Below are 57,671 nucleotides of genomic sequence, written 5' to 3'. Positions count from 1 at the left end.
GATAACCTCTGGTGCAATTATTGGATTAGAAACATTGCAAAGCGCGAGCGCAAATGCTGCAACTCTTTGGAGTACCTTATCTCCAAATTCAGCCCAAGCTTTTAGCTCTCAGTCTAATGCTGCTATTGGTTCGGAAACGGCTGATGACTTTTTCTTTCTCAATTCCCTAGCGCCCCAATTTGAGGTAGAAGGCATTAAAGTTAACGGCTTATTGTCCGATCCAGATGCCGAAATTACCAACGTTCGTGTTGAGCTTTACAGATCCTTTCCTGTAGATTCAGATGCGACCAGAACTACTGATATTGTCCGCCTCAACGGTCCTGCTGACGATGCTTTTGCAGCATTTGATAGTGGTGAAGGTTCGCTATCGTACAGCGTCACAGATAAAGGCTCGTTTACAGTAGATAGTACAATTACTCCTGGTTCTCTAACCAATTTGGGTGCAGTAGGATCGGGACTAACAGGCAACTTACGCCAAATTGATATTACGCTGACAGACTCAATTTTACTGGACGCTGCTGCAACGCCTCTCGATCAGGCAAATCATTACTTTTTAGCTACTACAGTAGAAACTTCCCAAGGCGACTACTACTGGCTAGCTGGCGACCAACCCCCCACAACTGTAGGCGATCGCCAAGCTTGGTTGCGAACAGAGCCGTTTGTCCCAGACTGGATTAGAGTATCAGATATCATCAACGATGAACCTGGCACGCTTGCCCCAGCTTTCAACGCTAGTTTTGAAGTTTCCGGCAAACCCGTACCCGAACCATCTACAGCCGTAGGAACATTGGCACTAGGCGGCATTGCTTTGGGCTTAAGCAAGTTACGCAAGCGCCGCGCTATATAATTTGTAGTTACTAATTCGTAGTCTCAACCAAGCGATAACTCTAACTATCCACTAACAAGCGTAGTTAAGTGTACTTATATGCTTCTATAATTACGAGTTACGAATTACGAATTAGTAATTATTTGCTCATGCGTGCTACCACTGTTTTAGTAATTGAAGACGATATCCGCCTGCGAGAAACAGTGCAGCTTTACATCGAACATGAAGGGCTGCGCTGTTTGAGTGCAGGTAGTGGTAGAGATGGAATCAGTCAAATTCAACGCTTTCGCCCGAACTTGGTAGTGTTAGATATTATGATGCCTGACTTAGATGGGTTTCAAATTTGCCAACAAGTGCGGGCAGCTGGCTGTTTTATTCCGATTTTGATGCTGACAGCGCGGGCAGATGAACGCGATCGCCTTTACGGTTTGTCTGTTGGTGCTGACGATTACTTAACCAAACCTTTTAGCGCTAAAGAATTAGTTGCGCGGGTAAAATCCTTATTGCGTCGCGCCTATCAAGTCGGCTACCGAGATGTCAGTCATACTAGCGGCATTATTGTCGACGGCTTTACCCGTCAGGCTTATCGCGGCGGACAGTTGCTAGATTTGCGTGGGAAGGAATTTGACTTATTGGCGCAGTTAGTCGAATCGCCTGGTAGAGCTTATTCCCGTGAAGAATTATTGGATCGAGTTTGGGGCTATGATTTTGATGGTGACTGTCGGATTGTCGATGTTTATATTCGCAAGCTTAGAGAAAAAATTGAATTGCACCCAGCTAACCCAGAATACATTCAAACAGTTTGGGGAGTAGGGTATCGGTTCACGGCGGGGGCAAAATGAGGCTGTGGCATAGCGTTTCCTTCCGCTTGACATTGACTTTGCTCGGCATAACTTTGGGGAGTTTAACTGGCTTATCGTTAGTTGTAGACAGCACCCTACAACAGTTTTTTATCCGCGAAGCGCAAGCAAATTTACAAAATCAAGCAACCATCTTAGTCAATCAAGCTAGCAACCAATTTGATAACACAACTTTAGAGCGATCGGTCAACCTCATTGCTCAACTCGAACAAGTGCAAGTAGTTATCTACAATTCCCAAGGCTCGATTCGCTCTCAAAACCAACAGATTTCTGCTGGTGGCACGGTGGAGATTCCCCCTAACTTAATCGAGCGAACTTTAGCAGGAATTCCCCAGCACGGACAGTTTTGGGTAGCAACTCATCCCCAATATCCTTGGTGGCTTTACAGCACGATGCCCATTCGCTCGGTAAATGCGCGAATTTTGGGTGCAGTCTATGTTGCTATGCCCCTACGCCGCCCGAAGCAGTTTGCCCTGCAAGTTAAGGGCATAGTTATGGGAGTGGCGATCGTTGCTGGTATAATTGCTATTCTTGCCGGATTGCTGCTGTCTGATACGTTGACTAGCCCCTTACGCAAATTGCAACGTCAAGCGCAAATGTTAGAAGCAGGAGATTATACAGCCCGTTCTACATTGCAAGGCAAAGACGAATTAGCATTACTAGGGCGCTTGCTCGATCGCATGGCAGCAAAACTCACAGAAACTCTAGCAGCGTTGCAAGCACAAGAAACAGCAAGGAGAGAATTAGTCGCTAATATTTCCCACGATTTGCGAACACCTCTAGCAACTTTGCGCGTAGGCTTAGAAGCCGTACTAGATGGAGTAGTTACGGGCAACAAAGCCCAACAATACATTAAAAGAGCTTGCTACGAAACCGATCGCCTCACTCATTTAGTCGAGCAACTGTTATTGCTTGCTCAAGTAGATGCCGGACAATTGCAGCTAAATCCCCAATCTGTATCTATAGTAGCGATCGCCCAAGAATGTCTGTTTCGCATGGAACCAGCCGCAGCCAATACAGGCATTAAATTAGAACTATCTACCAGTGGCAGTTCGCCGCAAGTTTGGGTAGATCCAGAGTTAACCGGACAAGTAGTTTTGAATTTGCTAGATAATGCCATTAAGTATGCACCGCAAAGCGAAGTCATTTATGTCTTAATTTTACCTTTGGTAGAAGGAGAAGACCGTAATTACGTACCTTTACAAGTTAGCGATCGCGGTGGGGGGATGGAAATAGAAGAAGCAACGCAAGCCAGCCAGCGTTTCTGGCGAGGAACTAGCAAAAAAAGCCAAGGCGGTATGGGCTTGGGGCTGGCGATCGCCGATCGCATTTGTAAGTTACAAGGCGGCTATTTGGAAATCAACAGCCAGCGCAATCGAGGTACGGCTGTAACTCTATTTCTACCTACCTCTGCAGGAATGTTGCCTAGTAGTTAAAGTCTCAACTAAGTTAAAACTAGGCAGGAAGCCAAGTCATTCTCCCCTATCCCCTTGTCCCTTTTTGTCACCATCTAAAGTTATGTATAAGCCAGCTACTTAACAACTCTATGCAGCCGATAACAAAAGCCCGTTCTCGAATTGCTAAAGTCCTTAGTAAACCTCGCGTTGACTACTTCCACGAACAACCTGGGAGTATGCCTGGAACTCTAAATATTGAGGCAGGTGCGCCACCACCACAGATTGAATTAATTGATTACAAAGACACAGATTATGCCTACGAGCAAATAGCCACACCAGAAGACTTGATTCCACACTTAGACAGCGAATCTGTTTCCTGGGTAGACGTGCAAGGCTTAGGCAGCGAAGACATTTTGCAACGCCTTGGTAAAGTATTTGACTTGCATCCGCTGATTTTGGAAGATATCGTCAACGTCCCGCAACGCCCGAAAGTCGAAGATTATGAAGACCAATTAATTATTATTGCCAGGATGGTATTACCAAAACCTGGGAATACTGGCTTTCACAGCGAACAAGTTAGCTTTGTACTAGGAAAACATTACTTACTTACCGTCCAAGAAGAGGCGCAGTACGATTGCTTTAACCAAGTGCGATCGCGCATTTGCAACAATAAAGGCATTCTCCGCAAGCATCAAGCCGATTATCTAGCTTATACACTGTTAGATGCAATAATTGATGGCTTTTTTCCTGTATTAGAAGATTATGGCGAATTAATAGAAGATTTGGAAGAGGAAGTAGTAGCTAATCCCACGCGCAAAACTTTAGAAAAAATCTACCGCATCCGCCGAGAATTATTAACGCTGAGGCGAGCAATTTGGCCCCAAAGAGATGCAATCAACGCCCTAATCCGCGATGACAGCGAACTTTTGAGCGAACACGTGCGGGTTTATTTGCGCGACTGTTACGATCATGCAGTGCAAGTTATGGATATGGTAGAGACATACCGAGAACTGACATCAGGATTGATGGATGTCTACTTGTCAGCAGTAAGTAACAGAATGAATGAAATTATGAAACTGCTAACAGTAATTTCATCGATATTTATTCCTTTAACTTTTATAGCGGGAATTTACGGCATGAACTTCAATACAGAAGTATCGCCTTTGAATATGCCTGAATTGAATTGGGCTTGGGGCTATCCACTTTGTTTAGCCTTTATGACAACGATCGCAGGGGGATTAGTCTTTTTCTTTTGGCGGCGTGGTTGGTTTGAAAATTTCTCGACTATTCAAGATGATACGGGGGAAAGTAGCAACAGCAATCTCGTGTCCTTAAATAGACAATTGTCAAGAAGGCGATTGTCATAATTTCGCTCGCTTCAAAGCTAAACTAAATATGGGAAAAGAGTAGGCGCAGGTGGTTGCAGATTAGGCAAGGCAGCTAATTTGAGGAAAGTCCGGGCTTCCGAAAGACCAAACTTGCTGGGTAACGCCCAGTGCGAGCGATCGTGAGGATAGTGCCACAGAAAGATACCGCCTTTACAGCGATCGGTGAAACAGTAACCAGTTACCAGTTTTTGGTCACTGGTCACTGGTTACTGGTCACTGTATAAAGGTAAGGGTGCAAAGGTGCGGTAAGAGCGCACCAGCAGCGCCGAGAGACGCTGGCTCGGTAAACCCCGGTTGGAAGCAAGGTCAAAGGAACTATGGTTGGTCTTTTACCCGTTCCACTGCCCTTAAACCGCTTGAGGTGTTTGGTAACAAACATCCCAGATAGATAACCGCCCTGATGAAAAAAGACGTAGCAGTGCTACGTCTCTACGTTAGAACAGAACCCGGCTTATGTCCGACTCTTTTCCTGTTTTTGCTAGATCGTTGCATTGGTAAACCAGATGTAGCAATGCGCTATATGTTGGAGACGTAGCAGTGCTACGTCTCTACGATGGTTGGGGAAATAATTGGGCGATCGCATTTTCTACATTTGGTTGTTTAATCAATGATTCGCCAATTAATACTGCATTTGCTCCGGCTGCGGCTACTAAGGCTAAATCCTCAGCTTGATGCAATCCCGATTCGCTGACAACTAAGATATTTCGTTCTTGTAATTGTTTGCCTCGTTCTGCGAGCAGAGAACAGGTAGTTTGCAAGTCAACGGAAAAATCTTTTAAATTGCGATTGTTGATGCCAACTAAAGCAACTCCATCTAAAGCTAAAACGCGATCTAGTTCGGCTAGAGTATGAACTTCAATTAAAGCCGCCATTTTCAGCGCCTTAGCAATTTTGATGAAATATTGTAAGTCTTGGTCGTTTAAAATTGCCGCAATTAACAATACTGCATCTGCTCCTCGGACGCGGGCGAGGTACATTTGGTAAGGATATAGAACAAAATCTTTGCACAGTAGCGGCAAATCTACACTGGCGCGGACTTGAGTTAAGTTACTAAAACTGCCTTGAAAGAATTTTTCGTCAGTAAGTACCGATAGACAAGATGCACCGCCTTGGGCGTAGGATTGGGCGATCGCTACTGGGTCAAAATCTGCTCTAATTACACCTTTACTGGGAGACGCTTTTTTGACTTCAGCAATTAAAGCGGGTTTAGTTTTACCTTGGCGCAAAGCACCGATAAAATCGTGGGAAGGTGGCGAGGAAAGTGCTTGCTGTTGCAGTTCGGCTAAAGGTATTTTTTCGCGCAGTCTAGTGACTTCATCTTCTTTGTGCCAAACAATTTCTTCGAGGATATTGTTCGGTTCAGCACCAGGTACGACAACCTGATAGCGCATACTTTCGATCGCAACGGCGCGATTAGGGGGACGGCGGCGGATTTGCATTATGTTTATCTAATAAGAAAAATTCAAAAGTTACCAGCGCTCGGCAACCACAAACTGGTCACTGGTCACTGGTCACTGGTCACTGATTCAAGCGATCGCTCTTTTGTAGGCTTCGTCTAGGACTTCTGAGAGGGTTGGATGGGCGTGGACTAGGTGAGCTAAAGTATGGACTGATTGACGGTTGGCAATTGCGGCTGAGGCTTCGTGAATTAAGTCTGAGGCGTGTAAGCCGATGATGTGTACTCCTAATACTTCGCCTGTATCTTTGCGGTATATTAGCTTGGCTATGCCGTCAGCTTCTCCTTCGGCGATCGCTTTGGAGTTACCTTTGAAATAACTTCTGACTGCGCCAATTTCAAATCCTTCTGTATCGCCTAATTCTTTGGCTGCTGTTTCTGTCATTCCTACATAGCTTATTTCAGGATGGGTAAAGGCGGCGGCGGGAATGCTGCGGTAGTCTACTTCTCTTGGCTGTTCGCAGATGTTATCTACTGCTACAATACCTTGCGCTGAAGCTGCGTGAGCTAGCATCATTTTGCCATTTGCATCGCCAATTGCCCACAGATGCGGTACTACTTCCCCAGCCGATAGTACCGCCATAGCATCATTGACTGGGATAAAACCTCGGCGATCGATTTCTACCCCAACTGATTCTAAACCTAAGTTTTGAGTTGCTGGGATGCGTCCTGTGGCAACTAAACAAGCATCTACCTCGATTACATCTACATCTTCTTTCGTCTTGAAGTTAGCAAGTTCGATAACTACAGGCGTACCAGGAATAACTCGTTTTGCGTATATGCCTACATGAGTTTCAATGTCTCGCGGTGCAATCAATATCCGTTCTGCAAGTTTGGCAATATCTCGGTCAAAACCTGGCATCAATTGATCTAGGGCTTCAATCATGGTAATTTCACACCCTAGCGCCGAATAAATATCGGAAAACTCTAAGCCAATATAACCGCTACCGATGATTGCTACCCAATCAGGTAGCCAATCTAGTTTTACACCTTGGTCGCTAGTAAATACAGTTTTGCCATCTACTTCAATTCCTGGTGGTACAAATGGAATTGAACCAGGGGAAAGAATAATATCTTTGGCTGTAATAGTTTGTTCGCCGCTATCGGTTGTAATAGTAACTTTTTGCGTTCCTGCTACTTTTGCCCAACCGCGAATAATATCTACTTTTAGGCGTTTGAGGCTGTTAGTTAAGTCGCCTTGGAGTTTTTCGACAATATTGCTAGCGTGGGATGCGATCGCACTTCTATCAAAATCTACACTCCCAACTTGAATTCCCAAAGACTTGAGATGATGGGCGTTACGTAGTTCTCGCACTCTCCCAGAGGCGGCTAGCAGGGCTTTAGAGGGGATACAACCTCTATTGACACAAGTACCACCCATATCAGCCGCTTCAATAATTGCCGCCCGTAAGCCACGACTAACAGCGTGCAGGGCAGCGCCATGTCCGCCTACTCCAGCGCCAATAATAACTAAATCGTAATCAAATTCCTGACTCACGGCAGAGCCTCTCCTGGTGCGCGTTACTTTTTTATTCTCGACTTGTAAGTGCGATCGATCAAGTATTTTTGTTAGTTCTTCGATCTTGGAGACAAGCAGACAAGGGGGACAAGGAGGACAGAGTATGTAAGTTAATTATCTTCCCTTGCTCCCCCTGCCTTACATCTACTCTGCTCCTTCAATCGGTGCAAAACCTTGACGTTGGATATTTTCTGTAATCGTGCGCGGTTCTAGAAACTGGAGTAAGTAATCGGGACCTCCGGCTTTGGAACCTACACCAGACATCTTGAAGCCGCCAAATGGTTGCCTAGCAACGATCGCTCCTGTTATTGTCCGATTGATGTAAAGATTGCCTACCTCAAATTCTTGCTCTGCTTGCTGAATATGGGAAGGAGTACGCGAATACAGTCCGCCAGTAAGTGCGAAATTAGTTCCATTCGCAACTGCGATCGCTTCGTTAAAGTCTTTTACCTTAATTACAGCCACAACTGGACCAAAAATTTCTTCTTGAGCGATCGCTGCTGTGGGTGCAACATTGCTAAAGATTGTTGGACTAACAAAATACCCCGTATCTGTTACAGGTATTTCCAGTGCAGCTTGGGCTTCTTTTTTCCCCTGCTCGATGTATTCTTTAATCCGATCTCTAGCATTAGCATCAATTACCGGACCGACTTGGGTGCTAGGAGACTCAGCAAGCCCGATATTAAGGCTATGTGTTGCTTCAACCAAACGCTGCACGAAGGCATCATAAATAGGCTCTAACACTATCACCCGCGAACAAGCCGAACACTTTTGCCCGCTGTAACCGAAAGCAGATTGTACTACGCCAACTACGGCTGCATCTAGATCGGCACTTTCATCAATAATTAGCCCATTTTTACCACCCATTTCGGCAATTACACGCTTGAGGTGTTTTTGCCCTGGCTGCACAATAGCTGCATCTGCATAAATGCGACAGCCTACTTCTTGAGAACCTGTAAACGCAATTAAGTGAGTATCGGGATGATTGACTAAATAAGCGCCAACTGTAGAACCTCTTCCTGGTACGTATTGAAACACGCCTTTGGGAATGCCAGCTTCTACCAATATTTCAGCAAATTTAGCGGCAATTACAGAAGATGTCTCCGCAGGTTTGAGTAAAGTACAATTACCCGTAGCCAATGCTGCTACAGTCATCCCAGCAGCGATCGCTAAAGGGAAATTCCAAGGCGAGATAACTACTGCAATTCCTCTAGGTTGGTAGATATAGCGGTTAGTTTCCCCAGCGATATCGTAGTTATACCCTTTATCTAGGCGTTCCATCTCCTGGGCGTAGTAGTTGCAAAAGTCTATTGCTTCCGATACTTCTGCATCTGCTTCTTTGACTGGCTTACCTACTTCTAAAACTATCCAAGCTGATAATTCTGCCCTTTTTTGTTCCATCAAAACAGCAGCTTTGCGTAGTATATCAGCGCGTTCTTTAACTGGGGTACGCCGCCAAGCTGGAAAAGCTACTTTTGCCGCTTCCATAGCTGCTTTGGCTTGTTCTGGCGAAATTAGCCCAACTTTACCGACTATTTCGCTGTATTTAGAAGGATTGACAGAATCAATTATTTGTTCTGTCTGTTGATATTCGCCATTAATTAAGGGTAAATAAGTTTTGCCTAGTTGTTGGCGAACGTTAGCAAAAGCTGTTTGGGCAGTATTTCTTAGTTCCATATCTGCATAATCGGTATCAGCCACATTAGCAAAAGCTGCATGGTTAGCTGCAAAAGGTACATCGCCCTTACTAATTGGTGGTGCAAGTAGTTCTTCAACTGGACGATCTTCTAAACTTTGGCGCAAAAACGAGCTATTTGCTGTATTTTCCAGTAAGCGGCGAATTAAATAAGCCATTCCTGGAAGTAGTTCGCCATAAGGGCAATAAACTCTTACTCGATGCCCTCTTGCTACCAGTGCTGATGCTAATTTATCTCCCATACCGTACAATACTTGCATTTCAAAGCGACGGCGAGGGATATTGAGAGTTTCGGCGATCGCTATGGCTACAGCTTGCGATCGCACGTTATGGCTGCCTATTGCTGCATATACGTATTCGTGATTTTCTAACAACAGTTGCGTAATCGTTTCAAAGTTGGCATCTGTTGCAGCTTTATCGTTATATACAGGTTGTTGCCAATCTTTTTGTGCAGCTTTGATTGTCTCTTGATCCCAATAAGCGCCTTTAACTAGCCGAATTGTCAAAGGATAACCGCGTTCTTTTGCCCAAGCGATTAGATCTTTAGTATCTCTTTCGCTATCGCGCAGATATGCTTGAATTGTTATGCCTACATCTGTGCGGGTGCGAAACTCTTGTTCCATCAATATTTTTTTCAAAATAGATAGAGTTAAGTCTTTATAGGCATATTGTTCCATATCAAAATGGACTGCTGCCCCTAATTCTTGGGCGCGGCGTAGTAATATGCGGATGCGATCGCTAACCTTTGCTTCGCTACCACAAGCGTCTAGCGGATCGAATTGCGAATAAAAGGCTGTAAGCTTGACAGATACTTGCACTTGGGACAATGTTTCGCCCTCAGCACTATCAATCGCTGCTACTGGTGTCCACTTTTTCGAGGCTGCTACCAATTGCGCCATCAAATCGAGATAGCGATCTAGATATGATTGGGCTTCAGCTTCAGTAATTACAGCTTCCCCAAGCAAATCGATGGTAAAAGCCATCTTATTCTTACGCAGACGCTCGATTGTTTTGAGGACTTCTTTGATATTTTCCCCAGATATATACTTATGCGCTAAAGTTTCTACAGCAGTAGATACAGTTGTAGCAGCTACTTGTCCGGGCATGGAATCGGGCGTGGCAAAATTGAGCATTCCCTTTAAGGCTGCTGGTAATTCTACCGACTCATCGCCTAAATACTCTTGCAGATGTGCGGCAACTTCTGGTTTACTGTGCAACGCAGGTAAGCAGTCAATGAAGCGAAACAACTGCACGCGCAAGCCTGGGTTACTCATTGCCCAAGCTAGTAATTTATCATCCCAGCGCATTTGATCGCGTAAGGAAGCAAAAAACGAGCGATTTTCCCGCGTAGCTGCTAAAAGTTGTTTAGCAATTTCCTGAGTTTTAGCTTCGTAAGTGTTTTTTTCTACTTGTAATACCACTGATTGCAGGCTCCCAATTTTAGGCAAGGCTTTAGATAAAATACTCCTATCTTTCTATTTTCTCTCTATCAACAAGCCTAATGCGCTATAACTTTGTTGATATTTGTTAAATGAAGAAAGTGTGTTTATTTTTACCCAAGCACAATAAGTATGCTGTGCCTTCTCGCTCATTTACCTGTTTGACGTTACCTGTTAAAGTGACCCTGAAGTGTACTGTAATTTACAAATTGCTTTCAATATTTGTAGTAACTGAAGCGATCGCTGCAAGTCAAATAAGTTAAGTTCTGGCAATAATTGATAAGTTGGCGGGTTCCCTTGCTTGAGATTGACAAACCAATAACTTAGCCCGTTAGTTGTTAAGCCCCAAACAGATTCTTGATGTTCTGAACTTTTATAGGCATAAGTAAGTAGCTGCGGTAAACCTTCTAATGCTTCAATACTACTATTTTTAGTTTCAACTACTAATACCCAAAATGGCGTAATGGACGTTTTAGACTTAGTTCTGCTAACCGCTAAAATATCCATTCTCCCTTTAACTACTGTATCTTCATCTTCAATTGAGATATCAGCAATATTTTCTTCAATAGTTATTTTAATACCCTGTTGATAAAACCCAGCCAACCACATTAGAGGAGCAATAGTCAAAAATTTGACTTGCCCTTCTGAAAATCTACCGCTTGCATAGTAACTGCGAAAAACATCACGGATTTTCAGCACTTCCTGTTGTTCAAATTCTGTAAGGTGTTCTAATGACAATAATGATAAAGGAGATTCATTTAAACTTTCTTCCAATTTTAAAAGGCGATGGACATCTTCTAAAGATAAGTTTCTAGCATCCAGAATAGCTGTCATTTATTATTTTCCTTTCTAACGGCTTAATTATTGGTAGTAAATTTTATGGAAAAATTTATGCATAAAGTATTACCAACCGTCAACTAATCTAAACTGACATAAGTCTAAACAGTCATTAAGCTTGTACTTTTACAATATTTGTGAGACGCTTATATATTCGCAACAAAAAAAATACTTTGCAATAATCGAGCTTAACTATTGCGATCGCTTTGAGAGTTAAATTCTAGCTCTAAACTACGTTATCTTGAGACTGAGAACTATTACGAATATGTTCGAGGAACTCAGGATGATTATCTAAGTCCTGCTCAGACATTAAAGCAGGCATCTCAATCCAATTTCCTTCAGCATGAAGCTTATCTACGTAGGCATAAAAGGCTTCAGAGTCTTCCCGATGAGCAAGAACGTAATCGTGCAACTCTTTTTGACTCATCTTTTGAAAGTTAAGCTGATTCATCCGATGTACCTCCATTTACCATTGGGGTATATTTCTATAATATTTTGCTCGCCTGCCAAAAAGAATACGTTTTTGGTTCGTTCATCTAGACGAACAATGTTAATAGGCAAGTAAAGCTTAGTGAATTGACAGCACAGTATATAACACTGCGTTTTTTGCTCTGAAGTAGGAATATTTCAGTCTCCTTAGCTTGACTTTACAGCTATAGGCTTATTTTACATTTTGGGACAACAGAGCCTAAATAGCCCAATAGAGCAGAGTAATGCTACCTAAAGTACGATCGCTCTTTGGTTGTTCCCTCAACTTCACGCCTTAGCATATAATTCACTTGAAAATACAAGGTGTAGCCAAGCGCGTGAAGTTATTTATTTACCATACTCCCGAACTAACTCCCACCGATCGCATCCCCGATTGCGCGATCGCTGTAGATGTACTGCGAGCTACAACCACTATGGCTACTGTGTTAGCTGCTGGTGGTGAAGCTATCCAAGTATTTAGCGATTTAGATAAGTTGCTGCAAGTTAGCGAAAAATGGGCTGCTGATAAAAGATTAAGAGCAGGCGAACGCGGTGGTGGTAAGGTAGAGGGTTTCGATTTAGGTAACTCGCCTTTAGACTGCACTAAAGAGCGCGTAGCAGGGCGGAGATTGTTTATTAGTACAACTAACGGCACTCGTGCTTTGCAATGCATACAGAGCGCTCCTACAGTGTTAGCGGCGGCTTTTGTTAATCGCGCGGCGGCGGTGCAATATGTATTATCTCAGCAACCAGAGATTGTCTGGATTGTTGGTTCGGGTTGGGAAGGTAGCTATTCTTTAGAAGATACAGCTTGCGCGGGAGCGATCGCCCACAGTTTATTGCAAAAGACTAATTTACCTCTAGAAGAACTTGCAGGTAACGATGAAGTAGTAGGAGCGATCGCGCTTTACGAACAATGGCAAGATAAATTAGTAGAATTATTCCACCAAGCTAGTCACGGTAAAAGATTGCTGCGTCTGGACTGCCACGAAGATATCAAATATTGCGCTCAAATGGATATTTTAGATGCTTTACCCATTCAAACAGAACCAGGCGTATTGAAAATCAGTGACCAGTAACCAGTAACCAGTGACCAGCTTATGGAGGGTGCGAATTTAATTCGCACCCTACTTCTCAATCCTCAATGGTGGAAAACTCGCATCCCAAATAGTTAGCAAAGTTTTGTTGCTGCAATTCAGTAGGATTTTTTACGGGTTTTACCTGATAGCGATTAGGGCGTGGAGAACTTAAAGTCAGGGTATAGTTACGCAAGTATTCTTGATGGAAAACTGTAACTTGTATAGAGTCATGGGGTTTGTAGTCTTTAATGCGCTCGCTCAGTTGTCCTGAATTAACTTTAATCCCGTCAATCGCTAGCAATTCATCTCCTGCATCAATCCCCGCTATTTGAGCAGGCGTACCTATTTCCACAAATTTAACTATCTCGCGTCCGTTTTCTGCACTTGTCTTGATGCCTAAATGCGGTACTGGTTCATCTTCAAAATCACCGCCTAACTCCAACCCAAAAGGTTTTAGATACTGGTTAAATGGCAACTCTTCAACGCCATCAATGTATTGAGCAAAGAAGTCAGCAAGTTCTATCCCAGCTACCGATTCGATAACTGTTTGCAACTGCTGGGGGGTAAAGCCAATTTCTTCTTGCCCAAATTGCTGCCACATTTTCAGCATTACATCATCAAGCGATCGCTGATTTTTGGTTCGTTCCCGAATCAGCAAATCTAACAGCAACGATACCATTTCTCCTTTCAAATAGTAGGAAATTTGGGAATTGCCGCTATTAGGATCTGGGCGATACAGCTTAATCCAAGCATCCAGACTCGACTCGCTAACTGGTTGTACTAACCTCCCTGGAGTTGTCATATAGCGAGTAATTTCTTTACCTAAGTTCTGCAAAAAAGCCTTAGCGTCATAAATCCCCGCCCTCAAGGGAATAAGCAAGTCGTAATAACTGGTTGTGCCTTCACTAAACCACAATGAAGGCGTATAGTTTTCATTGTCGTAGTCAAATACTTCTAAAGCTTTGGGGCGGATGCGTTTGACGTTCCATAAGTGAAAAAACTCATGGGCTACCAATTGCATAAAGCGATCGTACTTATCTTTGGCGCGAAAGCCAAATCGCGGGTAGTTTAACGAGCAACTGTACTTATGTTCTAAGCCGCCATTACCTTGCGCTGATAGGTGGAGTAAAAATAAGTAGCGATCGTAAGGCAAACCGCCGAACATTTCGGCTTCTACGGCAATAATTTTCTCGATATCAGCGATCGCTTTTTCTGGCTCAATATTACTCTTTCCGCCCCAAATAGCTAGTTCGTGAGCTTTACCCAAGGCAGCAAATCGATATATTTGCTGTTTGCCAATTTCAAAGGGGCTATCTACCAAAGTGTCAAAATCAGCAGCGACAAAAGTATTTTTTTGCTCTGCAACTTCTGGTAAAGGTGTAGTAACGTGCCAATCTGGATGCGGTGGGATGATAGTAACGTTTACAGGTTGCTTGTCATATTCAAGTATGCGTAAAAATAAAGCTGCGCCGTTGAAGTAGCCATGAGTAGCGTCGAGATGATTTGTCCGTACCGATAGTTCGTGGGCAAATATGCGGTAACGGATGGTAATTTCTGGTTCTGTTGTGGCAATTTGCCAGTGATTTTTCGCTATTTTGCGCCAATTTAGAGGTTTTTCGCCTGCACTAACTGAAAAATCTTGTAAATGTTTGGCGTATTCCCTGACTAAATAAGAGCCTGGTGTCCAAACTGGCAATTTTAAATCTAGTAAAGGTAATGAGTAATCTTGGATATGCAATTCTACTTCAAACAGATGATTTTCTGGTTGAGGCATGGCGACGCGATAATTTAGCTTCGGTGTAATTTCGCCAGCACTGCGCCGAGATGAGGTTAATGTTGCTTCAGTCATGGGGAATGAGGATTTTATTGATTATTGTGGCATTTCCAAATTGCGATCGCTTGATATCGGTTTTGTACCGCCAACATACGTAGAGACGTAGCACTGCTACGTCTCTACATTTTTCAATCCTGGCTGCGGATCGCTTGTGCTGCTAAATAAACTTTTCCCCATTCACCTAGCACCTGGTGGGTTTTCATTTGCATCTGTTTGGCAATTTGCTCTATATCGTTCCCTGCTTTTTTCAGATTTATTATCTGTTGCTGGCTTGGGGTTAAACTTTCCCAGAGTTTGCCCCATTCTTGAGGCGTTAACCCGAAGTTGTTTTCCTCTAAAGAAGTCCCTAACCACCGATCTACAATCTCTGGCTGTCCTTTGATCGCAAAAACTTGAACGGCGTGGTAGCTGATTTTTTCGCGCAGTCTATAAACTTTTTTTATTTCTAGATTTAAAGTTTGGGCGATCGCTTCTTGGGATTTGCCTTGTAAATATAACTGCAACCACTGGGCGGCTTCTGGTCCAATTTTTTCGGTTAAATAGGCTGCAAATTCCTTTTTAACGTTGTTTCGCAGCGCTTGTTGTTCTTCGATTGCTTGCGCTTCTTGATACTCGCTCACAGCTTGGGTATCTAGCAAGCTGACAGGGTTCTCGCTATCTTCTGCTAGAACTTCCTCCGATATTAGCCGGATTAAATCGTTGGTAGGAACATTTGTTAAGCCCCCCCTTTGAGTGCGCCGCAGGTAATTGACGAATCTGTAAGCTAGCAACGGCTGATTGCGTACTGGGCGCAAACAATACTCTTCTGTGGCTGCAAATAATAAAGTGTTTTGTAACCTGCGATCGCTCGTGCATTGAGCAATCCAGCTTATTTGCTGCTGCATATAGCGATCGCTTTGCAATAGTTCCTGCAATACTTCTTGCAGTACATCTGCTACAGCGCGATGGCGATCGCGGCTTAGAGCGACTCCAGTACGGATTTTGCTCCGCAATACCATCAAACTTCCCAATCTTTTGAGTAAGTTGTTGTATGCTCTTTCCGGTCCTACTCCTATATACCGCTCCTTTAAAATTCGATAGCGATATTCCATTGCTTGTTTAGCAATTGCCAGCCTGTCTGCTTCTAAGGTTTCAAACCGTTCCAAATCGTTGCCTAGTAGCCAGCGAATGATAGTTTCCCTGGTCGCAGCACTTTGTTCCCCGCATTCTACTTCTAGCTGCGATCGCCACTTCTGCACTAGGTCTTGGGCTAACTTTCCCATGAGATTGCTTCCCTCAAATCCCTGTCTTAAAGCTTGCTCTACAACCTGCATTTGTTTTACTTACTGATGTCAACTACTGCTTAGACATCATTATTATGCAGCCGCTTCTTTATCTAAAAGCTTATGTATATCAGTAATTTCACTGTCACAACTTCTAAAGTGCCACCACCCTTATTTTATTTTCCTTAGCATAGTAAATAAAAAATCCCTTTTTTTAAAGGATATTTGGATTTTTTACTTTTTTCGATAAAGCTTAAAAAAATTTACTGATTAAGGATAGCTAACCGCACGTCCCGCAGGGAATGAATGTAACAAATATCGATAAATAGCACTGTTTACCGATTGCGAACAATCTGTAATTTGCTAATTTCGCTACTTAGCTCGACAATTATAAAAGTATTGTCAAGCCATACCTATAATTATTCACTGGCTTTTAAAATTTCAGTAATTTCACTGTTTTCCTATTTATAAGTATTGAAAAACACCGATTTTATAATAAAAAGTAGTCTGCCGTATTCCAATTAATTAGTATCTAAAAACAGATTTTCAAGCCGCAAGGCGGCAATTCATAATTACTTAAGGGGCTTGAAACCTAAATGAATTAATTATCAATTTTATCTGTAATTAAAAATTACGAATTATTTTCCCTGTCCGTAATTACGAATTACGAATTACGAATTACGAATTATTTTGGTTAGTCCTAAATCTACCGCAACGCGATGGGCGCAAGCAAAACCAGAAAAAGCTACAGCGTTTAATCCTTGACCTGGAAATGTACTATCTCCTACACAATAAAGTCCAGGAACCGATGTGCGATTAAATGGCATCCCTAACAGTCCTTTTAACTTGCGGCGGGGTATAGGTCCATAAGTACCATCTACTCGATTTAAAAACCGCCTGTGAGTGCGCGGCGTACCGACTTCCATATAATCTAATGCTGCATCTATACCAGGAAAAATCTGCTCCAAGCGCTTAATTATTTTACCTGCTACCTCTTCTTTTCGGCGATCGTACTCGCCTGGTGATACTTGCCAATCTTCAACCCAACTAGGCGAAAAAGTATGAATAATATGGTATCCATTAGGTGCTAAGTCGGGGTCTAATAAGGTAGGAATTGAAACAAAAATTGTTTCTCCCATCTTTTCCCAATCTTCTAGCAAAATGTGATGGCATTCTGTACCTACAGGCAATACTTCTGCTTTCACGCCTAAGTGCAGATTAAGGAAACTAGGCGACTTTTGATAACGTTGCTGCCATTTTTTTTCGGCTGCTGGTATTTCAGGCAATAACTTCTCAAATGTATCCCAGCGCGTAGAATTTGAGATAATTCTTTTTGCCCGATACTCTTTGCCTGAAGTTAGCTGCACTCCTACAGCGCGGTTGTTTTCGACAATAATATTTGCTACTTTGGCTCGATAATAAATTTCTCCCCCAGCTTTTTCTAGCCCTTCTACTAGCTTTTGGGCAATTTGCCCAACACCGCCTTTGGGATAGTTGATCCCGCCATAATGACGGTCAGAAAATACCATACCCGCATTAATCATCGGCGTTAAGTCTGCGGGTACTACTGACCAGCAATAGCACTCTATGTCAATAAACCTCAATAGTACCGGATCGCTGATATACCGCCGCGCTATGTCGCCTGCGTTTTGAGGCAAATACTTAACTAAACCCAAACACGCTAAGGGATGCTGAAAAAATACCTGCGTGAGATATCTTGGTTCCTCCAAAGATAGTAAATCCATCTGGTTGAGGCAGTTAAAGACTTTCCAGCACTCGTCATAAAACTTACGGATACCTTGACGTTCGTGGGGAAAACGTTCTGTCAGTTCTTGCAAAAATTTCTCATAATTGCGATGGACTTTCACCTCTAAATTGTTGGGTAGGTGATAGTGAATTTGGACTGGATCGGGTATAGTCTCTAAACTGACATTAACTGCTTCTAGTGCTTTAGTCAGTAAGTTTGTAGTGCCTTGAGTGCCAAAACCAAAAATCATTGATGCGCCGACATCGAAGCGATAGCCTTCACGTTCAAAGTACCCCGCACTACCGCCAGGAATTATATAACTCTCTAGTACCAGCACTTTTGCGCCCTTGGCTGCTAGTTGTGTTGCTGTAACTAAACCGCCAACCCCCGAACCAATAATAATCGCGTCATACAAGGTTTGGGCGGTAGGAATTTGAGGTGAAATTGCGGCAGTCATGAAAGTAGGCACTCGATAGATGTAGGCGCTCTGTCTAACTGTCCAGTTTAGCGCTTATTGCTCTCTTGCAGTAGATAAAAAAATGGGGATCGGTCTGCTGTCGTAGCTGACCCATCCCATCTGCCGATCCTTAAAGAGAGGAGAACACTGAAAGTTAATATAAACTTGATTGAGAATACTTGTCAATAGTTAATGCAAATAATTTTCAATTAGGCGGTTTTGCGTTGATAAGTCGCATATTTGCTAGCTTGGACGCTGCGTTAGAATACTGAAGCGATCGCGCGAAAGTATTAAGTTTCGTAAGATATTCAGTGAAAACTCGCAAGCATTCTCAACAACAGCAGAGTTAACTTAAAATTGGCTTTTTTGTTCGTGAAGATTATTGAAGTTTGCTGCTAATGCTTAGATTATTGCGCTGTGTTGCGGCTCATCTCAATCCGCGTCGTAGCCTGAAAACTCGTGTGGGCATAGCGATAGGTACTGTTGCTTTGGTACTATCAGTCTTGGCTAGTTTGATTGTGGGGTACGCAGCAAGCGAACAAATCAAAGTAAACGTCGGTGAATCTTTAGCAGAACTAGCCTATCAAATGACCGACAAGCTAGACCGAGGAATGTTCGAGCGCTACCGCGATCTCCAAATTCTCAGTACCCTAAATGCAATTCGTACTCCAGATTATGCAATATCCGAGCAGCGCAATCTTTTAGAACAGTTGCAAAACACTTATCTTGACTATGCATGGATTGGTTTAACCGATAGTAGAGGAATTGTGCGAGCTAGTACCGGAAAATTGCTAGAAGGCAAAAGTGTGGCGCAAAGACCTTGGTTTATCAAGGGCAAAACAGCACCTTATGTAGGCGACGTACATGAAGCTTTGAAACTAGCGAAGTTGTTGCCCAATCCTAGTAAAGAACCATTGCGCTTTGTCGATATAGCAGTACCAGTCAAAGATTTGCAAGGCAACTATCAAGGCGTACTCGGCGCTCATCTTAGCTGGTCGTGGTCTAATGAGGTGAAGCGATCGCTTCTAAGATCGTTGCAAAATCAATATACAGAAATGTTTGTGCTGAGAGAAGATGGCAGCCAATTACTAGGTCCGCAAGGATTTAATGCCGCACCACAAGCAGATAAGAGACAAGCATCGCCTTTACAGCTGGCAAGCGTGCAAGCAGCCAAGCAAGGAGCCAATAACTACAAAATTGAACCTTGGGCAGACGATCGCAAGTATCTAACTGGTTTTGCTAAAAGCAGTGGTTATCGCAATTACCCTGGATTGGGGTGGTTAGTGTTGGTGCGACAGCCAACAGACGTGGCTTTCGCTCCCGCAAGACAACTGCAACAACACATATTTACTTGGAATTTGGCGTTGGGCGGGTTATTTTCAGTTATTGGCTGGGTAGTTGCTGGGCGCATAACTAAACCAATGTTAGCGATCGCTCAAGCTGCCGATCGCATTCGCCAAGGCAATACGACAATTGCTATTCCAGTTATTAAAGGGCAAGATGAGACGGCGAAGCTTTCTAAGTCATTGAACAAGCTAGTTTCTACTCTCACCGAGCAGGAAAACGACCTCAAACTTAGCAATCAACAGTTGCAAACAAAAATTAGTCAATTGCAACAGGTAGAAGAGTCTTTACGCTTTAGCGAAGAAAAGTTTCGCCAGTTAGCAGAAAATATTCATGAAGTATTTTGGATTGCCGATCCCAACATCAACGAAATTATTTACATCAGTCCAGCTTACGAGCAAATTTGGGGTAGAAGCTGCGAGAGTTTGTATGCAGACCCTAACTCTTGGTTAGAGGCTGTGCATCCAGAAGACCGCGATCGCGTACCTCACAGACAGCAGAAAAATACTCTAGGAACGTATAATGAGGAGTTTCGCATCGTGCAGCCTAACGGTTCAGTTCGTTGGCTGTGGACTCGGACATTTCCAGTACGCAACGCTCAAGGGCAAGTGTATCGATTAGTTGGCATTACTCAAGATATTACTGCCCGCCAGCAGGCAGAAGAAACGCGCATAGCGCTAGCACAAGAGCGAGAATTAAGCGACCTTAAATCTCGGTTTATTTCTCATGCTTCCCACGAATTTCGCACGCCCCTAACTGCAATTAAAATGAGTGCGGCAATGCTAGAGAAGTTTAGCGATAGAGCAACGCCGGAGCAGAAAAATCGATATTTTGAGCAGATTCAATCAGCAGTCAAACGTTTAATCAAATTACTTGACGATATATTGCTTGTAGGTAAAGCAGAAGCAGGCAAACTAGAATGCAAGCCGACTGTCCTTGACTTAGTCGATTTTTGTCAGGTGCTAGTGGAGGAACTGCAATTAAGCGCTGGTGACTCCTATAATCTGAACTTTGTATGTCGCGGCTGCTATGAAGCATACTTAGACGAAAATTTGCTGCAACACATTCTCACCAACCTGCTTTCAAACGCGATTAAGTATTCTCCCCAAGGCGGTAATATTCAATTTGACTTGTTTTGCAACGGGGAAACGGCAACTTTTCGCATTCAAGATTGTGGGATTGGCATTCCAGAAGCAGATAAAGCAAAATTATTTACTTCTTTTTACCGCTGTAGTAATACTGGTAAGCTGCCAGGAACAGGGCTAGGACTGGTGATTGTTAAAGATGCAGTAGAGCTTCACGGTGGCACAATTACTGTTGATAGTACAGTTGGAGTCGGTACTACTTTTACAGTTAAGTTACCAATTAATCTAATAAATAAAAGCGATCGCCCAGCAAGATAATTTTTGTCTGCCCACTGCGTGTCAAATTTTTTTAATTACGAATTACGAATTACGAATTACGAATTATCCTGTCCCAACAGTATTATGATGATTCAGTCCTTAAGCAATTGCCCTTCCTGGCTATGACGCTGCAACTGCGGGTTTACGTTCCACCCCACCCCTTAATTAAACATTGGTTAGGCGTTGCCCGCGATGTGGCTACGCCACCAGTATTATTTAAAAGTGCGATGACAGAGTTAGGACGGTGGCTAACTTACGAAGCAGTGCGCGATTGGTTGCCAACTGAGGAAACTATGGTGCAAACTCCCTTAGCACCAAGTCCAGCGACAACAATTGACTATACAATCCCGATCGCTGTCGTGCCAATTTTACGGGCAGGATTATCTGTGCTAGAAGGAGCGCAGACTTTATTACCTTTGGCATCAGTGTATCATTTGGGGCTGGTGCGCGATGAATCTACGCTCACTGCTAGTTGTTATCTCAATAAGTTACCAGCGCAGTTTGCACCAGAAACTAAAGTGCTAATTTGCGAACCAATGCTAGCAACTGGCGGCTCGATTATGGCAGCAATGGAGCAATTGACAAGCAGAGGTGTAGATCCAGCTTTAATCCGGATTATTTCAGTAGTAGTTGCGCCCCCAGCTTTGCAAAAACTCAGCGTAGCTTATCCGAGTTTAGTTATTTATACTGCAACCATTGATGAAGGGCTAGATAGTCAAGGGTTTATCGTGCCAGGATTGGGGGATGCAGGCGATCGCTCGTTTGGCACTTGAGCTAATATGCAACTAACTGGAGGAGATCGAATCTCAAGGCAGTAAAAATATGAATCAGCGCGATGGATTTACAGGTGGCTTTATAGCTGGAACAGTTGTCGGCGGTGTAGTAGGGGGGGTAATTGGCGCACTCCTAGCTTCCAGAACGTTGAATGAAGAAGCAGATGCAGAACCAAAGCGGAAGGCAAGCTTAACAGACAATAACACTTCAAGAGCAAAACGGCGGCAAATGAAGGCTGCTTCCTCCGAACAAACAATCGAAGTTGCACGGCGCAGTTTAGAAGATAAGATCGCTCAACTCAATGAAACAATTGATGAAGTGCGTCTTAGTTTAGGCAACGTTAACGGCGATCGCTCCCCCAGTAATGCCGATAAATCGCTAGGCGAGGAATTGCGATAAAACTTATTTAACAGATGGCGATCGCGCAATAATTTACTGTTGAGATTGGCTATTTGCTACTTGTCTAACAGCTTGAATGTCTATGCCTAGCTTTTGGGCAATTTGTTCGAGGTTCATGCCAACTTCAAGTAGTAAAGGAACAGCGGCTAACTTCCCGCGAAGTTCGCCTTCAAGCCTTCCTTCTTCACGCCCTTCTTCACGCCCTTCTTCACGTCCTTCTTCTAGAGCTTCTTGATATACTTTCGTTTGTTTCAGTTCGCTCAATCCCAACATACTTTCAATCTCCTTACGGCTCAATTCGGGAAACTTATACACGCAGATCGTCTCTATCAATTCTAAAATTTTTCTTGGTTCTAGTACCTGGTTTGGTTCGTTTTGCACCCTATCAATTAATTGCCGCGCTTTTTCTGGGGCGATCTTTGGTTGCAAGCCAATCAGTCGCAACAAGCTTAACCCGATGGAAAGGTCTTTTTCAGGGCTTAGTTCGTCTAAATATATGCGTTGAAACCTGTGACTATCAGCAAAGTCTTGGTATTGTCTGGGTAAGCCTGGATCTAGATTGCGTTTGGTGAAAATTAATATGCTGCGCCAGTCGTTGACTGGTTGGTAATCGTGTAGATAGAGGAAAATTTGGCTGAAAAAGCTAGAATACAAGACTTTTTTCGTATCTTTATAACCTTGGATTTCTACAAAAAATATCGGCGAATTTGTAGCGTGAATTGGTGGTACGAAGATGCCATCAATGCGGAAACTGGTTTCTTTTATTTCTTGGGAGGCAAAGCTATAGGTAGATGCTTTAGGATTAGTATCACCCAATAGCTCAAATAAAATACTCGGTTGAGTTTGAAAAATTAAGTAAAATAGGCTGTCGGTACGCATTAATGTTGCGATCGCTTGTTTTTACTTCATATTAGCGGAATATTAGCTCTAAACGTTTTTGAGCGTCGTTTACAGCTTGAGTGGGCGTACTTTTGCCTAATAATACCGATTCTAAAGCCCGTCCCAAACCTTCTGATAAGCGGCTGTAGCGGGGAAAAATAGGACGCGATCGCCCGTATTGTGCTTGCTCTAAGAATACTTTAGCTGCTGGCTGCTCGGCTACAAATGCTTGGTAGCGATCGCTTTGTCTGGCTTTAAGATTAATTGGTAAGTATCCCGTACCAATTGCCCATTGCGTCTGAAACTCCTCGCTAATGACAAATTCTGCAAACTTCAGCGCGGCAGCTTCTCGTTTAGGAGTTGACTTAAAAACAAACAGATTCTCCCCGCCAACGGCTGTAGCACGCCTCGATTTGGTGGGGATGGGAAAAACGCCAAAATCTACTCCTGTAACCTTTAATTGCCCTAAAGTCCAAGGTCCTGTAAATTGCATAGCAACTTTGCCAGCTAAGAAGTCGTCAATTTCAAAACCACGTTCTGGTAAGGATAAGACTGCAGAACCATCTGCGATTAAACTTTGCCAAAATTCTAAAGAAGCGATCGCGCCTTGATTAACAATTGCTGGTGTCTGCTTGTCATCTGCTACTAATTCGCCGCCGCCACTCCACATAAACGGTAGCCACAAAAATACAGCAAATTCTCCTTTCCCCAAAGGCAGAAATATGCCATGTCTGTCTATGCGGTTGTCGCCGTTTGTGTCTGCTGTCAGTTGTCGGGCTACTTGTCGCAGTTCATCCCAGGTTTGGGGTAGTTGGGTAATTCCTGCTGCCTTGAATATGCTAGGGCGATAAAATACTCCTACATTATTGGTAGCAAAGGGTACTGACCATGTATGCCCAAGATATTCCATTGACTCGAATAATGCGGGATCGATTTCGGCTTTTACTGGTGAGTTGTCTAGCCATTGTTCTAAGGGTTTGATGGCGTTTAGTTCTACCAATTGCCCTGTGAGTGTGGCATTAAACCATAATAGGTCTGGTGGTGCGTTGCCTACTACTGCGGCAAGTATTTTTGGTAATTGTTGTTCGGCTTGCCCTACATATAACGATTCTACGTGTATATCTGGGTTTTGTTGATTGAATTTGTCTACTAAAGTTTGTAATATGTCGCGGTTGGGTGGCGGGTTTACGCCTTGCCATAGCGTTATTGTGGTTATATTGGCGGTTTCGGTGATGTTGTGACAGCCTGTTAAAAGGAGAGTTGCTGCAAGTAGGAGGGGTAAAAATAAAGAACTGCACAAACGCAGAGATAGATGAGGTTTAGGAGTTATCACTTTTTTTGAGCGATCGCACTTTTATGGTTAGGAAGATTTTGGCATTTTTTGCTTTGTTTGTTATCGGGATTGCTATTTTCACTGGGTGTAGCGTTGGAAGACAGGTAGATAACAGTGGGGTAGTAACGATTACTCTTAGCGGTTGGAGTAATTTGCTGGAGAAACAATTTTTGCAAAAGGTGATTGATGGATTTGAAGCTGAAAATCCTGGGATTAAGGTAAGGTATGATGCGATCGCCGATCAGTATATGGATGTGCTGAAAACTCGCTTGATTGGTGAGACGGCGGCGGATGTATTTTATTTGGATGCTTTGGAAGCGCCTGGGTTGATTTCTCCTGGGGTATTGGAACCGCTGAATGGGTATATAAACAAGGAGTTCGATTTAGCAGATTTTGAACCTAAGTTGCTTGATGCTTTTAAAAGCAATAACACAATTTACGGTTTGCCTAAAGATTTCTCTACTTTAGTGCTTTTTTACGATAAGCAGGCTTTTGCTGAGGCTGGTTTGTCGCAAACTCCGCGTACTTGGGATGAGTTGCGGGAATATGCACGCAAACTTACTCGCGATCGCAATGGGGATGGCAAAATAGATCGCTATGGTTTGGGTATTTTACCAGAGTTAGCAAGGCTTGCGTATGTAACTGAAGCTTTTGGAGGCAAGTTAGTTGATGCTGAGGGTATGGCTACTTTTGCATCAACCGAAAGTTTGCAAGGTTTGCAGTTAATTGTCGATCAATACCGCCTTGATAAGTCTGCAAGTCAACCTTCGGATGTTGGTGCTAGTTCTGGTAGCGAAATATTTGGTCAAGGTAAGGCTGCAATGGTAATTGAAGGACCTTGGCTAATTTCTTATTTAGACGATACTTTCCCCAATCTTAAATATGCTACCGCAGAAGTGCCGACAATTGATGGTAAAAATGGCACTATGGCTTATACAGTTGCTTATGTAATGAATAAAAAATCTCAACATAAAGCCGCCGCTTGGAAGTTGATTGCTTATTTGACAGGAAAGGAGGGAATGAAGGCTTGGACAAGTGGTGGTTTTGCCCTACCTACTCGTAAGTCTGTTGCTAGGCAATTAGGCTATGAAAAAAGACAATTGTATTCTCCTTTTATTGCTGGTGCTAGTTATGCAACTATTTGGCAAGCAGGTGAGTATTTACCGCTAATATTGAATAATTTTAACAACCAGTTTATTAGTGCCATGCTAGGCGAACAACCTTTAGCTAGTGCAATGCAAAAAGCTCAAATTACAGCAAATAAAGAAATTCAATTAGCGCAGTAGTTGGTTATGTTATATAAATTCGATCGCTCAAGTAATAAGTTTCGAGAATCGGTAAGCGGTTATGTTTTTATGCTGCCTGCTATTGTCATTCTTCTAGTGTTTCTAGTTGTACCTATTTTATTGGCAATAATTCTGTCTTTTTACAAGGTTCAGCCTTTAGGAGATGTTAGTTATAGCTTTAGAGGTTTGAGGAATTTTTGGCGTGTTACTCAAGATGAGCGAGTTGCGATCGCTTTAAAAAATACTGTTGAATATGTGGCAATTGTCGTTCCTATTCAAACAATTTTAGCATTAGCTTTAGCCTCTATTCTCAACGCAAAAATCAAAGGTAAAAATCTATTTAGAGTCATATTTTTTCTACCTACAGTCACATCATCTGCTGTACTTACGCTGATTTTTATTTGGATTTGTAATTCTAATGGTTTACTAAATAATTTTCTAGCTTTATTACATTTACCTACTTATAATTGGCTGGGAGATCCAGCAGTCGCACTCAAAGCAATTATGTTAATGAATATCTGGTCAACTGCTCCTTTATTTATGGTTATTTACTTAGCTGCAATGCAAGATATTCCCCAAAATCTGTATGAAGCAGCAACAATTGATGGTGCGAATGGTTGGGATAAATTTACTTGCATCACATTGCCTTTTTTGAAACCCATTACCTTTTTTATCATAGTTATGGGTATTATTGGTACGTTTCAGTTATTCGATCAATCTTATATATTTTCTCGCGGTTCTGGTGGTCCTAATAATTCCACTTTAACTGTTGTGCTTTTAATCTATCAATACGCATTCAAAACTTTAGATATGGGCTATGCTGCATCATTAGCCTTGATGTTAGCTTTAGTAATTATAGTTGCAACATTAATACAGAGATATTTATTTAAAGAAGAAAGACTTGACTAATATGAAGAGCTTAAACTTGATTAAAATACCTTTATATTTACTATTATTTATATACGCAATTATTACTTTTATTCCTTTTGCCTGGGCGCTTTCAGCTTCGTTTAAAACATTAGCTGAAATAATAGCAGGCGGTATTAACTTTATACCTCAGCAATTCACATTACAAAATTACCAAAGAATCTTTACTCAAGAACCTTTATTTGGTAGATGGTTGTTTAATAGCGTTGTAGTAGCTGTTAGCGTTACAGCATATAACTTATTATTTAACTCGATGGCTGGCTATGCATTAGCAAGATTAAAATTTCCTGGAAATCAGTTTTGGTTTTTCCTAATTTTAGCTGTGCTTATGATACCAGGGCAAATTACGCTAATTCCTACTTTTCTAATTCTTAAAAGTTTAGGTTGGTTGAACTCATATCAAGGTTTAATTGTACCAAGTGTTATAAATGCCACATTTATATTTATGATGCGTCAGTTTTTTGTGAGTTTTCCCAAAGAATTAGAGGAAGCTGCTGCATTAGATGGTTTAGGACGTTTAGAAACATTCTTTCAAGTAGTTTTACCTCTAGCAAAACCTGCTTTAGCTGCACAAGCAATATTTGTATTTATGGGTGCTTGGAATAATTTTTTAACACCTTTACTAATTTTGTCAGATTCAGAAATGTTTACTTTGCCTTTAGGATTAAATACATTTAAAGGACAATATATTAGTTATTGGAACTATATTATGGCAGCATCAATGATGTTTACCTTGCCCGCATTAGCGATATATGCATTTTTTAATCGCTACTTTATTCAAGGTGTGACATTTACTGGTAGTAAATAAGGGTAATAGTTATGGCAGGACATAGTAAGTGGGCAAATATTAAAAGGCAAAAAGCTAGAGTAGATGTAGTAAAAGGTAAAACATTTACGCAATTATCGCGGGCAATTATTGTTGCAGCTAGAAATGGAATTGTCGATCCAGCAGGAAATTTTCAACTACGCACAGCAATAGAAAAAGCTAAAGCAGCAGGCATTCCTAACGATAATATAGATCGTGCGATCGCAAAAGGTGCAGGTACTTTCGACGAAGGTAAACCATTAGAAGAGGTACGCTACGAAGGCTATGGCGCTGGTGGAGTAGCTATTTTGATTGAATCTCTCACTGACAATCGCAACCGCACTGCGGCTTATTTGAGAGAAGCATTTAGTAAAAATGGCGGCAATTTGGGCGAGACTGGTTGTGTAAGCTGGATGTTTGCTCATAAAGGTGTAGTTGCGATCGCTTCTTTTTCCGATGAAGATACACTTTTAGAAGCTGTATTAGAAGCTGGCGCAGAGTCTTACGAACTAACTGATGATGGCGAAGCAGAAGTATTTACCGAACCTGCAAACTTAGAAAACCTCAGCCAAATATTAAAACAAAACTTCCCAGTCAGCGATATAGAATTGCGCTGGATACCTGATAATACAGTAGAAATCACAGATCTTGATGTAGCGCGATCGCTTTTAAAGTTAATCGACACTCTAGAAGCCTTAGACGACGTGCAAAACGTCACCGCCAACTTTGAGATGTCAGACGAATTATTAGCCGTTACAATAGCTTAACCCCTCTTAACTGGTCACTGGTTACTGGTCACTGTTAAACGCCTATATCTTCATTCCACAATTGCGGATTATTGGCAATAAAATCACTCATCAACTGCTTGCATTCAGCTAAATCTAAATCGATTACCTCAACGCCGTGAGATTCCATAAATTCTCTAGCACCAGGGAAAGTTTGCGACTCGCCAGCAATAACTTTTTTGATACCGAATTGAACAACCGCGCCAGCACAAAGATAGCAAGGCATTAAAGTGGAGTAGAGAACTGTATCCTTGTAATTGCCTATTCTGCCAGCATTACGCAGACAATCGATCTCTGCATGAGTGACGGGATCTTGCGCTTGTACGCGCTGATTGTGTCCTTGTCCGATAATTGCATTATCTTTAACCAGGATAGAACCTATGGGAATGCCACCTTCATTTAATCCTTGTTTTGCTTCGGCGATCGCAGCTTGCATAAATTCATCCATACAACAATTATCTTCCCATGAATAAACAACTCGTCCTACTGGATCATGATGGCGGAGTAGATGATTATTTAGCAACTATGCTGCTAATGACAATGGATAACGTGCAACCTCTAGGTATTGTCGTCACGCCTGCTGATTGCTACATCGAACCTGCTGTAAGCGCAACGCGCAAAATTTTAGATTTAATGGGTTGTTCGCATATCCCAGTAGCCGAAAGCACAGTTAGAGGGATAAATCCATTTCCCCGCTTGTACCGTCGCGACTCAACGATTGTTAATTGTCTACCTATTCTCAACGAAAATGAAACCATCAACACGCCTTTACTAGCAGAAACAGGACAAGATTTTATGGTGCGGGTATTACGTGAAGCTACAGAACCCGTAACATTGATGGTAACAGGTCCATTAACCACAGTTGCAGTTGCCTTAGATGCAGCGCCAGAAATTGAGGCAAAAATTAAACAAATTGTGTGGATGGGAGGCGCTTTAAACGTTCCTGGAAACGTTGAAAAAAGCATTGAATCAGGTCAAGATGGATCGGCAGAATGGAATGCTTATTGGGATGCGATCGCAGTTAAACGAGTATGGCAAACTCAACTTGAAATTATTATGTCTCCCTTAGATATTACTAATAACGTACCTGTAACATCAGAATTAGTATATAAATTAGGCAAACAACGTAAATATCCTTTATCCGATTTGGCAGGACAATGTTACGCCTTAGTTATTCCCCAAGATTATTACTTTTGGGATGTATTAGCTACAGCATATTTAGGACATCCAGAGTTTTATCAATTGCGCGAATGGGAGACAGAAATTATTACTACTGGTGTTAGTCAAGGACGAACTAAAGTGCAACCTGGAGGTAGAAAGATTTTAGCAATGGATACAGTAGATAAAACAAGTTTTTACGATTATATTTTGCAACAATGGGCGCAGTAGCGATCGTATATAATGTATGAACTAGAATTAAACCATCTAAATATATGAATCAACATACACCAGAAGGAATTGTTCGTAGGGGTAGATTGTTTCCAGAGATTCAATGGTCAGAAGAAAAAAAAGCAGCACATAGAGCAAGACAAGAAGCATTTTATCAACGTTGCTGGGCAATATTTGAACAACTAAAACCGGAAATACTAGATAAATACTATGGTTGGTATATTGCTATCGAACCAGACAGTGGAGAATACTTTATTGATAAAGAACAAGAAGTAGCAAGTCGCAAAGCCAGAGAAAAACACCCTAACACCATTCATCATATGTTCGGAATTAATGAAACTGGTGTCAGTGGTAGAATATGATTCAAGGACGATTTGGAGAAAAAGGACAAATATACTTTGAGGTGAATTTAATAGATGCAGATGGATTAAGTCTTTCCACAGAAGCAATGTTAGATACAGGCTTTACAGAGGTTCTAGCAATGAATAAGCAAGATGTAGAAAGCCTAGACTGGCTATTTTTGCGCTAAAATAAGCTGAGAACAGCACAAGGGGAAGCATTTTTTGATATTTACTTAGGTAAGATAGCGATCGCAAGCCAAGAATTTGAAATTCCTGTATTTGCAGGCGATGAAATAAGAGAAATCTTACTAGGTTCTCAATGGCTAAAAATATTTACATTAATAGCAAATTACCAAGAAAATAGAGTAACTTTCTCAAGATGAGTGGAGATACATACTTAACTACTCTTTTGCAATCCATGAATCCTAAGCTAGATGAAGAAGAGTATGTTTTTTGCTCCGTTGCTATAGAGCAACTTCCAACACTTAACGTAACTCCTATTTGCCAGTTTAGAGAAGTAGAAGGAGTAACATTAATAATTACTAAAAATCAAGCAGAAGAAGCCAATCTAGAGTATGATTGTGTTTTTAAAATGATTTCTTTGTTAGTGCATTCTAGTTTAGAAGCCGTAGGATTTTTAGCTGCTATAACTACCAAACTTGCTGAAAACAATATTAGTGTAAATGCAGTTTCAGCATACTATCACGATCATCTATTTTTACCTGTAAGCAAAGCAAAACAAGCTATGTATATACTTCATAGCATGAGCAGATAAGTAATAAAATGTCAATACTTGATGGCAACTAATCTCTCAAAATCCTGGCGCTCAAAAAATTGCTGATTTCTAGAATATTGACCGCATATATCATAGTAAATCCTATTTCCTTGCACGTTAAAGAAATAGCCTTTTAGCTCTGGTTGCTGCGTCTTAAGTTTAAATACTATTGTATTGGTCGTATATTTACCATATTTGCTTATAAGATAAGTAAAACTTTCAAAATCTCCTTTTTGTGCTTTCTCAAATTCTAATAAATTAGGATTGACAATATTACTCACTTTTAAAAGTATCTCTTCTACTTCTCTAAAATTTGCTAACTGATTAGTTTCAAAATCATCATCCTTTTTAAGGAATAGTATAGTTTTGTGATAGTTATATAAAATTCCAATTTTACAATTAGATTTTATTAGATATCTTTGAATTTGAGCATAATGATTTTGTAAATTTACATCTTCTCTTTTTACTTCCACAATTACTGTAGGAGATTGATAAGGTTTGAAGTTAGAATTTTCTGCTAACTTATATATTTCTATGTCATGATTGTTGGATTCAACTTTAATTTCGATCTTGCGTTGAAGCAATGTACTTTCTTTAGTTAGATAATGAATGAATAGTTGTCTAACTAACTCTTCTGGTCTGCTATCAATTGCAATTTCTAAATTTCTAATTAAGCATTTTGTATAACTTTGATTATTTACAGAGCGTATATCAAGCTTTTGTCGCATTTCTTTATTTAAATGAATCATAAATGCTTTAAATTTGAATTATGGTGACTATGATGATCTAGGGACACAACTCAATTGCGTCCCAAGTCGTGTATTAGCTGTAGCACCAATACATTTTTATTCTTGTCCAAAAAAACCAATCGTTTTAAGAACTAATTTTTCCCAGTAGTATTCAGCTTTACTTTGGAGAAATTTATTTAAGCTTGTTTCGGTTTCAAGTTCTCGCTCAAATATGAGACATACATTATCTCCATATCTTTCTCCACGTGGTCTTACTCTACCTCTTTCAGCCATGAACGCATTCCAAAAGTCAGATTGTTCGCTTTGAGGTGAAAGCTTGCTTAAAGTTTCGTTGTGTATTTTTAGTCCAACTTCGTAGATGAAATCATCATACAGAACGTAGAATTCTTTGATTAGCTCAGGAATAAGTGTCTTTAAAGATTCATTCGCAGCAGTAAGCTCTTGTAAAATATTTTCAATCTCATCTTTTGCTTCTCTAGTAAACTTTCTTAGCATTTCATTTTCATTTATTCCTTCTGCAACAATCTGTGCATCGAAATATATATCTATATCCCTTGGCTTATAATAGCCAAAATTTCTATGAATAGCGTGTTTAGTGTTCCATGCTGGATAAGTATCACGATAATAGTTAATGAATTTATTAATAAAATCATCGTAAACAAAACTAGGTATTCTCTTACCTAATTCTCGTAAGCTCTTTAGTTTTTGAATAGCGTTTTCAATTGCTTTAACTTCTGTTTCTGTTAAAGCATCGCCTTTCTGAATTTTTGTAAAGCTTTCTTTGATAGTCTTAACTTCTTCAAGCAAAATATTTCGCCTGCGTTTTACTACACCTGATACAGCATCGATAAATTCATTTTTATCTGCTTGTACGTCTTCTTCGGTGTAAAATTCATTAAGTTTGACTATAGTATCTTGGTAGTACCTTAAAGCATCGTAGAATAAAATATTTCCTGGAAAAAAGTCTAAATTCAACTTCCTGAACGTAGTTTGTATTTCTTCTTTTTTTCTTTGCACTCCTATATCCCAGTCACCGTTACTCTCATTCACGTTTTCCGGTTCATTTCTACGCGGTAATACTAGCGTTACAAACCTATGATGAAAGTCTTTTGATTTGGATGCAAGGTGATAACTAATTAGTTTACTAATATTAGCTTCAGGAGCAGAGTTAAAGGGAGATACAAAAAGACAAATTACATCTTGGCTTTCAATGTATTTTTGTAAGTCTTTACGAATTGGATTCTCATCAAGTCCTTTGGTATCTACGACAGAATCAAACTGAAATAAGTTTGAGCCAGACAAAACTTCATTGCTCACATAAAGACTTATTTTTCTGGGTATCGCGAATTCTTTTAACTGAACGCTATTAATAGCAGCAAAGGTATCTTTTATCCATTGTTGTTCTGTAGTCTGATTATCAAACTCAATTTTGATTTTGGTTCTAGATTCAATATTTGCATTGTTTAATGCAGTCTTTTTTAGTATATCTTCTCCAGCTTCATCAAATAATTCTTTGGCTTTATCAACTAAAGTGTTTTTAGTTTTATCGCCATCAACAATTGATTGATTAACCTTTTTAAGATCTATCATGTTTCTAATAGCTCTTTCAATTTCTTGAGATATATTTATCTGAGTTTCTGAACAGGGAACGTTTTTGCTTGAAATAGAGTCACAAAAATCAAAGATAAGATTTTCCATCTCATCAATTGTATAAGGCTCTATCTCTATATACGTTTTGTTGGCGGCTTTAAGAACTACCTCACATATGGTAGTTCGTCCCGAACCTGTAGATAATAATTCTCTAGTTTCAATTACATCTTTGCTCTTACCATTAATAGTTTTAGAAACTTTGAAGTTACTTATTAAATTAAAAAGATGACAAATAGCTGTTGTCTTTCCTTGACCAATAGTACCGATAAAAACAATTTGATACTTATCTATATTAAGGATTTTCTCAATTTCGTCTAGGCGATCTAGTTTTGATTTTAGGTTGTTGATGCAAATATGCTTAATAATATTAAGTTCTGAACCACCAGATATTTTAGCTATTTCACGTTTTAGACTTTGCTGCAATGATGTAATTTCTTCTTGCCACTGTATTGTCAACATACTATTTACACTGCTTGAGGATTAATTGTTGACTTCAGTATTCCCACCGCGTAGCAAAATCTAACAAAATTCTTAAAAACAACTTAATATGTTGCTCACAGGAAAGCGAAAGCTATCTCCTGCTCCGAATTAATCCCCCAAAAGTAGTAGAACGATCGCAACTAGCTACCTTTCTGACAATATTGAGAATACAGGTTTGAAATATACTAGCGATTTAGTATGAAATTTGCGATCGCTTAACTTATGCAAATAAATATCGAAACATTTACAGTAAACAAACGCTTCCCGCTAACTATTAGTCGGGGTACAACAGCGCAAACAACCAATATTTGGGTAAAAATAGCACAAGATGGAATTATAGGCTGGGGAGAAGCTTCGCCATTTTCCCTAGGAAACCATCGCCAATCTACAGAAACCCTGCAAACAGCACTGCAACAAATTGTACCGCAGCTAAGTAAATTTCACCCCTTACAAAGACAGCAAATATCCCAGCTATTGCAATCGTCTCACATTCCTTCCTCCGCACAAGCAGCAATAGATGTAGCTGTACATGACTGGCTGGGAAAGCAAGTAGGATTACCCCTATGGCAATTCTGGGGGTTAGATTGCGATCGCATTGTGCCAACTTCAGTCACAATTGGCATTAATACCCCAGAAAAAGCACAAGCTAGAGTAAAAGACTGGTTGCAATTTGCCGATATTCGCGTATTGAAAGTAAAACTAGGTAGCACAGAAGGAATTGCAGCCGATAAAGCCATGCTACTAGCAGTAAAAGAAGTAGCACCCGCGCAAGAACTATTTGTAGATGCAAATGGCGGTTGGAATAGCGACGATGCAGCTACAATGTGCAACTGGCTAGTAGATTTAGACGTGAAATATGTAGAACAGCCATTAGCTAGAGGCGAAGAAAGTAAACTTGCAGACTTGAAAAAGCGATCGCCTCTACCTATATTTGTAGACGAAAGTTGCATGACAAGCGCAGATATCCCCCTACTTGCCAACTCTATAGATGGCATTAATATCAAACTCATGAAAGCTGGCGGCTTAAGCGAAATGATGCGGATAATTCATACAGCAAGAGCTTGCGGCTTGCAAGTCATGTTTGGCTGCTATTCTGATAGTACGCTGGCTAATACTGCCGTTGCACACTTATCACCGCTTGCTGACTACCTCGACTTAGATAGTCACTTGAACTTAACAAACGATCCCTTTAGTGGTGCAATAATGCAGGCAGGAAAAGTTTTGCCAAACAATAAACCAGGCTTAGGAGTAGAACTGCGTGCGGTTGGGAGTTGATACAAAAATAGCTATTTTGCTGCACGAAGGTGTAAAAGGCGTTTATGGCAAAACTGGGTTAGCACTTCTACGTTTTAGTGAAGCACCAATTGTCGCCGTTATCGATCGCCAATGTGCGGGAGAATCTTTACCACAACTAACTGGTATCAATCGAGATGTACCAATAGTCGCCTCTGTAGAACAAGCTTTAACCTACGCGCCAGATGTATTAGTGATTGGGATTGCACCCTCTGGCGGAGTGTTACCCGATGAATGGTTGGATGAAATCAAGCAAGCAGTAAGTGCAGGTGTATCGATAGTCAACGGCTTGCATACGCCAATGGCAAAAATACCCCAATTGCAAGCAATACTTACAGATAAACAATGGATCTGGGATGTTAGACAAGAACCAGCTAATATAGCGATCGCTAGTGCTAAAGCGCAAACCCTATCTTGTCAGCGAGTTCTTACCGTGGGGACAGATATGGGAATTGGCAAAATGTCAACTAGCTTAGAATTGCATAAAGCCGCGCAAAAACAAGGTTTGCGATCGCACTTCCTCGCCACCGGACAAACAGGGATAATGATATCTGGCGATGGCGTAGCCTTAGATGCAGTGCGAGTAGACTATGCTGCTGGTGCGGTGGAACAATTAGTAATGCGTTATGGCGACAGCGATATCCTGCACGTAGAAGGACAAGGATCTCTGTTGCATCCAGGTTCTACAGCTACTTTGCCACTAATTCGAGGTACGCAGCCAACAGCTTTAATTCTCGTTCACCGCGTTGGACAAACTCACATCCGCAATCATCCACACGTCCCAATTCCGTCGCTAAATGAGGTCATCAAACTCTACCAAAGCGTTGCTAGCGCCGCAGGTGCATTTAAACCAGCAAAAGTAGTAGGAATCGCTCTAAATACCGCTCATTTAGACTCAACTGCTGCTGAACTTGCTATAACTCAAACCCAAGCTGAGACAGGATTACCTTGCACAGATGCAGTCCGTTATGGTGCAGAAGTTTTGTTAAATGCAGTAGGCAAAAATCAATGAAAATTTGGCAAGCTGATTTTTACCGCCGTCCTTTGCAGGATGAAAACGGACAAGTTTTGTGGGAACTATTGATTTGCGACGAGAATCGCCAATTTACCTACGAAGCTTTGTGTCCGCAATCAGCAGCAAATGCAAGTTGGCTAACTTCCCAACTGCAAATAGCAACCGTAAACCAACAACCAGACGTAATTCAAGTATTTCGTCCCCAGTCTTTAAGCTTAATTCAACTAGCTGCGCGATCGCTCGGTATCCTTGTCGAACCAACGCGCCGTACTTTTGCTTTAAAACAATGGCTGAAGGCGCGTTCCTATCCAAGTCAAGATTCTTACGATCCTATCGCTCTAGAACAGCCACCACCAACACCTTTACCAGAAAACTTATGGGGACAGCAATGGCGTTTTGCAGCGCTTAATGCTGGCGATTTGGTAGACACTTTTTCCCAGCGTCCTATTCCCATCTTAAATATGCCAGAATTTTTACTGCCAATTAATTTAGGACTAGCATCAACAATTTCTGTTCCTGGTGTTGTCATTGATGGTGGTAGACAATCGATGCAATTAGCGCGGTGGTTGCACAATGCTTACCCTGTAGCACTCGATTATGTAGCTGGTAGTCCTAGCGGATTAGTTTTAACAGCAGGTTTAGTAGATAGATGGATAGTTGCAACATTTGAAGATGCTGAAGTTACTACATCGGCGATTAATTACACCCAAAGAAAGCAACTTAGTAAAGGATTGCATTTTTTGTTAGTCCAGCCTGATGATTCGGGAATGACTTACAGCGGTTTTTGGTTATTAGGAGATATTTAATATTATCAAACTAATTATTTTTCGCAGCCGATTTGCTCAAAAGACGTAGAGCATAGATACTTTGCCTATATCTAATTAGGCATAAAATACACTTATATGAGCAAAAATTTTACTGAAATATTGATGCAATAACTATTGTAGCAATTATACCTAACGAGAGATATATTTGTAGTTTAATCTAGCCTTAAGCTAAGAATTGTAATTAAACACTTTTAAGAGGCAACGATCGTGAATAATGAGCAAGTTGGTGTTGATACAGATACCTACGATCGCGGTATTGTTCCGGCAGAAACCGCAGCCCGTAAAGAAAGAGAAGGTGATAGGTTTAAAAATCCAACTGACGAAAATAACCAAAGCGATCTCGATACTACAAGTGGCTATACAGTAGATAAAGAAGGTCTTAGCAACAACTACGCAATCGAACCAGAAATGTATGTTGATGAGCCAGGAGATTTGCAACAAGAACAAGAAGAAGCAACTGCTGAACGTGTTAGCGAACTTGATAACTTGAATCAAGATGAAGAAGGTAAACTTACTGCAGATGGCGATAAGCGAGGAAAAGGTCCAGGAATTATTTAAAGCTTCATTGCTGTAGGTTACAGTGCAAGTTTAAAAAGTTTGAAATGTGTGTCATAGTAATAGCGCTCAAACTTCTTTTCTAGGAAAGATTTTGAGCGTTTTTTCTGAAAATTAAGCGATCATTTTAGGCAAAATTCTCAAACATCCACATCGATGCAAAAATCATCTCAGTCCGCGCAGGTGAAAGAGTATATAGACGCTAATTCTCTAAACTTTTAATTTTGAAGTCTATTAAACGAAACTGGTAATTTGCCAGTAAAATAACTTCTTGTGGCAGCAATACCCAAGGACACAAGCATGAAAACAGCAAAAATTGGCATCATTGGCGGTAGCGGACTTTACAAAATGGAAGCACTTAAAGATGTAGAAGAAATTGAAGTCTCTACTCCATTTGGTTCGCCATCCGATAATTTAATTATGGGGAATTTAGCAGGAAATTCAGTAGTATTTCTCGCTCGTCACGGTCGCAATCACACGCTATTGCCTTCGGAAGTACCGTATAGAGCAAATATCTATGCAATGAAAAAATTAGGTGTAAAGTATATAATTTCTGCCTCTGCAGTTGGCTCTTTAAAAGCAGAAGCCAAGCCTTTAGATATGGTAGTACCAGATCAATTTATCGACCGTACAAAGAATCGAATTTCCACATTTTTTGGTGAAGGAATTGTCGCTCACATTGCTTTTGCCGATCCAGTTTGCCATCAATTAGCGCAAGTTTTGATAGATGCGATCGCTAGTCTCAATTTAACTGATGTTACCCTACACAAAAGCGGTACTTATGTCTGCATGGAAGGACCAGCATTTTCTACCAAAGCAGAATCTCATCTTTATCGCAGTTGGGATGCTACAGTTATCGGCATGACCAATTTACCAGAAGCAAAATTAGCTAGAGAAGCTGAAATTGCCTATGCTACTTTAGCATTAGTTACCGATTACGATTGTTGGCATCCAGACCATGACAGCGTAACGGTAGACATGATAATTGCAAATTTACACCGCAATGCAACTAACGCCCAAAAAGTAATTCAAGAAACAGTCAAAAGATTGAGCGATCGCCCGTTTGTATCGGATGCTCATTCAGCATTAAAATATGCAATTTTAACTCAGCTAGATAAAGCGCCTCAAGCAACCAAGCAAAAGTTAGAGCTATTATTGCAGAAGTATTTGTAGTTCTAATTTCGCTCTGATGCAGTTGAATAGCGCGATCGCTAATTGACTTGCAACTGAAATTAGCAGAAACGCTCCTAGCAAGGTACGATAGGACTTAGCGATACCTCAAACTGGTGTCGATGTCGAACTTGTGTAGATTTTATGGACAAAAGTCCATCACCTGACAGTACAATTCTCCTCTAAGCTGGCGATCGCACCTCCCAGCGCGGGGGAGATGCAATGGAGGTTTCATGCTTACTCAGGAAGTTTTTAATTCCCTGTTAGATACTGCCGATTTAAACCAGCTAAAGTTAGAACTCAATCGTCTACCTGCTGTAGATGTAGGCGATTATATTGCCGAATTGCCTCCGGAAAAAAGGGCGATCGCTTTTCGCCTGCTCAACAAGGGACAAGCTATAGATGTATTTGAATATCTCCCCAATGAAGTCCAAGAAGAGTTAATTCACGCCTTGCACGATTCGCAGGTATTTCACCTTGTCGAAGCGATGAGTCCTGACGATCGCGCTCAATTATTCGACGAATTGCCAGCCGGAGTTGTCAAGCGCCTAGTACAACAACTTAGCCCTACCGAAAGACAAGCAACAGCAACGATTTTGGGCTATCCTGAGTACACCGCAGGGCGCGTAATGACGACAGAATATGTCAGGTTGCGGCAAGGATTAACAGTCGGTGAGGCGCTCAGTAAGATTCGCTTAAGCGATCGCGATAAGGAAGTTATTTACTACGCCTACGTTACAGATGACAACCGCAAATTAGTTAGCGTTGTTTCGCTGCGGCAGTTATTATTTACAATTCCCGATACTTACATCGGCGATATAGCTAGCGATCGCGTTTTGAAGGCGCGTACGGAAATGCCTCAAGAAGAAGTAGCGCAATTAATGAAACGCTACGATTTGATTGCTTTACCTGTGGTAGATCGAGAAGATCGCTTGGTGGGGATTGTCACTATTGATGATGTCATCGATATTTTAGAAGAAGAAGCAACCGAAGATATCCAAAAACTAGCAGGGGTTAGCGGTGGTGACGAAGAAGCTTTATCTCACCCACGCGTGACTATTACCAAGCGCTTACCTTGGCTAATTGCCAATATCGGCTTATATGTTGGTGCAGCAAGTGCGATCGCTCCTTTTCAAAAGACTATTGCTCTAGTCCCTGTTTTGGCTGTAATTATGCCAATTTTGTCTAATACTAGCGGTAATGTGGCAATTCAAGCTTTATCTGTGACAGTGCGCGGACTTGGTGTAGGTGAAGTTACGCCCAAAGATACGCTGCAAATTCTCCGCAAGGAAATTTTGGCAGGGTTAGGAACAGCTTTAGCCTTAAGTCTATCTTTAGGTATTTTGTCTTTAATTTGGTCGCCTGCTAATGAACGTTGGGTAGCTTTGGTTGCAGCCGCAGTTATGGCTATTAATGTACTTGTTGCAGCTAGTTTAGGAACTTTGTTGCCAATGGCATTGAAGCGATTGCGGCTCGATCCTGCTTTAATTAGCGGTCCGCTGTTGACTACTATATTAGATGCAGTGGGATTTTTGACATTTTTATCGCTGATTTCTATGGCGCTGCGAGTGTTTGGGTAAAATTTAAATTTCGCTACACAACACTTGGTTTAGTTGTGGATTTTAGGCAATAATGTGCTTTTTTTAACCAAACGAATAGTAAAGAAATTATTTATTATTGCTGAATAAATAAACTTTTGAATATCGATCTATATATAAAGAAAGTATAAGCAAGTGCGAGGGATTCGCAGCCAAATAAATAGTAAATATGCGGATAAATCAGTCAATTTTGTTTGTAGATGACCATCGACCTGAATTTTTTCAGTAATGCTACCGTAGCCGGATTAGTGGCAACTGCGAGAGACTCTAATTGTTATAAAGCTTTCGTAAAGTAATGGAGCCAGAAATGGTAGTCGCGAAGTAACCCTTAATACTATCAAGGGATTCGATCGCTAGAAGCAATGCGATCGCAACTTTATTAATCTAAACAATGCAGCAACTCAAAAAAATATCGTTAAAACTATCATTTTCTCTTAAGCACAATTACTTATAAAAGTAGGACAAACTAATGTGTTAGCAGACGTAGATATGCAAAACTTTTATTGTGGGGCTACAATTATGTTCCTCGCTTTCTTGAGTGTGTATTTCTGGTACTTAACTCATCGAGAAAGTGACAAGCGCCAGCAACTAGAAGCATTGCTAGAGGAAGAGCGCAAGTATATATCCACCATTTTAGATACAGCTAGTGCCTTGGTTGTAATGCTAGATCTGCAAGGGAAGATCGTTGAATTTAATCGAGCTTGCGAATATGCAACAGGTTATTTATTTGACCAGGTAAAGGGTAAGTATGTTTGGGATGTATTGACGATCGCCGAAGAGAGAGATATTTTTCAAAGCGCCTTAGCCGCAGTTGTTACAGAACGCTTACCGATTACATTAGAAACTTATTGGATGACTTCATCGGGCGATCGCCGCTCGATCTCGTGGACAAATACAGTGCTTGAAGATCGAGATGGCAGCGTTACGCACGTTATTAGCACTGGTATTGATATTAGCGATCGCTTTGCTGTAGAACAAAGCCTGCGAGCAAGCGAAAAGCAGTATCGCGCTGTAGTTAATAACAGCAAAGAAGTTATTTTTCAATTAGATGAATGGGGATTGTGGACATTTCTCAATCCCGCGTGGACAGATATTACTGGATTCTCAATTGATGAAAGTCTTGGTACTCCGTTTCATACGTATATTCATCCTGATGACTGTACAAAATGTTTGCACCTGTTTCAATCGCTAATGCAGCGCCAGATGGAATCTTGCCACTGTGAAATTCGCTACATGAGCAAGCATAGTAAATTTCTCTGGCTGGAAGTATATGGACAAGCGATCTTAGATGCCTATGGAAATATTATTAGTATTTCTGGCAACCTCAATGATGTTAGCGATCGCAAATTTGCCGAAGCCGCACTGCAACAAGTGCATGAAGAAGTAGCGCAAAGTCAAAAAATGTTGCGAATGGTTTTGGATCTAGTACCTCAAGCAATTTGGTGGAAAGATCGCGATTCTAAGTTTTTGGGTTGCAATCGCAATTTTGCCCGCATGGCAGGAGTTCAGTCGCCTAGCGATCTTATTGGCAAAACTGACTACGACTTTTGGACAAAAGAAGAGGCAGACTCTTTTCGGGCAGTAGATGCGCGGGTAATGAACCAAAATAGAGCCGAGTACGGCATTATTGAACCTGCTTGCCTGCACAACAGTACAACGACAGTTTGGCTAGAAACGAATAAAATGCCCTTTCACGATGCCAGAGGGCAAGTCATCGGTACGTTAGGTACTACCCAAAATATCAGCGATCGCAAGCTAGCACAAGAAGTTATGCAACGCCAGCTAGCTGCGATGGAAGCAACTATCGATGGCATCGGGATTGTTAATCAAAACGGTGAATATATCTATGTCAACCAAGCTTACATTGATATATATGGCTACGACAGCCCAACTGAACTACTTGGCAAAACTTGGAGAGAACTTTATTATCCAGATGAAATTGCTCGTTTTGAAAACGATGTCACAGCTATTGTTCGCCAAAATGGGCGCTGGCGGGGAGAAGCAGTAGCCAAAAGGAAAGATGGCAGTATATTTTTTGAAGAACTTTCCCTTTCTTTACTAGAAAACGGCAACTTGATTAGTATTTGCCGCAATATTTGCGATCGCAAATACATGGAAGCTGCTTTGCGCCAAAGTGAAGCACGTTTTCAAGCTTTTATGAAAAATAGCCCAGTGGTAGCTTTTATTAAGGACGAACAAAGTCGCAATGTATATGTCAACGAGACATTTGAACGTGCTTTCAATATAAAAATGGTAGATTTGCGCGGTAAGAGAGATGATGAATGGTTGCCAAAAGAAGTAGTAAAGCAAGTCCACGAACACGACCAAATTGTTTTTTCTACAGGTAATACTCTAAAAACTATTGAAACTATCCCTACACCTAATGGTTCTTCTCTTTATTGGCTAGTCCTAAAGTTTTTGATTGACGATCCCCAAGGTCAACCTTTATTAGGAGGTGTGGCAATTGATATTACCGAACACAAACTTGCCGAGGAGAAAATTAAAGCAGCACTGCAAGAGAAAGAAGTTTTGCTCAAAGAAGTACATCATCGAGTCAAAAACAATTTACAGGTAATTGATAGCTTATTTAGGCATCAATGCCGACATATTAAAAACCAACAGGCAATTGATGTATTGAAAGAATGTCAAAACCGTGTTGTTTCAATGGCATTGCTTCACGAAAAACTATACCAATCTAAAAGTTTGTCAAATATTGAATTTGCCGATTATGTTAAAAGTTTGGTAGCAAATTTATTTAGCTCTTACAATATTTATGCAGGTGAAAATCATTTAAACATTAAGATTGAAAAAGTATTTCTAGAATTTGAACTAGCATTAAATTGCGGACTAATCATTAATGAATTATTAACTAATGCTTTGAAATATGCTTTTCCATCAGGGATTTTGGGAGAAATACATATTGAGTTTTGGTATTCAAGTCCTGAAAGTTATAATTTGATTATTCGAGATAATGGAGTTGGATTGCCTGCCAATATCGACTTAGAAAAAGTCAAAACATTAGGCTTAAAGTTAGTTAGGAGCTTGGTTAGACAGCTAGATGGCAAAGTTGAAATAACTAGCGATCGCGGCACAAATTTTAAGATTAGCTTTCCAGCAAAAAAATGTGATATTAACTTATAAAACAATGAATACTATAAAAATTCTTATTGTTGAAGACGAAATAATTGTAGCAGAAGATATCAAAGAGAATTTAGAAGAACTTGGTTATACAATTACTGCGATCGCTGATTCGGGAGAACAAGCTATTAGAGAAACTGAAATTACCAAACCAGATTTAGTGCTAATGGATGTCCGTCTCAAAGGTAAAATGGACGGAATACAAGCATCAGAAATTATCTGGGATAAATTCAAAGTTCCCATAGTATATTTAACAGCTAATTCAGATATTAGTACCATCCAAAGGGCAAAAGATACCGAGCCATTTGGTTATATTACTAAGCCATTTAGAGAAAGAGAACTACACGCGGCAATCGAAATTGCTTTGCACAGAAATAAGTTAGAGCGCAAATTAAAAGAAAGAGAACAATGGCTAGAGACAATTCTTACTAGCTTAGGCGATGCTGTAATTGCCACCGACAATAAAAGTTGTATTACCTTACTCAATCCCGTCGCTGAAGCTTTGACAGGGTGGAAACAAGCAGATGCATTTGGCAAAAATGCCGCAGAAATCTTCAACATTGTTCATGCCCAAACCCGTAATGAAGTTGATAGTCCGATCGCCAAAGCTTTGCAAACAGGAATAGTTGTTGGTTTACCCGAAGATACAATTTTGCTCAGCAAAGACAAACTAGAAATCCCCATCGACGACAGTGCTGCACCGATATTTAACGAAGAGGGAGATATTAGAGGTGCTGTAATTGTTTTTAGAGACATTAGCGATCGCAAACGTGCCGAAGAAGTGCTGCGCGAAAGCGAACAACGTCTAGCTTGGCAGGCAAGTCACGATTCGCTTACAGGACTTGCTAACCGCCACGAATTCGAGCAATGTTTAGAAAGTGCCTTAATAAGCACCCAACAGCAAGGTCAAATACACTCATTGTGTTATTTAGACTTAGATCGCTTTAAGATTGTCAACGATACCTGCGGTCATGCCGCTGGAGATGAACTACTGCGCCAAGTAGCAGCTTTATTACCAGCCCAAGTTCGTAACACCGATATAGTAGCGCGTTTGGGTGGCGATGAATTTGCCATATTACTGAATAATTGCCCGACTAAGCAAGCATTAAGGATTGCCGATACACTGCGGCAAAAGTTAGAGGAATTTCGCTTTGTTTGGCAAGATAAAATCTTTACCATTGGTGTCAGTGTCGGTTTAGTAGGTATTAATGCAGACACAACAGATTTAGCTAACTTATTAAATGCGGCTGATGCGGCTTGCTATGCAGCTAAAAATACTGGGCGCAATCGCGTCCACATCTACCAAGCAGACGATCGCGATTTAGCTATAGCCTACGGTCAAATGCAATGGATATCCAAGTTGCAACAAGCATTAGAAAACAATAGTTTTTGCCTCTATTGCCAACCAATTATTGCTGTAGGTGCTGACGATTTCGATCTCCAACACTATGAAATACTCCTGCGTCTTCGTGATGAAACAGGTAATATCGTTCCACCAATGGCATTTATTCCTGCGGCGGAACGTTACGGACTGATGCATCTAATTGACCAGTGGGTAATCCGCACCCTGTTTACTTATTTAGGACAGCACTATCAAAATATGGGGGAAAATAGCGGCTATATCTACGCAGTCAATCTCTCTGGGGCGAGTATTAATGACGATCGCTTTATGGAATTTTTGCAGCAGCAATTTGCCCTACATCAAATTCCCCCGCAAGCAATTTGCTTTGAAATTACCGAAACAGTAGCAATTACCAATCTCAACAATGCCAGCAAGCTAATTCGCGAACTCAAAAATCTTGGATGTAGTTTTGCTCTAGATGACTTTGGTAGTGGGATGTCTTCATTTGCTTATCTGAAAAGTCTACCTATCGATTACCTCAAAATTGATGGCAACTTTGTCAAAGAAATTGTTGATGTACCAACAGACTTAGCCCTCACAGAAGCAATCAATCAAATCGGTCATGTGATGGGGCTAAAAACTATTGCCGAATTTGTGGAAAATGATGCTATTTTGCAAAAAATTACCGAGCTTGGGATAGATTACGCGCAAGGCTATGGTATTGCCGAACCCTACCCCTTTGTATTGACGGCAGATACTTAAGCTACGCTTGAACTCAAGCTACCCCCGCCGACTCCCCCTGCTGTCAAGTATAGGAATTAACTGGTCAACGACATAAATTTTTCTTTCTTTTCCATAACTAAAGTCAGGGGCTTGTACCTCTTTAATTACGAATTACGAATTACGAATTACGAATTATTTGGTCACTGTTAAGATACCAGTTAACAACATCGCCCAACGTCTCATCTAAGGGTCGAAAACTAGCTGCTAACTCGGCGATCGCTTTTGCCGAAGTTACTTGTCTTTTGCGATGCATAGTCCGGACACCTTCTAGGGGAAGCACCGATTTTGCCCCTGTCAAACGTGCATACATATCTGCAAGCCAAGCATATACTAACGTCGCTTGGTAAGGAATGCGGCGCTGGGGGCAAGCAACACCAGTAACTTTTTCTAGAGATTTAAACAGATTCTCCATACTCAAATATTGTCCGGCAACAATGTAGCGATCGCCGCTTTTTCCTTTTTCCACAGCATTAATTGCAGCTTGCGCGACATCTCGCGCGTCAACCATGCAAGCTCCGCCGTCGATAATTCCAGGAATTTTTTGCGCCAGATAATCCAACACCAATTTACCGCTATTTGTGGGCGCAGCATCTTGGGGTCCAAACATCCATCCTGGCAAAATTAACACAACTGGTAGCGAGTGCTGCTGCAAAAATTTATCTATGGCAGTTTCAGCTACAACTTTGCTCTTGAAGTACAGATTTTTTGCGGCTTCTAGATCGTACGGCGTTGATTCATCACCTGGAACGCCATTGGCTTTCATGCCAACGGGACCCGCAGAACTGATGTAAATTACTTTTTTGACCCCTTGCTTTTCTGCCTCAGATAGTAATTTCATCGTGCCTGTAATGTTAATGTCTTCCAGCATTTGCCAGTGATTTCCAGGTTGAAAGTATTCTCTAAAGTATGCAGCCGTATGAAATAGCACATCGCAGCCTGCAAGTTCGCAAGCAAAGCGATCGATATCGAGCATATCGCCTTCAACCAACGATATATCTAAGTCGGCAAATAGTTTTGCTGCTTTTGCTTTTGAACGCACTAAGGCTTTGACCTTGTAGCCTTGCTCGATTAATAGTCTCACTAAGTTATTGCCAAGCAATCCCGTACTACCAGTTACAAATGCTTGCATCTTGCTCCTTTTGCTACAGCTATGCTGGTGTTGCTAGAGTTTTTTAACCTACATTCGCTTTTATATCTAGAAGATACATATCTAAGAACTATATGTCAAGAGAAAACAAAAGCAAGTATGCAATTATGGGTTTGTTGGGTGTAAGTCCAATGTCTGGCTACGACATCAAAAAGAAAATTGAACGAAGCACCAGCAACTTTTGGAACGAAAGCTACGGACAGATTTATCCGATCTTGAAAAAATTGGTAGCTGAGGGGCTAGCAATGCGATCGGTAGAGTCACAATTAGGCAAACCCGATCGCCATATTTATAAGCTGACAGAAAAAGGTCAGCAGGAATTGCAACAGTGGTTAGTAGAACCTGTAGAACCTCCAGCAGAAAGAATCGAGATTTTGCTAAAGCTCTTTTTTGGGCAGCAGGTTTCTGTAAGTGATAACATTCGCCATATAGAGCAGTTTCGAGAAATGCAACAGCAACTATTGCAAAAGTACAGCGCGATCGCTCAAGAATTACAAGAGAAGGAAACTGACAATCCTCATATTCCCTACTGGCAAATGACAGCTAGTTACAAGCTGCATACAACTAAAGCACTAATCGATTGGTGCGACGAAACATTGGTTAAACTAGGCAAGCTAGCAGCAGAAAGATGAAAGCTAAATATAAACTTTTTTATGGCTAATACTACTTGGACTCGCAACCACGTTCTATCCCTATCTGACTTTACACCGGATGAGTACAATACAGTCTTGCAAACAGCCGCTAGCTTTAGCGAGGTACTATCGCGGCGGACAAAAAAAGTGCCAACATTGCAAGGACAGGTAGTTGCTAATTTATTTTTTGAATCGTCTACTCGCACTCGCAGTAGTTTTGAACTTGCAGCCAAACGCCTGAGCGCAGATACACTCAATTTTGCTGCTGCTACATCTTCTTTAACCAAAGGAGAGACGATTTTAGACACCGCCAAGACCTATTTGGCGATGGGAACTGATATGATGGTGATTCGCCATAAAGAATCGGGAGTACCAAGCGCGATCGCTCAGGAAATGGATCGACTTGGTGTTAAAGTAGGCGTACTCAATGCAGGCGACGGTCAACACGAGCATCCATCCCAAGGCTTGCTAGACTTATTTACTATTTGCACGTTACTCAACCCCCAAGAACCGCGTTTGGAATTGCTTGCAGGCAAAAAGATTGCGATCGTAGGTGATATATTACATTCGCGGGTTGCAAGGTCAAATATTTGGAGTTTGACAGCTAGCGGTGCGGAAGTCCATTTAGCAGCGCCGCCGACACTTTTACCCAAGCTATTTGCCGATTATGGTATTGGTACTGGGAAACTATTTTTGCATTGGCAAATAGAACCTGCACTGCAAAATGCAGATTTTGTTATGACATTGAGGTTACAAAAAGAACGCATGACTAGCCATTTGTTGCCGAGTTTGCGAGAATATCATCAATTATTCGGGATTACGCGCGATCGCTTGCAACTGTGTCAACCTAACGTCAAAGTTTTGCATCCTGGTCCTGTCAATCGCGGTGTAGAGATTAGTTCCGATTTAATGGATGACCCAGATTTTAGCCTAATTTCACAACAAGTAACTAGCGGTGTTGCCGTACGTATGGCGCTGCTGTATTTAATGGGTAGCGGTAAGGCTGGAAATTCTCTTTAATTAGATAGTTTTTTATAGGCTTCGTTGATTTTTTTGAACTTTTCTGCTGCTTGCAGTTGCAGTTTAGGATGATTAAAAAATAGATCGGGGTGCCATTTTTTGACTAAACGTTTGTAGGCTTGCTTGATTTCATCTTGAGAAGCACTTTGCTTGAGTTCTAAAATTTCATAAAATGGTTTATTTTTCTCGTTTATAGGTGGAGTATATTTAGTTTGACTTTGAGGATTTTTCATTTGAGCTTTTAGTTGCTCTAATTCTTCCTCAATTTCTTGCGATAGATATTTCTTTTTCGTTTTAGGATCGCTCGTAGGCGGAGTATATTTAGTATTAGCAGGCTGCGGAGGAGTTTGAGGATTTTTCATTTGAGCTTTTAGCTGCTCTAATTCTTGCTCAATTTCCCATGCTCTAAATCTTCTTTCCGCTTCAAAGCTGTCCATAACATTAACTTAGGTTTTCCAGTAAATTTTCTATTAGTTGAATTTGATAACTTTGCTCATTAACTTCTAATTTTTCAGCATTCTTTTGACAACCAATTACTAGCAATGCTGTTTGCTCATATTGATAAAGCGTGGCAAAAGCATCTTCGCTAAAACGAGTTAAATAATCTTTAGCAACCTCAGTATAAATTCGAGTAATTTGTTGCTGATAATCGACCGTAACTTCGGGTTGCTCTAACTCATTGTTTTGGTTTAAAATATAGCTAACACCCCCTACTACTGCTGCTCCTACAGGTCCTCCTAATAGCCAGCCAAAGCCAGTTGCGATCGCAACTGGTGTAATATCGTTATTACTCGATTTTGTTGTATTTGTAGGTGGTGGGGGCAAAGATATTTGCGGCGCAGCAGGAAAGGCAATTGATAGCGTTCCTGGGTGGTTTGTATTAAAAAAGTCGCAAGCTTTATCAATCCATTGATTGATTGCTTTTTGATATTCTAAAACTGCTAATTTAAACTGTTCTTGCCAACTACTAAAACTACCTTGTTGCAAAGCCAAAATAATTTCCAGTTGATAGCGTTCTAACAATTTTGGTAAATACAACCAGCTTTGAAACGTGCTGCTGCTAGCTTGAAAACCTTGCTTAATTAAAGTCTCAGCTTTTTGTTTGATTTCAATTTTGGCTTGATGCTTTGCTTGGGCGGCGGCTACTTCTTGAGCGATCGCTTGTTTCTTGGTTTCTAGAGCAACTTTAACTTGAGATGCAACTTTTTGGACGCGCTGCAAACGGTTATCTTTCTCTTCTTTTTGCACCGCAGCTATATTTTGCAAAGCCGATTCAAAAGTAGCTAACCCGCTAGTTTGAGCCGCCGCCACATCGCCTTTAAGTCTAGCTCGTAAAGCAGGTAAAGCATCAACTCGATACAAATTACTAATTCCTGGCGGTAACTCGGAGCGGAAACTTTCAGCTACAAACCGGAGGCGATGTAATACTTCTTTTTGCTCGTCAGCTTCTAATAAATTGAGGAAATTAACGACAAACACGACAGTTGTAATACCTCTACCCTCCAGCCAATCGCGTAAATTTTCCCGCTCGCCTAAAGTCATCAGCTTGCGTGCATCTAGTACCTGTACAACCAAATCGATAGTTAACAAGCGATCGCGTACTAACTCATCTTGGGCTTGGCGATCGTTCGTACCAGGCAAATCTAGGAACTCTACACCTGTTTGCAAGAAAGGATGGGGATAGAAAACATCTACAGATGCAACATCGCTACGCATACATCTTTGCTCGTCTAACAGCGCGTATTGCTGCAAAATGTCCGTACCGCGACTGTTTATGTGCGTACCATCAGTTAAAGTAATGCACGTCTTTAGCTCATCTCCATAACCAACCCGAATAGCCGCACCCGTTGTCGGAATTAGATCGATTGGTAAAGTACGGCTACCTAGCATCGCATTTAGCAGCGTTGATTTGCCGTAGTTAAACGGGGCAAATACAGCAATTTGGTAAATTGGATTTGCCACGTAATCGCAGATAGAAATTACATCTTTGCGTAACTGCGCGTATTGCTCCTTTTCTAGCAATCCAATCGCCGCTTTTAGAGCCTGTACAAGCTCCGCATTAACGTCTCGTTTCATACATTTATGTCAAGAGATGTTGATAAGCGCTCTCAACGCTTTTAACTTCGTTAGAGACATTAGTTTCCAACGTTCTTAACCGCGCCAACTCACTGGCGCGATCGATTTCACGCGATGCTTTTTGCTGACTCAAGTTTTCCAGTTCAGATTTACGCGCTTTGATATCGTCATCGATGCGTACAGTTACTTCTTGTTCGTAAGTTTCAAAGCATTCTTGTACGGCATTATAAATAGGCTGCCATTGCTCTTGTGCTACTTGGGGTAAGTATTTGACTAACTCTTTTTTCGTTGCTTTAACCAACTGTTGACGAGCGCTGTCAGCTTGCAAAGCGCCAATTCCTAGCGCCAAAAGTGCTAAACTAACTGGACCTAAGATAATGCCCGAAAAAGCTGCGATCGCTCCCCCAATGCCAATTACCGCAACTAAGTTGAGCATAATATTTTTCCAATCCATACCTACACCAGCTAAGGCGACTCCAGCAACATTACCTGAAGCAAGAGAAATCAAACCCATTGCCCATTTTGCCCAACTTGGCGAATTATCTTCAGTTGCAGTGCTACTAATGCGAACTTTTTGCCCCGTCAGCTTTTCCGTAATTTTGTCTGTAACTTTGGTATAAGATGCGCCGTATTGAGCCGCACTTTGCGATAGTTGCACAAAAGCAGCATTCATCTGTTGTTCGGCGGTAATACTCCAAGCTGCTAGTTTGTCGTGAATATACTTCTCAAAGGCTTGCTTGAGCGCAGTTTCAAAGGCTTCTCGTTTATTGCGATCGAGAAAATCCATAAATTTGAGTTCGGGCTGATAGCGGACAAAATCTGACTCAAATGTATTTTCTACATTCAAAACGTAAGTACGGAAAGAATCAGCAATTTCGCGGGCTTTAGACTGTTTTACCGTTCTAATTTCGTGTTGAAATTGGCTGCTAATGTCAGTCAACTTAGCAAATTCAGGTTCAACTGAATCAATCCGCCGTTTTAACTCGGCAACATCTTGTTCTAATAAAGGTATGCGGCGTTCAATTGCTTCATGTACGTGCAAGTGCGCTTGACGGGCTAATGTTCTTGCTTGTCTTAGTTCGGAAACTGCTCTTTCTTTAGTTAAAAAGGTGCTAATAGCGCCCATAAATTCAGCAAATCCCGTACCGTCTAAAGCTGCATCAGGGTTTTTTAGTCGTCGCCGCAGTGCTTGAATTGAAGAAAGTTCAAATACTCGCTCGTCATATAGATCGTATCCGTCTATTTGACAATATTCAGCTAAATTTGCCCGAAAAACTCGGCGCAATCTTGCTTCAGCTTCAGCTAATTCTTCAGTATCGTCAGGATCGATCAGGCTTTCTTTGACTTGATCCCAAGCATTGATTAAAAAGAAGACTGTTAAACCGCGACTTTTGATATAGTTTTCTAAATAACGGCGTTCTCCTAAAGTGCAAGGTTGCGAAGCTCGCATGACAAACAAAATGGCATGGCAATTATTCACATAACCTAAAGATAATTCGTTACGTGCTTCTGTATCGTTTAATCCTGGGCTATCAATAATTTCTACACCTTTTTCTAGTAACGGTAAAGGATACTCAACAACAGCATGGCTAACTTCAGGAAAGGCTAATTTTTTTTGTTGTTCTAGTTCTTTTGCTTCGGAAGGATCGATAGTATAGCGCTGTTTAAAAGCTTTAAAATCTAAATTTTCAGGGCTAACACCATTATTAAAATGGACGGTTACTTTTTTCTCCGCCCCGTAACGGAGAATAGTCAATATAGCCGTACAAGGATTAACATCGCTAGGTAACAAGTTTTCGCCGATTAAAGCATTTAAAAATGTACTTTTACCCCGCTTCATATCTCCCAATACTAACAGCCGAAATACACCATTACGCAAGGCTTGACTAGCTTTGGTGATATCTTCTATATCTCTTTGTAATTCCAGCTTTCCCGATTGTTTTTCGCCATCTAATTCTGCTTGTTTAAGGGTTTCAGCGATCGCTCCTAGACTTTGCGCTCCTTGCAAACGCGCTTGAGCAACTCGCTCTAAGTCATCTATAAAATTTTTTGGCGCAACTTTAGCATTCATGTTACTTCTTTCCTATCTAAATAATCAGGGTATGCAAAGCACACCCTACACCGTATTTTTCTAACTTTGCTGTTTTTACTGACTTTTAGCAGTAGCAACTACCGAACGCTTGACTAAATGTTCAAATTGATATAAATAAGCTGCAACAGTTACCCAAACAATTACTGTTACTGAAAGTAGTAAGTCACGGCGATCGCCATTATATAAATACTTAACCGAGCTAACCTCAATAAGCAGAATATCTAATATGCCAATAGTTAGTATTGTTGCTAAAACTATTACTAGCCAACTATACAAACCCTTCCACCAGCTAATTAAACCAGGATTTAGCCCCTGTACTTTATCTAGTTTTAGTAATTCATTATTTGGCAATAAAACATCTAACAATAAGTTGAGAAAATGGTGAATTATTGCAATGAAGAATATAGGTGATAATATAGCAAGTACGCCAAACATAGCATCCAGCCTTGGTAAATGCTGGCTCAAATAATAGCCAGCTTGCAAAACTTTACCTGCTCCTTTGACTAATCCAGATAAAATTAAGCATAAAAATATCGCACTTATCCAAGAGCGAGGATAAGGAATCCAAGGCGACCAATTTTTCATAATTAATTCCTATAACTATCTACTAAAAATTCAATTTCAGGCTTTGCTTAAATTTGTAATGCAAAATAAGCTTAGTATTTAATCTACTTATAAACTTTAGCCTCAAAAGTTTGGTTTGCCTAGATAGTCATAAAAAGCTTTATAATGCTTTCAATTTAAGCGTGAAAATACCAATTTTTGCTATTTTTGTGAATTTAAGTTGTTTGCTTTTAAGTAGATGTACGGTTGAGTTATTGCTCAATAATATATCTTTGTGATTAAGCTAAGTATTTTCAATGAGAATAATTATAATTAACTGGAAAAAAGCTAGATTGCTGGTAGATACAGCAAATCGCCAATCGAATTTTGTAAATATTAAATTCTTTGCCGATAGTTGAAAATAAGACTAATGCTAGCTATATAGATATTTATAGTTGACAAAAAGGTTTTCTCAAAATGAGTTTAAGTATTATTGCAGCGATCGCCTACGGTATCCTAGCAGTTGTAGGTGGCATCATCGGTTACGTACAAGCGCAAAGCAAAGCATCGCTCATTTCTGGCAGTATCAGCGGCATATTGCTGATAATAGCTGGTATTTTGCAATTACAAGGACAAAGTGCGGGGCTAATTTTAGCGACGGTAATAACAGCAGTGCTAGTAATCGTCTTTGGGATTCGACTGACTAAAACTCGTAAGTTTATGCCTGCTGGATTGATGAGTGTATTAGGCTTAGTAGCTTTGGGGCTAATGGTATCGGAATTAATCTAAAATGCCCCAGAAAGCGTTAAGCTTCTTGCTTGTAGCGAATCTTTAAAACCAAAATTATCGACGCAAGCACAAAAGTGACGATATTTGCTGCCACAATCGGGATATCGCGTACGGAAAAGCCGTACACCAACCACAAGATAATCCCTACACACAGAATAATTAACATACTCCAGGAAAGGTCATCGGCTGATTTTGACTGCCAAGTTTTGATCAATTGAGGTAAGTAAGCAATTGTAGTAAGTACGCCTGCAACTAGCCCTAAAGTGGTTGTGAAGTTGATATCCATCGGAGTTTTTTTTAACTAGGGGATGTTATGTATATATACTGCCCTCGTTCCTAGTTAAAATATCACCACCATTTTTATAGATTCCTGACAAGTGCGATCGCTCTGCAAAAAAAAGCTTATGCAGTAATCCTTAACCAGCCTTAGCTATGATTCCTTCTAACAAAGGGCGTGGATGAAAGTGTAACTCCAAAGATGCGATCTATCTCTCAAGTTTGAGGTAGCCGCGTGTAGATGAAATAACAATTCAGCCAAAAATTACACGCTATGTTGTGCGGCGATTACTGTTCTATTAATGGTGCTGATTGACTTGCTTACGCTAGAGCAAGGAGGCGATCGCGCTCTACTCCCCGTACGGTTCTATGCAACTTTGGTTGGCTCTATTCTCACTGCAGTTGGTACAGCAGTCACTTATCCTGAACTATGGTTGCACAAAAGAGCAAGAGGTAGCTAGGCGATCGCATAATGCTCAGAACTTACGCAAATTCAACAATTCCATCAGTAGCAAATTCACTACTGCGGAGATCGGCAACTGGCTTCGACGTGGTGCATAATTGCCCAAGAAAGCCCTGCCCAAAGCGGAGTATTGACATTAGCAATTTTCAGACCTTCAGCCGTCCAATGATTGCTATTGCGAACAAGGGAATATCGTCCTGTCGCTTCATAGAATATCGTGCCAGAGGTTGAATCGGTTAGTGGAACAAGAAAGCCCTGCTCGGTGCGTTGAAACGATTGTTTGATAAATTGCATCAAGGCTAAATAGCGCGATCGCTCAACTGGGATGCATTTAACCTCATCGCGATCGCTTAAGCGATCGAGGGCTTGAACTCGCAATGCCGCAGGATTGGGTAAAAACAACGCTCGAAATCCTCTTGGCACAATATCTTCTAATCGAGCAGGAGGATTCATATACCAATTGCGCTCTCCCCATCCAAAGCCAATGTACTGAGAACGAGTCACTGGCTTAGGCAGGTAATTTTGCCAGTTAAAAGCATCATTTTGAACGGGAACGACAAGGTTAGTGTGAATGTCAGTTTGAGTCACACAAACTTTATATTGACAACCTACTTGGGCATGAGTACGCCATGTTCTAGGTAGAAGCGAGCCGATCGCGAATAACATTGGCATCGGTAACATGATGCTTAAGGTAACAATCAACCATTTTTTAAGTTGCATTTTCATGATTTAACACAGAATTCTTCAGTGTCTAGTGGAGATGATAATTCTGGCTGGATCAAACATAATTTTTGCATCGAACTAACTTCTTAAATGTTTGAATCCTTGTACCTTCTTCAAGTTAAAATCTGAAGTTAAGAAAATGATGAAAACATAAATTAATGTTATTAATTTAAATTAAAAATTTTATGTAATGCTCGACCTTATTTGCTCTTTCTCTGCACGAAATAGATTTTTGCCTTTGAATGCAGCTTGCATAATTGCTCGACGTTCAGTTGTAATATACTCTCATTATCTTCTTAACTTGTCTTGATAAGCTCTATATTTTTAGTTTTTCCAAATTCAAAATTTTTAACCTTTCTCATCGTTTTCTTAATCTTGTTGTCTAGTCTAAAAGTATGAATAAACAACATAAATCTCTTAATGATTAGGAGAGAAAATAAGATGGGAATCAAAGGGATAATTATAACTGCTCTTGGAGGAGGAATTCTGCTTGCTGGAGGAGCTTGGTTTTATCAGACCCGAACTGCTGAAGCTGCTCTTTCTAAAACACCTCCTGCCATATCAATGGTTAAAGCCGTCGAAACCGTCCTCGCTGCCAATCCAGGTACAACAGCAATGGATGTCAATTTGGAGAGAGAAAACAAAAATCTGGCATGGGAAGTTGAACTCAACAACGGCTTGGAAGTATATGTCGATGCTAATAACCAAGAAATCATAAAAACCGAGCAACCTTGGAAGCTGGCAAACCTGAAAGATTGGATGCCAAATTAATTTGTCCTTTATATAAGTGTCATTTGATGGTTGTTATTTACCTATGAGTGTCAAAACAGTACAACCCCCTCTGAAATTTATTCCTCCTGCCTTCAACCCTTGGGTAGCCAGTGCAGCCCAAAAGCTGCTTCCCTTATGGCTGCAATATCGGTGCATCAGCCATATTCGCTTTGATGGCGTAGAACAATTAGTAGAACTCTATCGCCAATTTCAGTTGGGCAAAATCCGTTTTATAATTGCCTTTCGCCATCCAACTTTAGATGACCCAACCTGCCTGACTTATTTGCTCGGACAGATCGTACCCCAGGTCGCTTGCCAGCATTCTGTTCGACTATGCCACCCGATTCACGCTCATTTTATCTACGAACGCGGCATTCCTCTTTGGGCTGGAGCGTCGGCAGGTTGGCTATTGTCGCGCTTGGGAGCTACGCCGATTCACCGAGGCAAACTTGACTTTGTGGGACTGCGATCGGCTCGCGATCTATTTGCCAACGGTTCCCTACCGATGGCAGCAGCGCCAGAAGGGACTATCAATGGTTTGAGCGATCGCGTCAATCCCCTAGAACCTGGCGTTGCTCAACTGGCGTTTTGGTGTTTGGAAGATTTGTTGAGTGCAAAGCGATCCGAGCAAGTCGCTATCTTACCTGTTGGAATTAAATATCGCTATGTCCGCACTTGTTGGCAAGCGCTCGAAGAATTACTAAAACGGTTGGAATCTGAAAGTGGGTTGTCCGTTAATGATTCCTCAATGCTGTCAACAATACCATGCTGGGAACAAAGAATTTTCGGACGGTTGATGCGATTGATAGAATTTCTGCTGTCGCAAGTAGAAGATTTCTACAGTCGGTTTTATCATCAATCGCTATCGAGATCTGGCAGCTTGGACAATCGCCTGCAAGCTTGTCAAAATGCAGCGCTGAGTGTGGCAGAAAGCTATTTTGGCTTGCCAGTGAAGGGCAGTCTCATCGAACGTCGCCATCGCGTCGAACAAGCTGGCTGGGACTGGATCTATCGCGGAGATATTCAAAATATAGAAGTCTTGTCTTTGATAGAGCGCGGGCTTGCCGATCGCGTTGCCCAAATGACCGCTCTCTATGTGTGGCATATGGGTCTTTTGGAACATTTATCGGTATCGATCGCTGACTATGTAAGAGAAAAACCCACGTTTGAACGCCTTGCTGAAACTACATTGCTGCTGGGTAACGCGATCGCTCGAATGAAAGGACGCAATCAGCCTTTGTATCCGTTTCTCGGTCAGCGTTGCGTCGAAATAACGGTAGGCGAGGCAATTTCGGTTTCTCAACGTTGGGATGCTTATCGTACCAACCGCCGTCAAGCAGTAGATGCATTGACAAAAGACTTACAAACAGCGCTAAAAGCTATGACTTGACAACCTACTACAGAACTAGAAAAGGTGCTTTTGGTTAATTAGTTTGGCTTGGAGAACAAGGCAAATGCCGCCATTGTCTATGAAACCGTCGGACATACTGATAAACGCATCTTTATGTCACCCTGAAAGACTTGCCAGCACCCGTAACTCTAACCTTGCGACGATTCGATTGCGGGTTAATTGCCCCTCAACCCCAACTATCATTCGCAGCAGGATTATTAAAGGTCGCTTTAAATGAAGCGGCTGATTTAGGCGCAGATAGAATTGCCATGAAAATCGAATCAGGGGATGTGTTTTTGAAGTAAGTCAAAGCTCTAGTTAGAGCTTGTTTCTAAATAAATATTGAGTTGAAGGTTTGTTGCTGAATGCTGGTACGAGGATAGAAATGTAGTTCTTGCGGATTGAGAAGATGCTTAAGTCTTATCCGAGCGACCTGACGGATGC

General features: G+C 41.2%; 50 protein-coding genes, 1 other RNA gene and 1 pseudogene (1 of these 52 running past the window's edge). 31 read left to right on the top strand and 21 right to left on the bottom strand.

The window, feature by feature from the left end; translation table 11 throughout:
- From UH38_RS17935 to rnpB, 5 genes are all read left to right on the top strand, one after another.
- Positions 1-847: the 3' portion of a PEP-CTERM sorting domain-containing protein gene (locus UH38_RS17935; RefSeq protein ID WP_045056054.1), read on the top strand. Its footprint begins 38 nt before the window's first position; the window shows 847 of its 885 coding nt (coding positions 39-885); its start codon lies off the left edge, out of view; its stop codon occupies positions 845-847.
- Between the two features lie 128 nt (positions 848-975).
- A complete protein-coding gene (locus tag UH38_RS17930; protein ID WP_045056053.1) occupies positions 976-1,668 on the top strand; it encodes a response regulator transcription factor in 693 nt (230 codons plus the stop codon).
- Entirely contained in the window at positions 1,665-3,122 is a 1,458-nt protein-coding gene (locus UH38_RS17925) for a sensor histidine kinase (RefSeq protein WP_045056052.1), read from the top strand. Before UH38_RS17930 ends, UH38_RS17925 begins: the two co-directional genes overlap by 4 nt.
- 119 nt (positions 3,123-3,241) lie before the next feature.
- Positions 3,242-4,450: a magnesium/cobalt transporter CorA gene (gene corA / locus UH38_RS17920; RefSeq protein WP_200892502.1), complete on the top strand. Its 1,209-nt coding sequence runs from the start codon at positions 3,242-3,244 to the stop codon at positions 4,448-4,450.
- 36 nt (positions 4,451-4,486) lie between these two features.
- Positions 4,487-4,940: RNase P RNA component class A (gene rnpB / locus UH38_RS24935), an RNA gene on the top strand.
- A 79-nt stretch (positions 4,941-5,019) separates the two neighbouring features.
- Here rnpB and trpC read toward each other — a convergent pair.
- From trpC to UH38_RS28265, 6 genes are all read right to left on the bottom strand, one after another.
- Positions 5,020-5,910, bottom strand: a complete 891-nt coding sequence (gene trpC, locus UH38_RS17915) for an indole-3-glycerol phosphate synthase TrpC (RefSeq protein ID WP_045056050.1) — start codon at positions 5,908-5,910, stop codon at positions 5,020-5,022.
- A gap of 87 nt (positions 5,911-5,997) precedes the next feature.
- On the bottom strand, positions 5,998-7,425 hold the full coding sequence (gene lpdA / locus UH38_RS17910; protein ID WP_045056049.1) for a dihydrolipoyl dehydrogenase: 1,428 nt from the start codon (positions 7,423-7,425) through the stop codon (positions 5,998-6,000).
- A 165-nt stretch (positions 7,426-7,590) separates the two neighbouring features.
- The gene (pruA, locus tag UH38_RS17905; protein ID WP_052672440.1) at positions 7,591-10,563 is read right to left on the bottom strand and encodes an L-glutamate gamma-semialdehyde dehydrogenase; all 2,973 of its coding nucleotides are present in this window, start codon (positions 10,561-10,563) and stop codon (positions 7,591-7,593) included.
- 192 nt (positions 10,564-10,755) lie between these two features.
- Positions 10,756-11,415, bottom strand: a complete 660-nt coding sequence (locus UH38_RS17900) for a hypothetical protein (protein ID WP_045056048.1) — start codon at positions 11,413-11,415, stop codon at positions 10,756-10,758.
- Positions 11,416-11,644: 229 nt separating this feature from the next.
- Positions 11,645-11,869 carry a DUF6887 family protein gene (locus tag UH38_RS17895; protein WP_045056080.1) on the bottom strand — a complete coding sequence of 75 codons (225 nt, stop codon included), beginning with the start codon at positions 11,867-11,869 and terminating at the stop codon, positions 11,645-11,647.
- Entirely contained in the window at positions 11,866-12,042 is a 177-nt protein-coding gene (locus UH38_RS28265) for a DUF6888 family protein (protein WP_407640461.1), read from the bottom strand. Before UH38_RS28265 ends, UH38_RS17895 begins: the two co-directional genes overlap by 4 nt.
- Positions 12,043-12,224: 182 nt before the next feature.
- Here UH38_RS28265 and UH38_RS17890 point away from each other — a divergent pair, with 182 nt between their 5' ends.
- Positions 12,225-12,965 (top strand): 2-phosphosulfolactate phosphatase family protein, encoded by a 741-nt coding sequence (locus UH38_RS17890; protein WP_045056079.1) that lies wholly within the window; start codon positions 12,225-12,227, stop codon positions 12,963-12,965.
- A 55-nt stretch (positions 12,966-13,020) separates the two neighbouring features.
- Here the strand turns inward: UH38_RS17890 and UH38_RS17885 are convergent, their stop codons facing one another.
- From UH38_RS17885 to crtH, 3 genes are all read right to left on the bottom strand, one after another.
- On the bottom strand, positions 13,021-14,814 hold the full coding sequence (locus UH38_RS17885) for a M61 family metallopeptidase (RefSeq protein ID WP_045056047.1): 1,794 nt from the start codon (positions 14,812-14,814) through the stop codon (positions 13,021-13,023).
- A 113-nt stretch (positions 14,815-14,927) separates the two neighbouring features.
- Positions 14,928-16,112, bottom strand: coding sequence for a HetZ-related protein 2 (locus tag UH38_RS17880; RefSeq protein WP_045056046.1), 1,185 nt, complete (start codon positions 16,110-16,112; stop codon positions 14,928-14,930).
- 620 nt (positions 16,113-16,732) lie between these two features.
- A complete protein-coding gene (crtH, locus tag UH38_RS17875) occupies positions 16,733-18,265 on the bottom strand; it encodes a carotenoid isomerase (protein WP_045056045.1) in 1,533 nt (510 codons plus the stop codon).
- 398 nt (positions 18,266-18,663) lie between these two features.
- Between crtH and UH38_RS17870 the strand changes: the two genes are divergently transcribed.
- The 3 genes from UH38_RS17870 (at position 18,664) to UH38_RS17860 (ending at position 22,185) form a co-directional block, all read left to right on the top strand.
- Entirely contained in the window at positions 18,664-21,012 is a 2,349-nt protein-coding gene (locus tag UH38_RS17870) for a sensor histidine kinase (RefSeq protein ID WP_045056044.1), read from the top strand.
- A gap of 122 nt (positions 21,013-21,134) precedes the next feature.
- Positions 21,135-21,785 carry a uracil phosphoribosyltransferase gene (upp, locus tag UH38_RS17865; RefSeq protein WP_045056043.1) on the top strand — a complete coding sequence of 217 codons (651 nt, stop codon included), beginning with the start codon at positions 21,135-21,137 and terminating at the stop codon, positions 21,783-21,785.
- A gap of 49 nt (positions 21,786-21,834) precedes the next feature.
- Positions 21,835-22,185, top strand: a complete 351-nt coding sequence (locus UH38_RS17860) for a hypothetical protein (RefSeq protein WP_045056042.1) — start codon at positions 21,835-21,837, stop codon at positions 22,183-22,185.
- A 33-nt stretch (positions 22,186-22,218) separates the two neighbouring features.
- Here UH38_RS17860 and UH38_RS17855 read toward each other — a convergent pair whose 3' ends face one another.
- Positions 22,219-23,064 (bottom strand): Rpn family recombination-promoting nuclease/putative transposase, encoded by an 846-nt coding sequence (locus UH38_RS17855; protein WP_045056041.1) that lies wholly within the window; start codon positions 23,062-23,064, stop codon positions 22,219-22,221.
- A 31-nt stretch (positions 23,065-23,095) separates the two neighbouring features.
- Positions 23,096-24,397 (bottom strand): ABC transporter substrate-binding protein, encoded by a 1,302-nt coding sequence (locus UH38_RS17850; protein ID WP_045056040.1) that lies wholly within the window; start codon positions 24,395-24,397, stop codon positions 23,096-23,098.
- Positions 24,398-24,420: 23 nt separating this feature from the next.
- Between UH38_RS17850 and UH38_RS17845 the strand changes: the two genes are divergently transcribed.
- The 4 genes from UH38_RS17845 to UH38_RS17830 are packed head-to-tail and all read left to right on the top strand — an operon-like array spanning position 24,421 to position 28,182.
- Positions 24,421-25,683, top strand: a complete 1,263-nt coding sequence (locus tag UH38_RS17845) for an ABC transporter substrate-binding protein (RefSeq protein WP_052672438.1) — start codon at positions 24,421-24,423, stop codon at positions 25,681-25,683.
- A gap of 6 nt (positions 25,684-25,689) precedes the next feature.
- The gene (locus UH38_RS17840) at positions 25,690-26,592 is read left to right on the top strand and encodes a carbohydrate ABC transporter permease (protein ID WP_045056039.1); all 903 of its coding nucleotides are present in this window, start codon (positions 25,690-25,692) and stop codon (positions 26,590-26,592) included.
- Position 26,593: 1 nt separating this feature from the next.
- Positions 26,594-27,418: a carbohydrate ABC transporter permease gene (locus UH38_RS17835; protein WP_045056038.1), complete on the top strand. Its 825-nt coding sequence runs from the start codon at positions 26,594-26,596 to the stop codon at positions 27,416-27,418.
- A gap of 11 nt (positions 27,419-27,429) precedes the next feature.
- Positions 27,430-28,182 carry a YebC/PmpR family DNA-binding transcriptional regulator gene (locus UH38_RS17830; RefSeq protein ID WP_045056037.1) on the top strand — a complete coding sequence of 251 codons (753 nt, stop codon included), beginning with the start codon at positions 27,430-27,432 and terminating at the stop codon, positions 28,180-28,182.
- A gap of 34 nt (positions 28,183-28,216) precedes the next feature.
- Here UH38_RS17830 and UH38_RS17825 read toward each other — a convergent pair whose 3' ends face one another.
- Positions 28,217-28,648 (bottom strand): nucleoside deaminase, encoded by a 432-nt coding sequence (locus UH38_RS17825; protein ID WP_045056036.1) that lies wholly within the window; start codon positions 28,646-28,648, stop codon positions 28,217-28,219.
- 17 nt (positions 28,649-28,665) lie between these two features.
- Between UH38_RS17825 and UH38_RS17820 the strand changes: the two genes are divergently transcribed.
- The 4 genes and pseudogenes from UH38_RS17820 (at position 28,666) to UH38_RS17805 (ending at position 30,705) form a co-directional block, all read left to right on the top strand.
- Positions 28,666-29,589, top strand: coding sequence for a nucleoside hydrolase (locus UH38_RS17820; protein WP_045056035.1), 924 nt, complete (start codon positions 28,666-28,668; stop codon positions 29,587-29,589).
- 44 nt (positions 29,590-29,633) lie between these two features.
- Positions 29,634-29,951 carry a hypothetical protein gene (locus tag UH38_RS17815; RefSeq protein WP_045056034.1) on the top strand — a complete coding sequence of 106 codons (318 nt, stop codon included), beginning with the start codon at positions 29,634-29,636 and terminating at the stop codon, positions 29,949-29,951.
- Positions 29,948-30,313 (top strand): annotated as a pseudogene (locus tag UH38_RS28260) (aspartyl protease). Before UH38_RS17815 ends, UH38_RS28260 begins: the two are co-directional and overlap by 4 nt.
- A complete protein-coding gene (locus UH38_RS17805; RefSeq protein WP_045056033.1) occupies positions 30,310-30,705 on the top strand; it encodes an ACT domain-containing protein in 396 nt (131 codons plus the stop codon). Before UH38_RS28260 ends, UH38_RS17805 begins: the two are co-directional and overlap by 4 nt.
- Positions 30,706-30,716: 11 nt before the next feature.
- On the opposite strand, the gene UH38_RS17800 is transcribed toward UH38_RS17805, so the two are convergent.
- The gene (locus tag UH38_RS17800; RefSeq protein WP_045056032.1) at positions 30,717-31,454 is read right to left on the bottom strand and encodes a type I restriction enzyme HsdR N-terminal domain-containing protein; all 738 of its coding nucleotides are present in this window, start codon (positions 31,452-31,454) and stop codon (positions 30,717-30,719) included.
- A 96-nt stretch (positions 31,455-31,550) separates the two neighbouring features.
- Positions 31,551-33,563: a hypothetical protein gene (locus UH38_RS17795; RefSeq protein WP_045056031.1), complete on the bottom strand. Its 2,013-nt coding sequence runs from the start codon at positions 33,561-33,563 to the stop codon at positions 31,551-31,553.
- Positions 33,564-33,806: 243 nt separating this feature from the next.
- On the opposite strand from UH38_RS17795, the gene UH38_RS17790 reads away from it, so the two are divergent.
- From UH38_RS17790 to UH38_RS17755, 8 genes are all read left to right on the top strand, one after another.
- Positions 33,807-34,859: a dipeptide epimerase gene (locus UH38_RS17790; RefSeq protein WP_045056030.1), complete on the top strand. Its 1,053-nt coding sequence runs from the start codon at positions 33,807-33,809 to the stop codon at positions 34,857-34,859.
- Positions 34,843-35,889: a DUF1611 domain-containing protein gene (locus UH38_RS17785; protein ID WP_045056029.1), complete on the top strand. Its 1,047-nt coding sequence runs from the start codon at positions 34,843-34,845 to the stop codon at positions 35,887-35,889. Before UH38_RS17790 ends, UH38_RS17785 begins: the two co-directional genes overlap by 17 nt.
- The gene (locus UH38_RS17780; RefSeq protein ID WP_045056028.1) at positions 35,886-36,698 is read left to right on the top strand and encodes a Tab2/Atab2 family RNA-binding protein; all 813 of its coding nucleotides are present in this window, start codon (positions 35,886-35,888) and stop codon (positions 36,696-36,698) included. Before UH38_RS17785 ends, UH38_RS17780 begins: the two co-directional genes overlap by 4 nt.
- A 228-nt stretch (positions 36,699-36,926) precedes the next feature.
- Positions 36,927-37,277: a hypothetical protein gene (locus UH38_RS17775; RefSeq protein ID WP_045056027.1), complete on the top strand. Its 351-nt coding sequence runs from the start codon at positions 36,927-36,929 to the stop codon at positions 37,275-37,277.
- Positions 37,278-37,574: 297 nt separating this feature from the next.
- Positions 37,575-38,447, top strand: coding sequence for an S-methyl-5'-thioadenosine phosphorylase (locus tag UH38_RS17770; protein WP_045056026.1), 873 nt, complete (start codon positions 37,575-37,577; stop codon positions 38,445-38,447).
- Between the two features lie 230 nt (positions 38,448-38,677).
- Entirely contained in the window at positions 38,678-40,024 is a 1,347-nt protein-coding gene (mgtE, locus tag UH38_RS17765) for a magnesium transporter (protein WP_045056025.1), read from the top strand.
- A 507-nt stretch (positions 40,025-40,531) separates the two neighbouring features.
- Entirely contained in the window at positions 40,532-43,183 is a 2,652-nt protein-coding gene (locus UH38_RS17760; protein WP_045056024.1) for a PAS domain S-box protein, read from the top strand.
- 4 nt (positions 43,184-43,187) lie between these two features.
- Positions 43,188-45,284 (top strand): EAL domain-containing protein, encoded by a 2,097-nt coding sequence (locus UH38_RS17755; protein ID WP_045056077.1) that lies wholly within the window; start codon positions 43,188-43,190, stop codon positions 45,282-45,284.
- A 139-nt stretch (positions 45,285-45,423) separates the two neighbouring features.
- On the opposite strand, the gene UH38_RS17750 is transcribed toward UH38_RS17755, so the two are convergent.
- Entirely contained in the window at positions 45,424-46,434 is a 1,011-nt protein-coding gene (locus UH38_RS17750) for an SDR family oxidoreductase (RefSeq protein WP_045056023.1), read from the bottom strand.
- A 92-nt stretch (positions 46,435-46,526) separates the two neighbouring features.
- Between UH38_RS17750 and UH38_RS17745 the strand changes: the two genes are divergently transcribed.
- Together UH38_RS17745 and UH38_RS17740 are read left to right on the top strand one after the other, a co-directional pair.
- The gene (locus UH38_RS17745; RefSeq protein ID WP_045056022.1) at positions 46,527-47,084 is read left to right on the top strand and encodes a PadR family transcriptional regulator; all 558 of its coding nucleotides are present in this window, start codon (positions 46,527-46,529) and stop codon (positions 47,082-47,084) included.
- A gap of 21 nt (positions 47,085-47,105) precedes the next feature.
- Positions 47,106-48,104 carry an aspartate carbamoyltransferase catalytic subunit gene (locus tag UH38_RS17740; RefSeq protein WP_045056021.1) on the top strand — a complete coding sequence of 333 codons (999 nt, stop codon included), beginning with the start codon at positions 47,106-47,108 and terminating at the stop codon, positions 48,102-48,104.
- Here UH38_RS17740 and UH38_RS17735 read toward each other — a convergent pair.
- The 4 genes from UH38_RS17735 to UH38_RS17720 all read right to left on the bottom strand — a co-directional run bounded on the left by UH38_RS17735 (position 48,101) and on the right by UH38_RS17720 (position 52,857).
- Positions 48,101-48,541, bottom strand: a complete 441-nt coding sequence (locus UH38_RS17735; protein WP_045056020.1) for a DnaJ domain-containing protein — start codon at positions 48,539-48,541, stop codon at positions 48,101-48,103. The two genes, UH38_RS17740 and UH38_RS17735, sit on opposite strands and share 4 nt — an antisense overlap.
- A gap of 4 nt (positions 48,542-48,545) precedes the next feature.
- Positions 48,546-50,180, bottom strand: coding sequence for a dynamin family protein (locus tag UH38_RS17730; RefSeq protein WP_045056019.1), 1,635 nt, complete (start codon positions 50,178-50,180; stop codon positions 48,546-48,548).
- 4 nt (positions 50,181-50,184) lie between these two features.
- Positions 50,185-52,251, bottom strand: a complete 2,067-nt coding sequence (locus tag UH38_RS17725) for a dynamin family protein (protein WP_045056018.1) — start codon at positions 52,249-52,251, stop codon at positions 50,185-50,187.
- A 75-nt stretch (positions 52,252-52,326) separates the two neighbouring features.
- Positions 52,327-52,857, bottom strand: a complete 531-nt coding sequence (locus UH38_RS17720) for a hypothetical protein (protein ID WP_045056017.1) — start codon at positions 52,855-52,857, stop codon at positions 52,327-52,329.
- A gap of 435 nt (positions 52,858-53,292) precedes the next feature.
- Between UH38_RS17720 and UH38_RS17715 the strand changes: the two genes are divergently transcribed.
- Positions 53,293-53,604: a TMEM14 family protein gene (locus UH38_RS17715; RefSeq protein WP_045056016.1), complete on the top strand. Its 312-nt coding sequence runs from the start codon at positions 53,293-53,295 to the stop codon at positions 53,602-53,604.
- A gap of 16 nt (positions 53,605-53,620) precedes the next feature.
- Here the strand turns inward: UH38_RS17715 and UH38_RS17710 are convergent, their stop codons facing one another.
- A complete protein-coding gene (locus tag UH38_RS17710) occupies positions 53,621-53,890 on the bottom strand; it encodes a SemiSWEET family sugar transporter (RefSeq protein ID WP_045056015.1) in 270 nt (89 codons plus the stop codon).
- Between the two features lie 292 nt (positions 53,891-54,182).
- Between UH38_RS17710 and UH38_RS26865 the strand changes: the two genes are divergently transcribed.
- The gene (locus tag UH38_RS26865; RefSeq protein WP_160295989.1) at positions 54,183-54,341 is read left to right on the top strand and encodes a hypothetical protein; all 159 of its coding nucleotides are present in this window, start codon (positions 54,183-54,185) and stop codon (positions 54,339-54,341) included.
- 59 nt (positions 54,342-54,400) lie between these two features.
- On the opposite strand, the gene UH38_RS17705 is transcribed toward UH38_RS26865, so the two are convergent.
- A complete protein-coding gene (locus UH38_RS17705; protein ID WP_160295988.1) occupies positions 54,401-55,063 on the bottom strand; it encodes a DUF2459 domain-containing protein in 663 nt (220 codons plus the stop codon).
- Between the two features lie 444 nt (positions 55,064-55,507).
- Here UH38_RS17705 and UH38_RS17700 point away from each other — a divergent pair, with 444 nt between their 5' ends.
- Both UH38_RS17700 and UH38_RS17695 read left to right on the top strand, forming a co-directional pair.
- On the top strand, positions 55,508-55,837 hold the full coding sequence (locus UH38_RS17700) for a PepSY domain-containing protein (protein ID WP_052672436.1): 330 nt from the start codon (positions 55,508-55,510) through the stop codon (positions 55,835-55,837).
- 43 nt (positions 55,838-55,880) lie between these two features.
- The gene (locus UH38_RS17695) at positions 55,881-57,227 is read left to right on the top strand and encodes a glycerol acyltransferase (RefSeq protein ID WP_045056013.1); all 1,347 of its coding nucleotides are present in this window, start codon (positions 55,881-55,883) and stop codon (positions 57,225-57,227) included.
- Positions 57,228-57,671: the final 444 nt, after the last annotated feature.

Origin of the sequence: Aliterella atlantica CENA595 (assembly GCF_000952155.1) — a bacterium.
In the GTDB taxonomy this organism is placed as follows: domain Bacteria; phylum Cyanobacteriota; class Cyanobacteriia; order Cyanobacteriales; family Chroococcidiopsidaceae; genus Aliterella; species Aliterella atlantica.
The sequence above is the reverse complement of the archived record's forward strand: the minus strand, read 5'-3'. Positions and strand labels throughout refer to the sequence as shown.

What these genes read in the sequence shown, in the direction of transcription:
- trpC (WP_045056050.1), bottom strand. Translation starts at nt 5,910, where the DNA reads ATGCAAATCCGCCGCCGTCCCCCTAATCGCGCCGTTGCGATCGAAAGT.
- UH38_RS17760 (WP_045056024.1), top strand. Translation starts at nt 40,532, where the DNA reads ATGCAAAACTTTTATTGTGGGGCTACAATTATGTTCCTCGCTTTCTTG.
- mgtE (WP_045056025.1), top strand. Translation starts at nt 38,678, where the DNA reads ATGCTTACTCAGGAAGTTTTTAATTCCCTGTTAGATACTGCCGATTTA.
- UH38_RS17880 (WP_045056046.1), bottom strand. Translation starts at nt 16,112, where the DNA reads ATGCAGGTTGTAGAGCAAGCTTTAAGACAGGGATTTGAGGGAAGCAAT.
- UH38_RS17740 (WP_045056021.1), top strand. Translation starts at nt 47,106, where the DNA reads ATGGCTAATACTACTTGGACTCGCAACCACGTTCTATCCCTATCTGAC.
- UH38_RS17705 (WP_160295988.1), bottom strand. Translation starts at nt 55,063, where the DNA reads ATGCAACTTAAAAAATGGTTGATTGTTACCTTAAGCATCATGTTACCG.
- UH38_RS17840 (WP_045056039.1), top strand. Translation starts at nt 25,690, where the DNA reads ATGTTATATAAATTCGATCGCTCAAGTAATAAGTTTCGAGAATCGGTA.
- UH38_RS17735 (WP_045056020.1), bottom strand. Translation starts at nt 48,541, where the DNA reads ATGGACAGCTTTGAAGCGGAAAGAAGATTTAGAGCATGGGAAATTGAG.
- UH38_RS17860 (WP_045056042.1), top strand. Translation starts at nt 21,835, where the DNA reads ATGAATCAGCGCGATGGATTTACAGGTGGCTTTATAGCTGGAACAGTT.
- UH38_RS17725 (WP_045056018.1), bottom strand. Translation starts at nt 52,251, where the DNA reads ATGAATGCTAAAGTTGCGCCAAAAAATTTTATAGATGACTTAGAGCGA.
- UH38_RS17900 (WP_045056048.1), bottom strand. Translation starts at nt 11,415, where the DNA reads ATGACAGCTATTCTGGATGCTAGAAACTTATCTTTAGAAGATGTCCAT.
- UH38_RS17755 (WP_045056077.1), top strand. Translation starts at nt 43,188, where the DNA reads ATGAATACTATAAAAATTCTTATTGTTGAAGACGAAATAATTGTAGCA.
- UH38_RS17695 (WP_045056013.1), top strand. Translation starts at nt 55,881, where the DNA reads ATGAGTGTCAAAACAGTACAACCCCCTCTGAAATTTATTCCTCCTGCC.
- UH38_RS17745 (WP_045056022.1), top strand. Translation starts at nt 46,527, where the DNA reads ATGTCAAGAGAAAACAAAAGCAAGTATGCAATTATGGGTTTGTTGGGT.
- UH38_RS17780 (WP_045056028.1), top strand. Translation starts at nt 35,886, where the DNA reads ATGAAAATTTGGCAAGCTGATTTTTACCGCCGTCCTTTGCAGGATGAA.
- UH38_RS17715 (WP_045056016.1), top strand. Translation starts at nt 53,293, where the DNA reads ATGAGTTTAAGTATTATTGCAGCGATCGCCTACGGTATCCTAGCAGTT.
- UH38_RS17855 (WP_045056041.1), bottom strand. Translation starts at nt 23,064, where the DNA reads ATGCGTACCGACAGCCTATTTTACTTAATTTTTCAAACTCAACCGAGT.
- UH38_RS17925 (WP_045056052.1), top strand. Translation starts at nt 1,665, where the DNA reads ATGAGGCTGTGGCATAGCGTTTCCTTCCGCTTGACATTGACTTTGCTC.
- UH38_RS17830 (WP_045056037.1), top strand. Translation starts at nt 27,430, where the DNA reads ATGGCAGGACATAGTAAGTGGGCAAATATTAAAAGGCAAAAAGCTAGA.
- UH38_RS17870 (WP_045056044.1), top strand. Translation starts at nt 18,664, where the DNA reads ATGCTTAGATTATTGCGCTGTGTTGCGGCTCATCTCAATCCGCGTCGT.
- UH38_RS17895 (WP_045056080.1), bottom strand. Translation starts at nt 11,869, where the DNA reads ATGAATCAGCTTAACTTTCAAAAGATGAGTCAAAAAGAGTTGCACGAT.
- UH38_RS17730 (WP_045056019.1), bottom strand. Translation starts at nt 50,180, where the DNA reads ATGAAACGAGACGTTAATGCGGAGCTTGTACAGGCTCTAAAAGCGGCG.
- UH38_RS17845 (WP_052672438.1), top strand. Translation starts at nt 24,421, where the DNA reads ATGGTTAGGAAGATTTTGGCATTTTTTGCTTTGTTTGTTATCGGGATT.
- UH38_RS26865 (WP_160295989.1), top strand. Translation starts at nt 54,183, where the DNA reads ATGGTGCTGATTGACTTGCTTACGCTAGAGCAAGGAGGCGATCGCGCT.
- UH38_RS17750 (WP_045056023.1), bottom strand. Translation starts at nt 46,434, where the DNA reads ATGCAAGCATTTGTAACTGGTAGTACGGGATTGCTTGGCAATAACTTA.
- UH38_RS17770 (WP_045056026.1), top strand. Translation starts at nt 37,575, where the DNA reads ATGAAAACAGCAAAAATTGGCATCATTGGCGGTAGCGGACTTTACAAA.
- upp (WP_045056043.1), top strand. Translation starts at nt 21,135, where the DNA reads ATGACGCTGCAACTGCGGGTTTACGTTCCACCCCACCCCTTAATTAAA.
- UH38_RS17825 (WP_045056036.1), bottom strand. Translation starts at nt 28,648, where the DNA reads ATGGATGAATTTATGCAAGCTGCGATCGCCGAAGCAAAACAAGGATTA.
- UH38_RS17790 (WP_045056030.1), top strand. Translation starts at nt 33,807, where the DNA reads ATGCAAATAAATATCGAAACATTTACAGTAAACAAACGCTTCCCGCTA.
- UH38_RS17795 (WP_045056031.1), bottom strand. Translation starts at nt 33,563, where the DNA reads ATGTTGACAATACAGTGGCAAGAAGAAATTACATCATTGCAGCAAAGT.
- UH38_RS17720 (WP_045056017.1), bottom strand. Translation starts at nt 52,857, where the DNA reads ATGAAAAATTGGTCGCCTTGGATTCCTTATCCTCGCTCTTGGATAAGT.
- UH38_RS17805 (WP_045056033.1), top strand. Translation starts at nt 30,310, where the DNA reads ATGAGTGGAGATACATACTTAACTACTCTTTTGCAATCCATGAATCCT.
- UH38_RS17820 (WP_045056035.1), top strand. Translation starts at nt 28,666, where the DNA reads ATGAATAAACAACTCGTCCTACTGGATCATGATGGCGGAGTAGATGAT.
- UH38_RS17800 (WP_045056032.1), bottom strand. Translation starts at nt 31,454, where the DNA reads ATGATTCATTTAAATAAAGAAATGCGACAAAAGCTTGATATACGCTCT.
- UH38_RS17885 (WP_045056047.1), bottom strand. Translation starts at nt 14,814, where the DNA reads ATGACTGAAGCAACATTAACCTCATCTCGGCGCAGTGCTGGCGAAATT.
- UH38_RS17710 (WP_045056015.1), bottom strand. Translation starts at nt 53,890, where the DNA reads ATGGATATCAACTTCACAACCACTTTAGGGCTAGTTGCAGGCGTACTT.
- UH38_RS17700 (WP_052672436.1), top strand. Translation starts at nt 55,508, where the DNA reads ATGGGAATCAAAGGGATAATTATAACTGCTCTTGGAGGAGGAATTCTG.
- crtH (WP_045056045.1), bottom strand. Translation starts at nt 18,265, where the DNA reads ATGACTGCCGCAATTTCACCTCAAATTCCTACCGCCCAAACCTTGTAT.
- UH38_RS17835 (WP_045056038.1), top strand. Translation starts at nt 26,594, where the DNA reads ATGAAGAGCTTAAACTTGATTAAAATACCTTTATATTTACTATTATTT.
- UH38_RS17815 (WP_045056034.1), top strand. Translation starts at nt 29,634, where the DNA reads ATGAATCAACATACACCAGAAGGAATTGTTCGTAGGGGTAGATTGTTT.
- UH38_RS17930 (WP_045056053.1), top strand. Translation starts at nt 976, where the DNA reads ATGCGTGCTACCACTGTTTTAGTAATTGAAGACGATATCCGCCTGCGA.